The 55,403-nt window shown below is 70.2% G+C and carries 60 protein-coding genes (1 of these 60 cut by a window edge); 17 read left to right on the top strand and 43 right to left on the bottom strand.

Translation table 11 applies throughout. From position 1 onward, the window contains the following. Window positions 1-418, top strand: partial view of a transglycosylase domain-containing protein gene (locus tag NE236_RS22230; protein ID WP_252843981.1) — the 3' portion only. Its footprint begins 1,703 nt before the window's first position; 418 of the gene's 2,121 nt are visible here — the last part of the coding sequence; its start codon lies off the left edge, out of view; it ends in the stop codon at window positions 416-418. An 81-nt stretch (window positions 419-499) separates the two neighbouring features. Here NE236_RS22230 and NE236_RS22225 read toward each other — a convergent pair whose 3' ends face one another. The 5 genes from NE236_RS22225 to NE236_RS22205 all read right to left on the bottom strand — a co-directional run bounded on the left by NE236_RS22225 (window position 500) and on the right by NE236_RS22205 (window position 4,998). Beyond that, window positions 500-1,258, bottom strand: coding sequence for a hypothetical protein (locus tag NE236_RS22225; RefSeq protein ID WP_252843980.1), 759 nt, complete (start codon window positions 1,256-1,258; stop codon window positions 500-502). 121 nt (window positions 1,259-1,379) lie between these two features. Further along, entirely contained in the window at window positions 1,380-2,117 is a 738-nt protein-coding gene (gene bioD, locus NE236_RS22220; RefSeq protein ID WP_252843979.1) for a dethiobiotin synthase, read from the bottom strand. Window positions 2,118-2,213: 96 nt separating this feature from the next. Further along, window positions 2,214-2,867: a Uma2 family endonuclease gene (locus NE236_RS22215; RefSeq protein ID WP_252843978.1), complete on the bottom strand. Its 654-nt coding sequence runs from the start codon at window positions 2,865-2,867 to the stop codon at window positions 2,214-2,216. A gap of 196 nt (window positions 2,868-3,063) precedes the next feature. Beyond that, window positions 3,064-3,816, bottom strand: coding sequence for a GntR family transcriptional regulator (locus NE236_RS22210; protein WP_252843977.1), 753 nt, complete (start codon window positions 3,814-3,816; stop codon window positions 3,064-3,066). Between the two features lie 15 nt (window positions 3,817-3,831). After that, window positions 3,832-4,998, bottom strand: coding sequence for an 8-amino-7-oxononanoate synthase (locus NE236_RS22205; RefSeq protein WP_252843976.1), 1,167 nt, complete (start codon window positions 4,996-4,998; stop codon window positions 3,832-3,834). 38 nt (window positions 4,999-5,036) lie between these two features. Between NE236_RS22205 and NE236_RS22200 the strand changes: the two genes are divergently transcribed. Further along, window positions 5,037-6,548: a histidine kinase N-terminal domain-containing protein gene (locus tag NE236_RS22200; RefSeq protein WP_252843975.1), complete on the top strand. Its 1,512-nt coding sequence runs from the start codon at window positions 5,037-5,039 to the stop codon at window positions 6,546-6,548. Window positions 6,549-6,724: 176 nt separating this feature from the next. Here the strand turns inward: NE236_RS22200 and NE236_RS22195 are convergent, their stop codons facing one another. Together NE236_RS22195 and NE236_RS22190 are read right to left on the bottom strand one after the other, a co-directional pair. Then, a complete protein-coding gene (locus tag NE236_RS22195; RefSeq protein WP_252843974.1) occupies window positions 6,725-6,979 on the bottom strand; it encodes a WhiB family transcriptional regulator in 255 nt (84 codons plus the stop codon). A gap of 257 nt (window positions 6,980-7,236) precedes the next feature. Next, window positions 7,237-8,163 carry a diacylglycerol/lipid kinase family protein gene (locus NE236_RS22190; RefSeq protein WP_252843973.1) on the bottom strand — a complete coding sequence of 309 codons (927 nt, stop codon included), beginning with the start codon at window positions 8,161-8,163 and terminating at the stop codon, window positions 7,237-7,239. An 85-nt stretch (window positions 8,164-8,248) separates the two neighbouring features. Between NE236_RS22190 and NE236_RS22185 the strand changes: the two genes are divergently transcribed. Beyond that, window positions 8,249-8,626 carry a hypothetical protein gene (locus tag NE236_RS22185; RefSeq protein ID WP_252843972.1) on the top strand — a complete coding sequence of 126 codons (378 nt, stop codon included), beginning with the start codon at window positions 8,249-8,251 and terminating at the stop codon, window positions 8,624-8,626. 121 nt (window positions 8,627-8,747) lie between these two features. Here NE236_RS22185 and NE236_RS22180 read toward each other — a convergent pair whose 3' ends face one another. Both NE236_RS22180 and NE236_RS22175 read right to left on the bottom strand, forming a co-directional pair. After that, window positions 8,748-9,506 (bottom strand): RNA polymerase sigma factor SigF, encoded by a 759-nt coding sequence (locus NE236_RS22180; protein ID WP_252844012.1) that lies wholly within the window; start codon window positions 9,504-9,506, stop codon window positions 8,748-8,750. A gap of 106 nt (window positions 9,507-9,612) precedes the next feature. Next, complete coding sequence (locus NE236_RS22175) at window positions 9,613-10,032, bottom strand: ATP-binding protein (protein WP_252843971.1); 420 nt, start codon at window positions 10,030-10,032, stop codon at window positions 9,613-9,615. 305 nt (window positions 10,033-10,337) lie between these two features. On the opposite strand from NE236_RS22175, the gene NE236_RS22170 reads away from it, so the two are divergent. Next, on the top strand, window positions 10,338-11,477 hold the full coding sequence (locus tag NE236_RS22170) for a cobalamin-independent methionine synthase II family protein (RefSeq protein ID WP_252843970.1): 1,140 nt from the start codon (window positions 10,338-10,340) through the stop codon (window positions 11,475-11,477). Window positions 11,478-11,583: 106 nt separating this feature from the next. On the opposite strand, the gene sodN is transcribed toward NE236_RS22170, so the two are convergent. Then, on the bottom strand, window positions 11,584-11,985 hold the full coding sequence (sodN, locus tag NE236_RS22165; protein ID WP_252843969.1) for a superoxide dismutase, Ni: 402 nt from the start codon (window positions 11,983-11,985) through the stop codon (window positions 11,584-11,586). 88 nt (window positions 11,986-12,073) lie between these two features. Between sodN and sodX the strand changes: the two genes are divergently transcribed. Continuing rightward, entirely contained in the window at window positions 12,074-12,421 is a 348-nt protein-coding gene (gene sodX, locus NE236_RS22160; protein ID WP_308209137.1) for a nickel-type superoxide dismutase maturation protease, read from the top strand. A gap of 1 nt (window position 12,422) precedes the next feature. Here the strand turns inward: sodX and NE236_RS22155 are convergent, their stop codons facing one another. The 4 genes from NE236_RS22155 to NE236_RS22140 form a co-directional block, all read right to left on the bottom strand. Then, window positions 12,423-13,205, bottom strand: coding sequence for an amino acid ABC transporter ATP-binding protein (locus NE236_RS22155; RefSeq protein ID WP_289850705.1), 783 nt, complete (start codon window positions 13,203-13,205; stop codon window positions 12,423-12,425). Next, on the bottom strand, window positions 13,202-14,164 hold the full coding sequence (locus NE236_RS22150) for an amino acid ABC transporter permease (protein WP_252843968.1): 963 nt from the start codon (window positions 14,162-14,164) through the stop codon (window positions 13,202-13,204). Before NE236_RS22150 ends, NE236_RS22155 begins: the two co-directional genes overlap by 4 nt. Continuing rightward, on the bottom strand, window positions 14,157-15,056 hold the full coding sequence (locus tag NE236_RS22145) for an ABC transporter substrate-binding protein (RefSeq protein ID WP_252843967.1): 900 nt from the start codon (window positions 15,054-15,056) through the stop codon (window positions 14,157-14,159). The genes NE236_RS22150 and NE236_RS22145 overlap by 8 nt, the downstream gene beginning before the upstream one ends. A 162-nt stretch (window positions 15,057-15,218) precedes the next feature. Continuing rightward, a complete protein-coding gene (locus NE236_RS22140; protein ID WP_252843966.1) occupies window positions 15,219-16,175 on the bottom strand; it encodes an ABC transporter substrate-binding protein in 957 nt (318 codons plus the stop codon). A gap of 208 nt (window positions 16,176-16,383) precedes the next feature. On the opposite strand from NE236_RS22140, the gene NE236_RS22135 reads away from it, so the two are divergent. From NE236_RS22135 to NE236_RS22120, 4 genes are all read left to right on the top strand, one after another. Further along, a complete protein-coding gene (locus NE236_RS22135; protein WP_252843965.1) occupies window positions 16,384-17,568 on the top strand; it encodes an NAD(P)-dependent malic enzyme in 1,185 nt (394 codons plus the stop codon). 160 nt (window positions 17,569-17,728) lie between these two features. Continuing rightward, the gene (locus NE236_RS22130) at window positions 17,729-17,998 is read left to right on the top strand and encodes a type II toxin-antitoxin system VapB family antitoxin (protein ID WP_252843964.1); all 270 of its coding nucleotides are present in this window, start codon (window positions 17,729-17,731) and stop codon (window positions 17,996-17,998) included. Further along, the gene (locus NE236_RS22125) at window positions 17,982-18,413 is read left to right on the top strand and encodes a type II toxin-antitoxin system VapC family toxin (protein WP_252843963.1); all 432 of its coding nucleotides are present in this window, start codon (window positions 17,982-17,984) and stop codon (window positions 18,411-18,413) included. The genes NE236_RS22130 and NE236_RS22125 overlap by 17 nt, the downstream gene beginning before the upstream one ends. Before the next feature lie 33 nt (window positions 18,414-18,446). After that, on the top strand, window positions 18,447-19,415 hold the full coding sequence (locus tag NE236_RS22120; protein WP_252843962.1) for a zinc-binding dehydrogenase: 969 nt from the start codon (window positions 18,447-18,449) through the stop codon (window positions 19,413-19,415). Window positions 19,416-19,418: 3 nt separating this feature from the next. Here the strand turns inward: NE236_RS22120 and NE236_RS22115 are convergent, their stop codons facing one another. The 5 genes from NE236_RS22115 to NE236_RS22095 all read right to left on the bottom strand — a co-directional run bounded on the left by NE236_RS22115 (window position 19,419) and on the right by NE236_RS22095 (window position 26,321). After that, window positions 19,419-20,132 (bottom strand): PadR family transcriptional regulator, encoded by a 714-nt coding sequence (locus NE236_RS22115; protein WP_252843961.1) that lies wholly within the window; start codon window positions 20,130-20,132, stop codon window positions 19,419-19,421. Window positions 20,133-20,163: 31 nt separating this feature from the next. Then, window positions 20,164-20,970 (bottom strand): DUF4097 family beta strand repeat-containing protein, encoded by an 807-nt coding sequence (locus NE236_RS22110; protein WP_252843960.1) that lies wholly within the window; start codon window positions 20,968-20,970, stop codon window positions 20,164-20,166. 144 nt (window positions 20,971-21,114) lie between these two features. Further along, window positions 21,115-21,294, bottom strand: coding sequence for a DUF6104 family protein (locus NE236_RS22105; protein ID WP_252775676.1), 180 nt, complete (start codon window positions 21,292-21,294; stop codon window positions 21,115-21,117). A 100-nt stretch (window positions 21,295-21,394) separates the two neighbouring features. Next, window positions 21,395-25,054 (bottom strand): multifunctional oxoglutarate decarboxylase/oxoglutarate dehydrogenase thiamine pyrophosphate-binding subunit/dihydrolipoyllysine-residue succinyltransferase subunit, encoded by a 3,660-nt coding sequence (locus tag NE236_RS22100; RefSeq protein WP_252843959.1) that lies wholly within the window; start codon window positions 25,052-25,054, stop codon window positions 21,395-21,397. 229 nt (window positions 25,055-25,283) lie between these two features. Beyond that, the gene (locus tag NE236_RS22095; RefSeq protein WP_252843958.1) at window positions 25,284-26,321 is read right to left on the bottom strand and encodes a serpin family protein; all 1,038 of its coding nucleotides are present in this window, start codon (window positions 26,319-26,321) and stop codon (window positions 25,284-25,286) included. A 120-nt stretch (window positions 26,322-26,441) separates the two neighbouring features. On the opposite strand from NE236_RS22095, the gene NE236_RS22090 reads away from it, so the two are divergent. Together NE236_RS22090 and NE236_RS22085 are read left to right on the top strand one after the other, a co-directional pair. Further along, window positions 26,442-27,110, top strand: coding sequence for a DedA family protein (locus tag NE236_RS22090; RefSeq protein ID WP_252843957.1), 669 nt, complete (start codon window positions 26,442-26,444; stop codon window positions 27,108-27,110). Between the two features lie 110 nt (window positions 27,111-27,220). Continuing rightward, on the top strand, window positions 27,221-28,120 hold the full coding sequence (locus tag NE236_RS22085) for an SDR family oxidoreductase (protein ID WP_252843956.1): 900 nt from the start codon (window positions 27,221-27,223) through the stop codon (window positions 28,118-28,120). A gap of 75 nt (window positions 28,121-28,195) precedes the next feature. On the opposite strand, the gene NE236_RS22080 is transcribed toward NE236_RS22085, so the two are convergent. Further along, window positions 28,196-28,864 carry a cupin domain-containing protein gene (locus NE236_RS22080; RefSeq protein ID WP_252843955.1) on the bottom strand — a complete coding sequence of 223 codons (669 nt, stop codon included), beginning with the start codon at window positions 28,862-28,864 and terminating at the stop codon, window positions 28,196-28,198. Window positions 28,865-28,998: 134 nt separating this feature from the next. On the opposite strand from NE236_RS22080, the gene NE236_RS22075 reads away from it, so the two are divergent. Then, complete coding sequence (locus NE236_RS22075) at window positions 28,999-29,577, top strand: DUF1707 SHOCT-like domain-containing protein (RefSeq protein WP_252843954.1); 579 nt, start codon at window positions 28,999-29,001, stop codon at window positions 29,575-29,577. A gap of 135 nt (window positions 29,578-29,712) precedes the next feature. Beyond that, window positions 29,713-30,444: a L,D-transpeptidase family protein gene (locus tag NE236_RS22070; protein WP_252843953.1), complete on the top strand. Its 732-nt coding sequence runs from the start codon at window positions 29,713-29,715 to the stop codon at window positions 30,442-30,444. A gap of 58 nt (window positions 30,445-30,502) precedes the next feature. Here the strand turns inward: NE236_RS22070 and NE236_RS22065 are convergent, their stop codons facing one another. After that, window positions 30,503-30,889 (bottom strand): SCO5389 family protein, encoded by a 387-nt coding sequence (locus tag NE236_RS22065; protein WP_252843952.1) that lies wholly within the window; start codon window positions 30,887-30,889, stop codon window positions 30,503-30,505. A 228-nt stretch (window positions 30,890-31,117) separates the two neighbouring features. On the opposite strand from NE236_RS22065, the gene NE236_RS22060 reads away from it, so the two are divergent. After that, window positions 31,118-33,895, top strand: coding sequence for a hypothetical protein (locus tag NE236_RS22060; protein ID WP_252843951.1), 2,778 nt, complete (start codon window positions 31,118-31,120; stop codon window positions 33,893-33,895). Window positions 33,896-34,016: 121 nt separating this feature from the next. Here NE236_RS22060 and NE236_RS22055 read toward each other — a convergent pair whose 3' ends face one another. The 10 genes from NE236_RS22055 to NE236_RS22010 all read right to left on the bottom strand — a co-directional run bounded on the left by NE236_RS22055 (window position 34,017) and on the right by NE236_RS22010 (window position 42,112). Continuing rightward, window positions 34,017-34,193: a hypothetical protein gene (locus NE236_RS22055; protein ID WP_252843950.1), complete on the bottom strand. Its 177-nt coding sequence runs from the start codon at window positions 34,191-34,193 to the stop codon at window positions 34,017-34,019. Between the two features lie 347 nt (window positions 34,194-34,540). After that, window positions 34,541-35,626 carry a Zn-dependent alcohol dehydrogenase gene (locus NE236_RS22050; RefSeq protein ID WP_252843949.1) on the bottom strand — a complete coding sequence of 362 codons (1,086 nt, stop codon included), beginning with the start codon at window positions 35,624-35,626 and terminating at the stop codon, window positions 34,541-34,543. 71 nt (window positions 35,627-35,697) lie between these two features. After that, on the bottom strand, window positions 35,698-35,889 hold the full coding sequence (locus NE236_RS22045) for a ferredoxin (protein WP_252843948.1): 192 nt from the start codon (window positions 35,887-35,889) through the stop codon (window positions 35,698-35,700). An 11-nt stretch (window positions 35,890-35,900) separates the two neighbouring features. After that, on the bottom strand, window positions 35,901-36,329 hold the full coding sequence (locus tag NE236_RS22040) for a pyridoxamine 5'-phosphate oxidase family protein (RefSeq protein ID WP_252843947.1): 429 nt from the start codon (window positions 36,327-36,329) through the stop codon (window positions 35,901-35,903). A gap of 72 nt (window positions 36,330-36,401) precedes the next feature. Beyond that, the gene (gene rbsD / locus NE236_RS22035) at window positions 36,402-36,791 is read right to left on the bottom strand and encodes a D-ribose pyranase (RefSeq protein ID WP_252843946.1); all 390 of its coding nucleotides are present in this window, start codon (window positions 36,789-36,791) and stop codon (window positions 36,402-36,404) included. Next, window positions 36,788-37,672, bottom strand: coding sequence for a ribokinase (locus NE236_RS22030; protein ID WP_252843945.1), 885 nt, complete (start codon window positions 37,670-37,672; stop codon window positions 36,788-36,790). The genes rbsD and NE236_RS22030 overlap by 4 nt, the downstream gene beginning before the upstream one ends. Next, on the bottom strand, window positions 37,672-38,634 hold the full coding sequence (locus NE236_RS22025) for a substrate-binding domain-containing protein (protein WP_252843944.1): 963 nt from the start codon (window positions 38,632-38,634) through the stop codon (window positions 37,672-37,674). Before NE236_RS22025 ends, NE236_RS22030 begins: the two co-directional genes overlap by 1 nt. A gap of 27 nt (window positions 38,635-38,661) precedes the next feature. Then, on the bottom strand, window positions 38,662-39,621 hold the full coding sequence (locus tag NE236_RS22020) for an ABC transporter permease (protein ID WP_252843943.1): 960 nt from the start codon (window positions 39,619-39,621) through the stop codon (window positions 38,662-38,664). Next, the gene (locus tag NE236_RS22015) at window positions 39,618-41,114 is read right to left on the bottom strand and encodes a sugar ABC transporter ATP-binding protein (RefSeq protein WP_252843942.1); all 1,497 of its coding nucleotides are present in this window, start codon (window positions 41,112-41,114) and stop codon (window positions 39,618-39,620) included. The genes NE236_RS22020 and NE236_RS22015 overlap by 4 nt, the downstream gene beginning before the upstream one ends. Further along, window positions 41,111-42,112 carry a LacI family DNA-binding transcriptional regulator gene (locus tag NE236_RS22010; protein ID WP_252843941.1) on the bottom strand — a complete coding sequence of 334 codons (1,002 nt, stop codon included), beginning with the start codon at window positions 42,110-42,112 and terminating at the stop codon, window positions 41,111-41,113. Before NE236_RS22010 ends, NE236_RS22015 begins: the two co-directional genes overlap by 4 nt. 225 nt (window positions 42,113-42,337) lie before the next feature. Between NE236_RS22010 and NE236_RS22005 the strand changes: the two genes are divergently transcribed. Next, window positions 42,338-42,961, top strand: a complete 624-nt coding sequence (locus NE236_RS22005) for a class I SAM-dependent methyltransferase (RefSeq protein WP_252844009.1) — start codon at window positions 42,338-42,340, stop codon at window positions 42,959-42,961. Window positions 42,962-42,969: 8 nt separating this feature from the next. On the opposite strand, the gene ybiA is transcribed toward NE236_RS22005, so the two are convergent. Further along, entirely contained in the window at window positions 42,970-43,515 is a 546-nt protein-coding gene (ybiA, locus tag NE236_RS22000) for a riboflavin biosynthesis intermediates N-glycosidase (protein ID WP_252843940.1), read from the bottom strand. Window positions 43,516-43,908: 393 nt separating this feature from the next. Between ybiA and NE236_RS21995 the strand changes: the two genes are divergently transcribed. Then, the gene (locus NE236_RS21995) at window positions 43,909-44,109 is read left to right on the top strand and encodes a hypothetical protein (protein WP_252843939.1); all 201 of its coding nucleotides are present in this window, start codon (window positions 43,909-43,911) and stop codon (window positions 44,107-44,109) included. A 480-nt stretch (window positions 44,110-44,589) separates the two neighbouring features. Here NE236_RS21995 and NE236_RS21990 read toward each other — a convergent pair whose 3' ends face one another. The 9 genes from NE236_RS21990 to NE236_RS21950 all read right to left on the bottom strand — a co-directional run bounded on the left by NE236_RS21990 (window position 44,590) and on the right by NE236_RS21950 (window position 53,990). Further along, window positions 44,590-45,705: a prenyltransferase gene (locus tag NE236_RS21990; protein ID WP_252843938.1), complete on the bottom strand. Its 1,116-nt coding sequence runs from the start codon at window positions 45,703-45,705 to the stop codon at window positions 44,590-44,592. Then, window positions 45,692-46,453 carry a class I SAM-dependent methyltransferase gene (locus NE236_RS21985; protein ID WP_252843937.1) on the bottom strand — a complete coding sequence of 254 codons (762 nt, stop codon included), beginning with the start codon at window positions 46,451-46,453 and terminating at the stop codon, window positions 45,692-45,694. The genes NE236_RS21990 and NE236_RS21985 overlap by 14 nt, the downstream gene beginning before the upstream one ends. After that, a complete protein-coding gene (locus NE236_RS21980) occupies window positions 46,450-47,715 on the bottom strand; it encodes a glycosyltransferase family 4 protein (RefSeq protein ID WP_252843936.1) in 1,266 nt (421 codons plus the stop codon). The genes NE236_RS21985 and NE236_RS21980 overlap by 4 nt, the downstream gene beginning before the upstream one ends. A 141-nt stretch (window positions 47,716-47,856) precedes the next feature. Next, window positions 47,857-49,059 (bottom strand): cytochrome P450, encoded by a 1,203-nt coding sequence (locus tag NE236_RS21975; RefSeq protein ID WP_252843935.1) that lies wholly within the window; start codon window positions 49,057-49,059, stop codon window positions 47,857-47,859. A 13-nt stretch (window positions 49,060-49,072) separates the two neighbouring features. Next, window positions 49,073-49,948, bottom strand: a complete 876-nt coding sequence (locus NE236_RS21970) for an SDR family NAD(P)-dependent oxidoreductase (protein WP_252843934.1) — start codon at window positions 49,946-49,948, stop codon at window positions 49,073-49,075. Window positions 49,949-50,040: 92 nt separating this feature from the next. After that, window positions 50,041-51,261, bottom strand: coding sequence for a cytochrome P450 (locus NE236_RS21965; protein ID WP_252843933.1), 1,221 nt, complete (start codon window positions 51,259-51,261; stop codon window positions 50,041-50,043). A gap of 222 nt (window positions 51,262-51,483) precedes the next feature. Then, a complete protein-coding gene (locus NE236_RS21960) occupies window positions 51,484-52,680 on the bottom strand; it encodes a steroid 3-ketoacyl-CoA thiolase (RefSeq protein WP_252843932.1) in 1,197 nt (398 codons plus the stop codon). 203 nt (window positions 52,681-52,883) lie between these two features. Continuing rightward, window positions 52,884-53,123 (bottom strand): DUF397 domain-containing protein, encoded by a 240-nt coding sequence (locus NE236_RS21955; RefSeq protein ID WP_252843931.1) that lies wholly within the window; start codon window positions 53,121-53,123, stop codon window positions 52,884-52,886. Further along, the gene (locus tag NE236_RS21950) at window positions 53,124-53,990 is read right to left on the bottom strand and encodes a Sco1979 family transcriptional regulator (protein ID WP_252843930.1); all 867 of its coding nucleotides are present in this window, start codon (window positions 53,988-53,990) and stop codon (window positions 53,124-53,126) included. A gap of 163 nt (window positions 53,991-54,153) precedes the next feature. On the opposite strand from NE236_RS21950, the gene NE236_RS21945 reads away from it, so the two are divergent. Then, complete coding sequence (locus NE236_RS21945; protein ID WP_252843929.1) at window positions 54,154-54,690, top strand: ATP-binding protein; 537 nt, start codon at window positions 54,154-54,156, stop codon at window positions 54,688-54,690. A gap of 32 nt (window positions 54,691-54,722) precedes the next feature. Here the strand turns inward: NE236_RS21945 and NE236_RS21940 are convergent, their stop codons facing one another. Then, window positions 54,723-54,992, bottom strand: a complete 270-nt coding sequence (locus tag NE236_RS21940; RefSeq protein WP_252843928.1) for a DUF202 domain-containing protein — start codon at window positions 54,990-54,992, stop codon at window positions 54,723-54,725. Next, window positions 54,989-55,336 carry a YidH family protein gene (locus NE236_RS21935; RefSeq protein WP_252843927.1) on the bottom strand — a complete coding sequence of 116 codons (348 nt, stop codon included), beginning with the start codon at window positions 55,334-55,336 and terminating at the stop codon, window positions 54,989-54,991. The genes NE236_RS21940 and NE236_RS21935 overlap by 4 nt, the downstream gene beginning before the upstream one ends. Between the last annotated feature and the right edge of the window lie 67 nt (window positions 55,337-55,403).

The raw sequence follows: 55,403 nt of genomic DNA, 5'->3' as shown, positions 1-55,403 counted from the left end.
CCACAATGCCGCCGCCTGGTACTGCGGCTACACCCCGAGCGTGGCCACCGCCGTCGTCACCTACCGTGCCAGCAACAAGCCGCTCATCAACCGAGGCGACGCGCCCCTGCGGGAGACGACGGACAAGCCCGCCGCGATCTGGAGCAAGCTCATGATGACAGCGGTCGCAGGCCTGGCTCTGCAGGACTTCTCTCCTCCCGCGTGGGTCGGGACCGCCCGGCAGTTCGCGACGCCGACCCCGGCGCCCGCGCCGGCCGGCCCGTCGCCGAGGATGTCGGCGCCCGTACCGGCCCCCAGGGCGACCCGCTCGAAGGTGGTCAAGCCGCCCGTCGATCCATCAGAGCTCCGCAAGCACCAGAAGGCCGGCCAGAAGAGTACGTCACCGATGACCGGCAAAGGAGCCGGAGCGAGTCCCTGACCGCTACCCGGCGAGCGCCGTGTTCACCGGGTCGTCCGGTCGCTCGGGGGCCTTTCGCGTCGGCAGTGATCGGGGGAGCCGTCAGGCGAGTGCGGAGCAGTCGGCCTCGTCGGGAAGAAGCGGCCGCAGTGTCACTCGGTAGGACCTGCCGTGGTCCGTCCAGTCGCTCCACCGGCCGGAGGTGAGTCGTTCGGCCCGGCGGGCGTCCGCGCCGGTGAGGAGGGTGCAGGTGCGCGTACCGACCTGCGGGCCCGAGCCCAGCGGCGCGAACGGCCATCTCCTGCCCCCCGCCGCGGATCCCGGAACCGCCAGCGCCGCGACCGCGGAAGGCCGGTACGGCCGCGGGCCGGCGGCCAGGTCGGTGGACGGCCACTTCGCCGGCTCCAGCCGGGAGAGGAACGCCGCGACCTGGGCGTCCCGGGTCGGCTGGACGAGTCTGGTCGTGCGCGGGCGGCCCCCGGCCACGAAGGTGATGACCGTGTACATCGCGTCGGCCATCTGCGGGTCGACCACGGTGCGCGGCGTGGCGAGCCCGGCCGCCATGGCCTCCGACGTCAGCCTCCGCAGCGCCTTCGGCGTCAGCCGGTATTCGGTCAGCGCGCCGGACCCCGCGATGGCGCGCCCGTCGCCGTACAGCGAAAAGTCCGGGAGACTCCCCGGACCGCCCAGGCCGGCGATGCCGCCGCTGGTGCGCGTGCGCAGCACCAGCCCCGTGTCCGACGTCACCGGTGACGAGGACGGAGCCGGCGAACCCGTCGGGGAGGGATCGAGCTTGGCCTCCGAACGTCCTGAACACGCCGCCGTCAGCAGTGCGGTTCCGGCGCATGCAACTACGACCATGGCCTTCATGGTGATCGCTCCTCGAATGCGTGGCGCGTCCCCGGAACTCAGACGTGTCCCGAGGCCGTGCGGTTCCCTGACAGGTCCGGGGGAGCGGTTCTGATTCCGGGGCGGGGGCCGGTCACGGGATGAGATCCCAGCGGCGGGCACGAGCGGCGCAGTCCTCGCGGAACGCCGCCGCGTCGAACACCCCGCCGAGATGCGGGGCGAGGCCGTCACGGGCGGCGAGCAGGAACTCCGGACCGTCGAGCCGTCCCGCGTCCTGCGGCAGCGCGCCGGACAGCGGGCGGGCGGCGATCGTTTCGAGGTCCCGGACGTTGCACAGATCGTCCAGGCCCGGACGGCGCGGCCAGGCGCCGATGACGACGCCGGCCGGCTCCAGACCGTGGTTGGCCATGGCCTCCAGCGTGAGCGCCGTGTGGTTCAGCGTGCCGAGCCCCGGGCGTACCGCGACCAGCACGGCCGCCCGCAGGGAGCGCGCCAGGTCGGCCAGGGTGGCACCGTCGTCGTCGTACCGGACCAGCAGCCCGCCGGCGCCTTCCACGATCACGAGATCGCGGTCGAGCGCGTGGACGCGCTCCGCGGCGGCGGCCAGATCGGGCGGTGGTAGTTCGGCCCGCCGGGCGGCCGCGGCCGGGGACAGCGCGTCGGTGTAGCGGGCGAACTCGTGAAGGTCGGTGACGCCCGCGAGCCGCCGTACCTCGTCGAGGTCCCCGGCCTGGTCGGGCCGCGCCCCGGTCTGCGCGGGCTTGACCACCGCGACCGACGCCCCTCGCGCCCGCGCCAGCGCCGCGACCGCGGCCGTGACGACCGTCTTGCCCACCCCGGTGTCCGTCCCGGTGACCACGAGCACGCTCACCCCGGTGACTCTAATCAGTCACCACCCCGGAACCCGGCCGACACCACGGGCTCCGCGGAGGTGAAAGAAGATCCGCGGCGTCGAGGGACCGCCGCTTCATCGGTCACAGGGCTCCCAGTCGTCGGTCGTGATGTCGAGCCCGAACGGCTCCGGAAGGTGGATCGTCTCCCCGAACTTCCAGGTCGTCAGCGTCTCGTAGGTCCCCGCGTGCACGTTCGGATGGGCGTACAGCGTCGTTCGTGGCAGCCGGGGATCGCGGTCGACGAGCAGGTAAAAGGGGATTCCGGTGGCGGCATAGCCGCCCCATTTCGTGGACGTCAGGCGTAGCTGACCTGGCTCCCTGTCGTTGGCGGCGTTCGACGGGGAGGTGACCTCGACCGCGAGATCGACCTGAGGAGGCAGGAGATACCGGGCGGCCGTTTGCCGCGCTTCCCGCGCGACGTCGACATCGATGACGAGAAGATCGGGGACATATCCGTCGCCGAGCCGCACGAGATTCAGATCCGTCGTCTGGACGCATCGCCAGGAGAATCCGGGCACGGTAGCGCGAGCCTCCGCGAAACGGTCATTGATATCGCTGACGATCAGGTTGTGCGCCAACGTCGGCCCGGGCGACACGACGATTTCCCCTCCGATGACCTCGACTCTCGTGCCGTCGTCAGGGAGGCGGAGGAAGCCGGCCAGTTCGCCACGCACCCACAGGTCGTACGGGGTGTCCGGGAGCGTGTAGTAATGGGCCACCGCACTCACGTTGTGTGACTCCTCCCTCACGATCAGCTCCGGTCATCGTAGGGAACCTGCTAACTGTCCGTACCCAGAACCGTACATTCCCCGATGCGCTTTGTCGGCGCTAAAGGTGGTCGGCGTGTGCTCTGTACCTACTAGTATGTACGCGAATCGACGAGAGAACCGCTGGCATGCCGCTTCTGTGCCGCCACCTCGATGATTAGGGCGTCTGGTCGCGGCGGCGGAGGCGGGTGATGAACTTGTAGCGGTCGCCGCGGTAGAAGGACTGGGCCCACTCGACGGGATGGCCGTCGAGGTCGAAGGCGTGCCGGGACAGCAGGAGGAGGGGCAGGCCGACGTCGACGCCCAGGAGCTGGGCGTCATCGGGGGTGGCGAGCACCGTCTCGATCGTCTCCTCGGCCTCGGCGAGGTGCACGTCGTACGCGGTGGCCAGCGTCTCGTACAGCGAGCCGTGACGCGGCAGCTCCTTGCGGAGGCCGGGGAAGCGGCGGGCGGGCAGCAGCGACGTGTCGATGGACATCGGCTCGCCGTCGGCGAGCCGGAGCCGGTGGATGCGCAGGGCACGGCCGCCGGGGCGGATGCCGAGCAGGCCGGCGACGCGCTCGTCGGCGGTGACGTAGTCGATGTCGAGGATGCGGGTCTCGGGGCTGAGGCCGTGGTGCCGCATGTCCTCGGTGTAGCTGACCAGCTGCAGCTCCTGCGCGACCTTCGGTTTGGCGACGAACGTGCCCTTGCCCTGGATGCGCTGCAGGCGTCCTTCGATCACCAGCTCGGCCAGGGCCTGCCGGACGGTCGTGCGGGAGGTGCCGTACTTCTCGGCGAGCGTGCGTTCGGGCGGCAGGGGGCTACCGGGCGTCAGAGCCTCGGTGAGCTCGATGAGGCGTTTCTTCAGCCGGTAGTACTTCGGGACCCGGGGCTCGATCCCGAGTTCAGGGGCCTGCTCAGCCGCCACGCGCTCTCCCAACGTTCATCGCCGCGCCGCTCCGGCGTTAGGAGCAGGGTACGGTCTGGTCTGTTCTTTGACATTAGCCAGCGCCTTGCCGACGACTGTGAGATCCGACTCGCCCAGGTCGGCGCGGGCGGTGAGCCGCAGGCAGGCGCGTCCCGGCGGCACCGACGGGGGCCGGAAGCAGCCGACCCGGACCCCTTGGTCCGCGCACAGGTCCGCCGCGCGTACGGCGTCATGCGGGTCCCCGATGATCACCGGGACGACGGCCGCGGCGGGCGTCGTCGTCGCGAGACCGAGGTCGCGGGCGATGCCGGCCAGCCGGAGGGCGCACCGTCGGGCGCGTTCGGGCAGGTCCGGCTCTGCCGCCAGCACGTCGAGCGCCGTCAGGGCCGCGCCCGCGCACGCCGGTGCCAGCCCCGTGTCGAAGACGAAGGAACGGGCGGTGTCCACGAGGGTTTCGATGACCTCGGGCGCGCCGAGGACCGCGCCGCCCTGCGCGCCGAGCGACTTGGAGAGGGTGACGGTGAGGACGACGTCGGGCTGTCCGGCGAGCCCGGCGGCGTACGCGGCGCCGCGGCCGCCCGGTCCGACGACGCCGAGCGCGTGCGCCTCGTCGATCACCAGGATCGCGCCGTGCCGCCGGACGACCTGGTGGAGTTCGCGCAGCGGGGCCAGGTCGCCGTCTACGGAGAACACCGCGTCGGTGACCACGATCGCGTCCTCCGTGCCCGCCAGGGCGGCGTCCACGGCCGCGACGTCCGCGTGGGGAGTGACGGTGACCGCCGACCGGGCGAGACGGCAGCCGTCGATGAGCGAAGCGTGGTTCCCCTGGTCGGACACGATCAGCCGGGGGCGCAGCGCGGTGAGGGCCCCGAGGTTGGCGAGGTAGCCCGAGGAGAAGACCAGGGCGGACGGCATGCCGGTGAACTCCGCGAGGCGGCGCTCCAGCTCGGTGTGCAGCTCCGTCGTCCCGGTGACCAGCCGGGACCCGGTCGAGCCCACGCCCCACGTGCGCACGGCCTCGATCGCCCCTTCGGCCAGCCGCGCGTCGCCGGACAGGCCCAGGTAGTCGTTGGAGGCGAGGTCGAGGAGCCAGGGGCCGGGCGGCCGGGGATGGAGTGTACGGTGCAGGCCGGCGGCGGTGCGCTCGCCCGTCGCGGCCGTCAGCCGCTGAAGAGGGTCCACCTGGAAATCATTCCAGCCCCGCCTGCGATTATGCAGAGGTGCCCACGTTGACCGATCTCACCCGGCAGCACACCGATCTTGACCCGGCGGACACCGAATGGATCCACGCCCTCGTGTCGGACTGGCAACTGCTCGCCGATCTGTCCTTCGCGGACCTGGTGCTGTGGGTGCCGCTGACCAGGCGCCGCCCGCACAGGAGCGAGGGCCCGGCCCCCCTGGAAGGCTGGGTGGCCGTGGCCCAGATCCGGCCCACGACCGGTCCGACCGCGTACACCGACGACCTCGTCGGCCGGGTCGTCGAACCCGGAGGGCGTGGCCTCATCGACGTGGCCTGGACGGAGCAGCGCATCTGCCGGGAGGGCGATCCCGAATGGGGGAGCGGCATCCCGGTCCGTGAGGAGGCGATCCCCGTACGCCGGGGCGACCGGATCCTCGGCGTCATCCAGCGCAGCACGAACCTCAGTTCGGCGCGCACGCCGAGCCATCTGGAGCTGACGTATCTGCAGAGCGCCAGCGACCTCGCGAAGATGATCAATGAGGGGCGCTTCCCGTTCCGGGGAGAGGAGCCGAATCTCGCCCGGTCCCCGCGTGTCGGCGACGGCCTGATCCGCGTCGACGAGGACGGGCGTGTGCTGTACGCCAGCCCCAACGCCCAGTCGGCGTACCGCCGGATGGGGCTGGCCACCGACCTGGAGGGCACGCTTCTGGGCGACACCACCGCCCGGCTCATGAGCACCCCGGTGGACGACTCGCTGGCGGTGGTCGCCGGAGGCCGCGCGCCCCGCGAGACCGAGGTCGAGGCGAACGGCGCGATCGTCCAGCTGCGGGCCATCCCGCTGATCGTCGACGGCGGCCGCACGGGCGCACTGGTGCTGCTGCGGGACGTCACCGAGCTTCGCTGGCGCGACCGGGCGCTGATGAGCAAGGACGCGACGATCCGGGAGATCCACCACCGGGTGAAGAACAACCTGCAGACCGTCGCGGCGCTGCTGCGCCTGCAGGCCCGGCGGCTGCGGGTGCCGGAAGGGCGGGAGGCGCTGGAGGAGGCGGTACGCCGGGTCGGCTCGATCGCGATCGTCCATGAGACGCTGTCGCACACGCCCGACGAGCTGGTCGACTTCGACGACATCGCGGATCGGGTGATGGCCATGGCCGGGGAGGTGTCGGCCCCGGAGACCCGGGTGCGCCCGACGCGGATCGGCGGCTTCGGCGTGCTTCCCTCGATGATCGCCACACCGCTCGCCATGGTTCTCGCCGAGCTGCTCCAGAACGCCCTCGAGCACGGGCTGGCGAACCGGTCCGGATCGCTCGACGTGGTCGTGACGCGGGGCGAGAAGCGGCTCAACGTGCTCGTCGCCGACGACGGGACCGGGCTCCCGGCCGACTTCGACGCGGATTCGACCGCGAGCCTCGGCCTGCAGATCGTCCGTACGCTGATCGTGGGGGAGCTGGGCGGGGTCATCGACCTGCGACCGCGCTCCGGCGGGGGCACGGAGGTGGTCCTGGACATCCCGCTGGACCAGGGACCGCGCACCTCACCGCCGGGCTGATCGGCTCGCCCGCCGTCGAGCAGCGGCGATCCTCAGCATGATCACCCGGAGTCCGTGCTCAGCGGACCGTGATCGAGGGCCCGGAAAAGACCGATGCCCGTGGCCTTGGGCCACGGGCATCGGTGCCGTCTACAGTCGTGGGCCGAACCTGCGAGCCACGATGCGGCGATGTCGGTTCAGGCGTGGGCGCGAGCGCGGGCGCGGGCGTTCCGGCGCTTCAGGGCGCGTCGCTCGTCTTCACTCATGGCACCCCAGACTCCGGCGTCCTGGCCAGAGGCCAGGGCCCACCTCAGGCAGGCGTCGGTCACCGGGCAACGGCGGCACACCTGCTTGGCCTCCTCGATCTGAACCAGCGCGGGGCCGGTGTTCCCGATCGGGAAGAACAGCTCGGGGTCCACGTCACGGCAGGCAGCGCGGTGGCGCCAGTCCATGCGGTCCACTCCTTCGTAGCGCGTGAAGTGTCGACTCCACTTGTGAATGGTTTCACGATGTCGCGAACAGTCCGAGGACCATGGGTTGAGGTCCGGGAAGTGTTCATGGCGGTCTCGACCAGGGGCGATACCCGATGCCGCGCGCCACTTAGAGATTCCCAGGGCGCCAGAGGGGGCGCAAGAGCTTTGAGAAAGTTTTCTCAAAGTATGGCTGTCGTGTGTGTCACATGACCGAAACATGAACGTCACTACGTGACTCAGATCACGACGCGGACCGCCTTGGGGACGGAGCGGAAGGTCACCGCCTCGCGTTGGCCGAGGTAGTCCCCGTCGACCTGGAAGGCGATCGGACGGTGCGACCGCAGCGTGAACTCCGGCAGATCGTGCAGACCGAGGACCTGACTCCCGCGCGGCTGTCGCTGGAACGGCGGCAGGATCTGCGACAGCACGCCCAAAGTGGACATCAGGTCGAGCCGTCGCAACCCGAACAGGTCCAGGCCGGTCGCGAACCCGGCCCGCGGGCTCGGGTCGACCGGCCACGGCCCCGCGTACGTCCACGGCGAGGTGTTCGAGATGATGCTCATGAAGATGTGGCCGAGCGGCGGCTTCCCCGGCACCTCCAGCGTGAGCGCCGGACGGCGGCGGTCCGTGAGCACGAAGAACTGGCGCAGCGCCGCGCTGATGTACAGCGTGGAGTAGGCGCGCGACCCGGCGGCCCGCAGCCGCTCGACGGAGTGGACGACCTCCGCGTCCAGCCCCATCCCGGCGCAGAAGGTGAAGTAACGGGTCCCGGCCATGCCCAGGCCCACCGTCCGGTGGTGACCGGCGCGGAGCGCCTCCAGGACCTGGCCGGCCGCGTCGAGGGCGTTGTTGGGCAGTCCGAGGGAGCGGGCGAAGACGTTCGCGCTGCCCGCGGGGACGACCGCGAGCGCCGGCAGGTCCTCCGACGGGCCCTGGGCGAGCAGCCCGTTGACGGCCTCGTTCACGGTGCCGTCGCCGCCCAGCGCGATGATCACGTCGTAGCCCTCGGCGACCGCCTGCTCGGCCAGCTCCGTCGCGTGCCCGCGCCGCTGGGTCTCGGCGTGTTCCAGACGTACCTCACCGGCGAACGCGCGCATCAGCACGTCCCGGGCTCGCCGTGACGTGGTGGTCGCCTTGGGATTGGCGATCAAGAGTGCGCGCACGTGCAAAAGGGTAGTTCACCCCCAGATCACCGGAAGGCGCGGGCTGGGCATCACGGGCGGGCGCGCCCTACTAGTGTTCCTGGATGTGTCCACACGTCCCGCCACTCTGAGCGCCGCCGCCGTCGTCGAGGCCCTGGAAGGGGTCGCCGTGCTCGCCGTCGGCCTGTACGTCGGTATCGAGGCGGTCATCGGCCGCCCCCACGACCTCGCGAGCGCCGTCGCCCTCGCCTTCATGGCCGTCCTCGGCGGCGCCGGCATCATCGCGGTCGGCTGGGGGCTGTGGCAGGTACGCCGCTGGGGACGCGCCCCGGCCCTCCTCACGCAGATCTTCACCCTGATCATCGCCGTGTCGATGTTCCAGAGCCACCGCCAGGCCCTCGGCGTCGTCCTCGTCGTGGTGGCGGTCGTCGGCGCCGCCGCCCTGCTCAGCCCGCCGACGACCCGCGCGCTCATCGACGAATAACCCGGTGAGCGACGACGCGCCCCGCCGGAAGGTGCCCGGCGGGGCGCGTGTTCATGTCCGATGGCGCCCGCTCCGCTCACGCGGGAGCGGAGCACGGGGCTCGGTGCTCGATGGCGCCCGCTCAGTCGTCGGCGGTGAGGCCGTCGCGGAGCTGGGCGAGGGTGCGGGCCAGGAGCCGGGACACGTGCATCTGGGAGATGCCGAGCTCGGCCGCGATCTGCGACTGCGTCATGTTCCCGAAGAACCGCAGCAGCAGGATGCGCTTCTCCCGGGCCGGCAGTTTCTCCAGCAGCGGCTTGAGCGACTCGCGGTACTCGACCCCTTCGAGGGCTTCGTCGATGATGCCCAGGGAGTCGGCGACCGCCGGAGCGTCCTCGTCGCCGGAGTCGGGCGCGTCGAGAGAGACGGTGGAGTAGGCGTTGGCCGACTCCAGACCCTCGAGCACCTCCTCCTCGCTCATCTGCAGGTGTTGGGCCAGCTCACTGACGGTGGGCGCCCGGCCCTCGCGCTGGGCGAGGTCGCTGATCGCCTTGGTCAGCGAGAGTTTCAGCTCCTGGAGCCGGCGCGGCACGCGGACCGCCCAGCCCTTGTCGCGGAAGTGCCGCTTGATCTCACCGACGATCGTCGGCGTCGCGTAGGTGGAGAACTCCACGCCACGCTCCAGGTCGAACCGGTCGATCGACTTGATCAGCCCGATCGTCGCGACCTGCACCAGGTCGTCGAGCCACTCGCCGCGGTTGCGGAACCGGCGGGCGAGGTACTCGACGAGCGGCAGGTGCAGCTCCACCAACTCGTCGCGGATGCGCTGGCGCTCCGGGTCGCCTTCGGGCAGGGTGGTGAGTCGCTCGAACAGCCGACGCGCTCGAGCGCGGTCGGGCACTCCGTGCTCGTTGCCGGCCACCGTGGTCTTCTCGGTCACGCGTCCACCTCGTTCAGCGGCCCGGAGCCGCCTGGGCGGTGGTCGAGTGCCGTAGGGGTCGCGGCGTTCACGACGTCTTCCCGCGCCGCTTGTTCATCACGATGGTCACCCGGTCGTCGACCCCGACCTTGGCGTCGACGTCACCGGCGAGCGAACTGAGGACCGTCCAGGCGAAGGTGTCGCGGCTCGGCTCCAGACCGTCGACGGTCAGGACCGACACCGAGATGCTCATCGCGTCGTCGTTCAGCTCGAACTGGCACGTCAGGTCCGTGCCCGGCACCGCCTGGGCCAGGAGCATCGCGCACGCCTCGTCGATCGCGATCCGCAGATCCTCGATCTCGTCGAGGTTGAAGTCGAGGCGTGCCGCCAGCCCGGCCGTGGCCGTGCGGAGCACGGAAAGGTAGGCGCTGTCGGCCGGCAGCCGCACGGTCACGACGTCGCGCATGTCGGACACACTCGCCGGCATGGCCGCGGTTTCCTCGGTCACGTCACTCCCTCGTTGGGGTACCCGCTGCTGTCGAAACTACCGCGTCAACGCACCCGCGCGCGCATCCGGCGCGCTCGGCCGTCGAAGGATGATCGTAGAGGCCAGACGACGTGTCCGCGCAAATCGGAATGGCCGTGGGCACGGGGGATGCGCGTGGCAGCGCAGGTCGCCCGTCTCCGGCGGCCCGGAGGCCGCCCGTCGGTGGCCGTCACGCCGGCCCCGCCGCGAATCAGGCAGGCCGTAATCGCTCGCCGCGGACCGTTTCGGTCAGCGTCAAAGGACCGTAAATTGTTCGCCGAGCAACGATGATCAGCATCGAACCGGCAGAGAGGTATATGCGGATGGACTTCTCCGGCAAAGCCCTCCACGTGGGCAGTCTGCTACGCCCCCCGTACCTCCTCCAGGCCCGGAAACGCCATGCGGCCGGGGAGATCGATGGCGAGGAACTGCGGCAGGTCGAGGATCAGGCGATCCTCGACGCGCTGGCCCTGCAGCGGGACAGCGGCATCGGCGTCCACACCGACGGCGAGTACCGCCGGAACGACTTCATGAGCCACCTCACGGCGGCCACGGACGGCTTCGTCGGCCAGGCGCCCACGCTGGACTGGAACGCCGACGGGGACGAGCAGAACCAGGACGACAGCATCCTCAACCTCATCGGCGGGAGGCTGAGGCACCGGAATCGGTTCACCGACCGGGAGGCGGCCTTTCTCGCCGACCACGCGCCCGGTCCGTGGAAGGTGGCGATTCCCGAGGTCACCAACTTCGTCGTCGCCAACTGGCAGAGCGGCGTGAGTGACGCCGTGTATCCCACCCGGGCGGACATCATCGACGACCTCGCCGCGGTCATACGCGCGGAGACGGAGGCGCTGGCGCGGGACGGCGTCCGGCACGTCCAGATCGACGCGCCCTGCTTCACCAGCTTCGTGAACGACAAGCTGATCGCCGTCTTCGAGGCGGAGGGCCTGGACTCACGGGAACTGCTGGAGCGCTGCGTCGAGGCGGACCGCGCGATCGTCGGCGGCCTGCGGGACGCCGACGTCATCGTGGGCATGCACATCTGCCGGGGCAACTACCGGGGCCAGTGGTTCAACGAGGGGACCTATGACGGCATCGCCGAAGACGTGTTCGGCCGGATTCCCGTCGACCACTGGCTGCTGGAGTACGACACCGAACGCGCCGGGAGCCTGGATCCGATCAGGCATGTCCCCGCCGGCACCACCGTGGTCCTGGGCCTGGTGACCACCAAGACGGGCGCGTTGGAGGACGCCGATGCCCTCGCGCGGCGGGTGGACGAGGCCTCGCGCCTGCGGCCGCTCGAGGATCTGGCGATCAGCCCGCAGTGCGGCTTCGCGTCAGAGGTGCAGGGCAACCCGCTGACGTGGGACGACCAGCGGCGCAAGCTGGACCTCGTGGTGTCCGTCGCGCAGCGGGTCTGGGGCTAGGGGCTAGGGGCTAGGGGCTAGAAAGGCGCATGGCGGGCCGGTCGGCCCCATCGAGAGGGACGGCCGGCCCGCCACGGTCTGGCGCTGAAGACCCGACAGACCAAGGTCAGGCGTTCTTGGTCTCCCAGAAGATCTTGGCGATCTCGTCGATCTTGGCCAGAAGCTCCTCCGCCTTGGCCTTGTCGAGGGTGCCCTTGGTGCCCGCGGCACCCGCGAGCTTGGTCGCCTCGTTGAACAGCTGGTGCAGCTGCGGGTACTTCTCGAAGTGCGGCGGCTTGAAGTAGTCGGTCCACAGCACCCACAGGTGGTGCTTGACCAACTCGGAGCGCTGCTCCTTGATGATCAGGGCCCGCGCGCGGAAGATCGGGTCGTCGTTGGCCTCGTACTTCTCGACGATGGCCTTGATCGACTCGGCCTCGATCCGGGCCTGTGCCGGGTCGTATACGCCACAGGGCAGGTCACAGTGGGCCGACACCGTGGTCTTGGGGCGCAGAAGTCGTGCAAGCACCTGCGTGTCCCTTCCGTTTGTTTCGGATCATGCTCCGGTATCAGACACTACCCCTGGTACCCTTCCCGCGCTCAGAGAGGTATGCCACGTGCAGACGGTCGAGGTGACGGGCGAGTCGATGCTGCCGGTGCTGCGGCCCGGCGACTGGCTGCTCGTCCGACGTGGCGCCCGACTCGCTCCCGGCCACGTCGTCGTGGCACGTCATCCGCGGGAGGGCCGGCTGATCGTCAAGCGAGTGGCCTGGCGCGACCGCGACGGGTGGTGGCTGGAGAGCGACAACCAGCGGGCCTCCGGCCGGCAGGACAGCTGGGACTTCGGGGCCGTGCCCGACGACCTGATCCTCGGACGCGTGGTCGCGCGCTACTGGCCGCGGCCCTCCGTACGACTCCGCGCGCCCCGGCGGGGCCGGAGCGCGCGGATGCGGGACGGTTCCTGACTCAGAGCACCTTGGACAAGAAGTCCTGCGTGCGTCGGTGCTGCGGGTCGGTGAGCACCTCGCGGGGGTCGCCCTCCTCGACGACGACGCCCTCGTCCATGAAGACCAGCGAGTCGCCCACCTCGCGGGCGAAGCCCATCTCGTGCGTCACCACGACCATGGTCATGCCGTCCACGGCGAGCTGCCGCATGACGTCGAGGACGTCGCCGACCAGCTCGGGGTCGAGCGCGCTGGTCGGCTCGTCGAAGAGCATGAGCTTCGGCTCCATCGCCAGCGCCCGTGCGATCGCCACGCGCTGCTGCTGCCCGCCGGACAGCTGGGACGGGTAGCTGTCCACCTTCTCGGACAGGCCCACCCGGTCGAGGAGCTTCAGCGCCCGCTCCCGTACGACCTGGCGGGACTCGCCCTTGACCCGGATCGGCGCCTCCATGATGTTCTGCAGGGCCGTCATGTGCGGGAACAGGTTGAACCGCTGGAACACCATGCCGATGTCCCGGCGCTGTGCGGCCACCTCGCTCTCCCGCATCTCGTGCAGCTTGTCGCCGCGCTGGCGGTACCCGACGAGGTGGCCGTCCACCCAGAGCCGCCCGGAGTCGATCTTCTCCAGGTGGTTGATGCACCGGAGGAACGTCGACTTTCCGGAGCCGGACGGGCCGATGACGCACATCACCTGACCGCTCCGGACCTCCAGGTCGATGCCGCGCAGGATGTGGAGGCGGCCGAAGAGCTTGTGGATGCCCTCGGCCTTGACCATCACGTCGCTCGCGGGGGCGTTCTCGGTCATGCGGACCCCTCCCGTACGGCCGGGGGTTTGACGTGGAACGTCGTCAGGTTCCGCCGCAGGCGCTGCAGCGGGGTCGGGGGCAGCGCGCGTGAGGAGCCACGGCCGTAGTGACGCTCCAGGTAGTACTGACCGACCGAGAGGACCGAGGTCACGATGATGTACCAGACGCTGACCACGATCAGCAGCGGGATCGTCTTGTAGTTGGCGTTGAAGATGTCCTCGCCGGCCTTCAGCAGCTCGGTGAACGCCACCGTGGAGGCGAGCGAGGTCGTCTTCAGCATCGAGATCGTCTCGTTGCCGGTGGGCGGGATGATCACACGCATCGCCTGGGGGAGCACGACGCGCCGCATGATCTGCAGCCGTCGCATGCCCAGTGCCTGCGACGCCTCGGTCTGGCCCTCGTCCACGGACAGGATGCCCGCCCGGACGATCTCCGACATGTACGCGGCCTCGTTCAGGCCGAGGCCCAGGATCGCCGCGACGAACGTGGTGACCAGGCTGTTGACGTCCCAGGTGATGAACACCGGGCCGAACGGGACGCCGAGCGAGACGTCGCCCATCAGGGACTTGATGTTGAACCAGAAGATGAGCTGGACCAGCACCGGCGTGCCACGGAAGAACCAGATGTACAGCCAGGCCGCCGACGACATCAGCGGGTTCGAGGACAGCCGCATCAGCGCCAGGACGATGCCGCCCACGATGCCGATCGCCATCGCGATGACCGTCAGTTCCAGGGTGGCGACGAGGCCCTTAAGGATGCCGCCGTCGAAGAAGAAGTGCCGGAACGTCGACCAGTCCAACTGCTTGTTGGTGAACAACATGTGGACGAACATCGCGGTCAGCACGAGGATGACCGCGCCGCTCACCCACCGGCCGGGGTGCCGGACCGGCACGGCCCTGATGCTCTCAGGCCGTGTCGGTTCGGTGGTGTCGATCTGCGTCACGTTCGCCTCAGCCACCCGCGCCGTTGACCTTCGGGTCGGTGACGGCACCCGCGGAGATGCCCCACTTCTCCGTCAGCTGCTTGTAGGTGCCGTCCGAGAGCAGGTCCTTCACGGCCTTGAGAATCCCGTCGCGCAGGTCGTTCTCGTTCTTCGGGATCGCGATGCCGTACGGCGCCGTGTCGTACGCGTTGCCGGCGATGACGAACTTGCCGCCGGACTCCTTGGCCGCGTACGCCGCGACCGGCGAGTCGGCCAGGACCGCGTCGGCGCGACCGTTGCCCAGGGCCAGGTTGGCGGCGTTCTGGTCGTCCAGCGAGACCTTGACCGGGGCCGGCTTGCCGCCCGTCTTGCACTTGTCGAGCCGGGCGCCGGCGTCGGGCTTGGCCGCCGACTTGGGCGTGAGCTCGTCCTCCTGGGTCGTGCCCTTCTCCACGGCGACCTTCTTGCCGCACAGCGACAGGTCGTCCGGCATGAGCTTCTCCGGGTTTCCTGACTTCACCATCAGGCCGGTGCCCGCGTTGAAGTAGGTCACGAAGTCGAAGGTCGCCTCCCGCTGCTTGTTGTCGGTGAAGGAGGACATGCCGATGTCGTACTTCTTGCTCTGCAGCGCGGGCAGGATGTTGTCGAACTTGACGTCCTGGTACTCCGCCTTGACGCCGAGCTTCTTGGCGATCGCGGTGCCGAGGTCGACGTCGAACCCGACGACCTGGCCGTTCTGTTTGAACTCGTTCGGGGCGTATGACGCGTCCGTCGCGATGACGATCTTGCCGTTCTTCTTGATCGTATCGAGCGCGCTCTTGTCCCCCCGCGTCGTTGTCTTCGCGTTACAGGCGGACATGGCGAGGGCGGCCGCCAGGACTGTGATACCCGTCCCGATGACGCGACGGCGCAGAAGACCGCTGGGCACGGCGTCCTCCTCAAGACTGCGGGGCGAAACGCCCCGGTTGACTGCTCGGTGGTTGCAGGACATCTTGGCGCAACCCCGTCCGAAGTGCGATTACTGCCTTGAAACAATCCCGCAACGGACGTTGATCTTCGATCCGGCGCCGTACGCCCGCCTGCGGGGGCCTCAGGTCGGCTGCGCGGCGTTGATCTTCGGCTCGGTCACGGCACCGCCGCTGATCCCCCACTTCTCGGTGATGCGCTTGTAGACGCCGTCGTTCATCAGCTCCTTGACCGCCTTGAACACCGCGCCCCGCAGGTCGTCATGGTGCTTCGGGATCGCGATCCCGTAGAGCGCGTTGCCATACGCCTGCCCGGACACTTCGAGGCGGCCGGCGGACTGCTTCGCGCCGTAGGTGACGGAAGGGGCGTCGGCCAGCACGCCGTCGGCACGTCCCTTGGCCAGGGCCGCGTTCGCGGCGGCCTGGTCGTCGAACGAGAGGCCGATGGGAGCGGGCCGGCCGGCGTTCTTGCACGCGGCCCGGCGTGATCCGGCGTTCGGCTTCGTCGCGCTCTCGGGGGTGAGTTCGTCCTCCTGTGTCGTGCCCTTCTCGACGGCGACCCGCTTGCCGCACAGGGACAGGTCGTCGGGGCGCAGGCGTTTCGGGTTGCCCTTACGGACCAGCAGCATCGTGCCGGCTGAGAGGTACGTGACGAAATCCAGCCGGCTCTCCCGCTCTTTCGTATCGGTGAAGGAGGAGAGGGAGAGGTCGTACTTGCCCTCGCTGAGGGCGGGCATGATCGACTCGAATTTGACGTCCTGGAACTCCGGCTTCACGCCCAGTTTCCTGGCGATGGCGGTGCCCAGGTCGACGTCGAAGCCCACGATCTGCTCACCCTGCTTGAACTCGTTGGGCGGGTACAGGGCGTCGGTCGCGATGAAGATCTTGTCGGCCTTCTTGACGCGGCCCAGCGCGCTGGCCGGATCGGAGTCCTGGCAGGCCGAGAGCGTGAAGGCCGCGGTGAGCGCGGTGAGGCCCGTTGCGATCAGGCGGCGGGCGAGGGGGCGGGGACGCAGTGCTCCTCCTCGGGGGGGAGGTAAGGGACGAACGGGGGGAGTCAGACGACATCTTGGCCTACTCACGCCTCGAACGTGATCAACAATGACACGAATGGATAACGGGCGCTGCCGTGACCCGAACGTGCCACCCCCCTGACTGGGACCCGCATCGATGTGTGGGACTATTGATCGACGGGTGACCCCCGTACATCGAGAGACGGCCGTGCTGTCCATTGACCCGGAGGCAAAAGCGGTCGTCTGCCCGTATTTCTCACTAGTAGCAGGGGTCGCTGTGGCCGTTGAGCCTGTCCAGCCGCACAATTACGATGCCGATCCGGCCTTCGCGTTGCACCGGGGAGGCAAACTCGAGGTTCGCTCGACCGTCCCGGTCCGCGACAACGACGATCTCGCCCTCGCGTACACCCCCGGCGTGGCACGCGTCTGCACCGCGATCGCCGAGAGCCCGGAGCTCGCCTACGACTACACCTGGACGTCGAAGGTCGTCGCCGTCATCACCGACGGCACCGCCGTGCTCGGCCTCGGCGACATCGGGCCGGCCGCCGCGATGCCGGTGATGGAGGGCAAGGCACTGCTCTTCAAGGAGTTCGCAGGTGTGGACTCCGTGCCCATCTGTCTCGACTGCACCGACACCGACGAGCTCGTCGAAACCGTCATCCGGCTCGCGCCCAGCTTCGGCGGGATCAACCTGGAGGACATCAGCGCGCCGCGGTGCTTCGAGATCGAGGACCGGCTGCGCGCGGCCCTCGACATCCCGGTGTTCCACGACGACCAGCACGGCACCGCGATCGTCGCGCTGGCCGCGTTGCGCAGCGCGTCGCGCCTCACCGGGAAGCCGCTGCCGCAGATGCGGGCGGTCGTGGCCGGGGCCGGTGCCTCCGGGGTGGCCGTGTCCCGCATCCTGCTGAACGCCGGGATCGGCGACATCGCCGTCTCCGACAGCAAGGGTCTGATCCACGAGGGTCGCGACGGGCTCAACCCGATCAAGCAGAAGCTCGCCTGCGACACCAACCGCACCGGGCTGAAGGGCTCGACCGAGGACGCCCTCCACGGCGCGGACGTCTTCATCGGCCTGTCGGGCGGCACCATCCGCGAGGACAGCCTCGACGTGATGGCCGACGACGCCATCGTGTTCGCGCTGTCCAACCCGGACCCGGAGATCCACCCCGAGATCGCCCGGCGCCACGCGCGCGTGGTCGCGACAGGCCGGAGCGACTTCCCCAACCAGATCAACAACGTGCTGGCGTTCCCCGGGGTGTTCCGCGGAGCCCTCGACGTCCGCGCGCACACGATCACCGAGGGGATGAAGCTCGCGGCGGCCGGCGCCCTGGCCGACGTGGTCGGCGACGACCTTTCCGAGGACTACGTGATCCCCAGCCCGTTCGACGAGCGCGTCGCGCCCGCCGTCACCCGGGCGGTCGCCGACCAGGCCCGCAAGGACGGCGTCGCCCGCCTCTGACCCCGTACGCCGTTGCCCTCGGCCCGCACTCGCATGAGCGAGTGCGGGCCGAGGCTTTCGCGCTTCTCCGGGAAGCGCAGTGTAACCTTCCCGATACCGCTTGTGATCATTGACATTTTTATGTCACGCTGCCGACACTGAAGGCATGCGGAGGACAACGGTGCGGATCGACGATCAGCTACTGGCGGACGCCAAGGCGTTCGCTGCACAGCACCATCGCAGCCTGAATTCGGTAATCGAGGACGCGCTGCGCCAATTGCTGCAGCGTGCGCGAACGCCCGAACCAGAGCCGGTGGACTTCCCCGTCTACGGGGGAAGCGGGCCGGCGAGTCCCGACATCGACCTGAACGATCCTCGCGTCCTCAAGGCTCTCATGTACGAAGACGAAGAGGAGTACTACCGGATGCGAGCGCATGATGCGGCTGGTTGACGTCAACGTTCTCGTCTACGCTCACCGGCCGGACATGGCGGAGCATCAGCGATACCGTGCGTGGCTGTTCGCCATGATGGACAGTCCCGAGCCGTTCGCAGTATCGGAGCTCGCTCTCAGCGGATTCGTCCGAGTGGTGACCAACCCCCGCGTCTACAAGGATCCGACGCCGCTTCCGATGGCATTGGCCGCCGCATCAGCCGTCCGGGACCGCTCGAACTGCGTGCCTCTCGTGCCAGGTCCCCGAAACTGGGTGATCTTTACCGAGCTGTGCGAGAAGTCGGGGGCCAGGGGGAACACCGTTCCGGACGCCTATCACGCGGCCTTGGCCATCGAGCACGGATGCGAGTTCATCACCGCCGATAAGGGCTTCAGTCGCTTCCCTGGATTGAGATGGCGGCATCCCCTCAACTGATCGCTCGTTGAGCGGCGGGTTAGAGTGCCAACCATGTTCGCCGTCACCGCCGCACGCATTGATGCCGACAATCCGCTGACCGGCCTGGAGCTCGGGGAGCGTCCCGACCCCACCGTTCCCGAGGGCTGGACGACCGTCACCGTCAAGGCGACCGCGCTCAACCACCATGACGTCTGGACCCTCCGCGGCGTCGGAATCCGGGAAGAGCGGCTGCCGATCATCCTCGGTTGCGACGCGGCCGGGATCGACGAGGACGGCAACGAGGTGATCGTCCACTCGGTGATCGGCGATCCGGAGCGGGGCGGGGGTGACGAGACGCTCGATCCGAAGCGGTCCCTGCTGTCGGAGTCCTATGACGGGACGTTCGCGGAGAAGGTCGCGGTGCCACGCCGCAATCTGGTGCCCAAGCCCGCCTCGCTGTCGTTCGAGGAGGCGGCCTGCCTGCCGACCGCGTGGCTGACCGCCTACCGGATGCTCTTCGACAAGGCCGGGCTGCAGCCGGGATCGACGATTCTGGTTCAGGGAGCGGGCGGCGGCGTCGCCACCGCGCTGATCGCCCTCGGATCGGCCGCCGGTTACCGCGTCTGGGCGACCAGCCGCACCGACGACAAGCGCAAGCGCGCCCTCGAGCTGGGCGCGGACCAGGTGTTCGAGTCCGGGGCGCGGCTGCCCGAGCGGGTCGACGCGGTCATGGAGACCGTCGGCCAGGCGACCTGGTCGCACTCGCTGAAGGCACTGCGCCCCGGCGGCCGGATCGTCGTGTCCGGCGCGACCAGCGGGCAGGTGCCGCCGGCCGAGCTGAACCGCGTGTTCTTTCTCCAGCTGTCGGTGGTCGGCTCCACGATGGGCACCCGGGATCAGCTCGTACGGCTGGCGCGTTTCCTCGACAAGACCGGGGTGCGCCCGCGGATCGACCGTGCCCTCCCGCTGCGGGAGGCCCGCGAGGGCTTCGCCGCGATCATCGACGGCGACGTGTTCGGGAAGATCGTCTTCACGACCTGACCGTCACCGGCCGGTGTGCGGCTCGCCCTGGCCCAGGATCTCCGAGCGAAGCCGCGCGGACGTCTCGGCGAGCAGTTCGCGCACCGCTGCCACCTGCTCCTCGTCGACGCCGTCCCGCGCCGCGGTGTGGATCTCATCGACGAACTTCCGCAGCGCCCGGTCGAGCTTGACTCGGGCCGCGTCCTCACTGGTGCCGGTGGCGGTCGCCCAGGCGTCGTCCCAGGTGTGCCGCCACTCCTCCTTCAGCACCCGCTTCTGCTCTTTCCACTGCGCCTTCTGCCGCCGCGTCGTCTCCTTCAGGTTCTGCGCCGTGCCGGTCGCGCCCTGCCTGCGCATGTCGCGGGCGGCCTGGGTGAGCTCCTCGCGTAGCGACCGCACCGTGTCGCGTACGTCCTCCTGGACCTCGCGGGCGATGTCGCGTACGGATTCGGTCAGCTCCTCTTCCAGCTCGGCGAGCTCGTCCATCCGGCGCTCGAGCTCCGCGCGGCCCGCGTCGGTCAGGCGGTAGACCTTCTTGCCCTGGACGACCTCATGGGTGACCAGGCCCTCCTCTTCCAGCCTCGCCAGCCGCGGGTAGATGGTCCCGGGGGAGGGTGAGTAGACGCCGAGGAAGCGGTCCTGGAGCAGCCGGATGACCTCATAGCCGTGGCGCGGGCTCTCCTCGAGCAGCTTCAACAGGTACAACCGCAACCGGCCATGACCGAACACGGGGCTCATTACTCGCTCCCCCTCCTCACTCGCTCGCCGATCACGTCAGTTCCTCTGGATCCGTCCGGCTGAGCAGCGTGATGGCACCGGAGACCGAGTTGACGGCGAGGGACGCCCCGCCGTCGTTGAGCGTACCGGTGATGTACTTGCCCATCGGGCGGTCCTGCCGGGTGAGCTCAGGGAACGCCGCGTCGACGCGGCCGGTCACGGAGTTGAGGGTCACCTTGGCGGAGGTGGACTCGGGAAGCCGCATGGTCACCTCGCCGGAGACGGTGTTCACCTGAGCGTGGCCGCCGGTGCGCAGGTCGACGTCGGTGGTGACCTTCCCGGTGACCGAGTGCGCGGTCAGCCGGTCGAGGCTGCCTCCGGCCAGCGCGAGGTTCCCGGAGACCGACTTGAAGGCCACCGTGCCCGCGAGTCCCTGCGCCTCGATGTCCCCGGCCGCGGTGTTCGCGTCGATCGATCCGGTGACGCCGTCGAGGGTGACGTCGCCCGAGGCCGTCTTGATCGAGACCCGGCCGGTCAGGCCGGTGACGACCGCGTTCGCGGTGACGAGGTTCAGCGTGACCGGGCAGTCGGGCGGAACGGTGATCGTGACGGCGACCCGGCCGCGGGTGTTCTGCAGCCACTTGAGGACGCCGTCCCAGCCGCCGCTCTTGTGGTTGAGGACCAGCATGCCGGCCTCGTGAACGATTTCGAGGGGCTGGCCGGAGATCTCGGCGACCTGGAGTGTCGGTCTGTCGTCGCTCGGCAGGATGGAGATGCTGCCTGCCACGATGTTGGCTCTGAGCGCGACCACGCCGTCGAAGTCGAGTGTGGTCGGCTCATCCACGGTCCAACGCGCCACGGCACGATCCCCTTCCGTCAGGACGTTTCGCTCCTAACAAGATATGTCGTGTTTGTGGGAAGTCAAGATGTATCGCGTCACGTCGCCGTACGGGGAGGTGCGTCGTGCCGCCGGCGTCTCCCTGCCGGCCCCTCCTGAGGCGGGTCAGTCGTCGTCTTCGTCGCCCAGCCGCGCCAGCCAGGTGGCGAGCCGTTCGACCGGCGTCTCGAACTCGGGGTTGAGGTCGACGAACTCCCTCAGCCGATCGGCCAGCCAGACGAAGGAGACCTCCTCCTCGCCCCGGCGGTCGGCCAGTTCCTCGATCCCCCGATCGGTGAAGTACATGCCTCTCGCAACTGTTCTCTCGGTGCTGACATTTCCCGGCCCGGAGCGGAACGGCGCCCCGCACGCGAACGTGCGGAGCGCCGTGCGCCGGGTGCGGCCGTTACTCGCTGAAGACCGCGGCGACCAGGCCCTGCTGCTCCAGGGCGTGGATCTTGGCGGACCCGGCGGCGGGCGAGGAACTCGCCCGGCGGGAGATCCGCTTGAGCTCCCGGCCCTCCAGGTGCGGCGGCAGCTTCAGCGCCATGAAGGGCCACGCCCCCATGTTGGCGGGCTCCTCCTGTGCCCAGACCAGCTCGGCGCCGGCCGGGTACTTGGCCAGCTCCGCCTTGATCTCGTCGACGGGCAGCGGGTAGAGCCGCTCGACGCGGATGAGCGCGACCGAGGTGTCACCCGACTTCTGCCGGGCGGCGTCCAAGTCGTAGTAGAGCTTGCCGCTGGAGAGCACGATGCGGCGAACCTGGCCCAGCTGCGCCGGGTCGCTGAGCACCGGCTGGAAGGACCCGGAGGTGAGGTCCGCGGTGGCCGACGTGGCGGCCTTCAGCCGGAGCAGCGACTTCGGCGTGAAGACGATCAGCGGCTTCTCCCGCGGCGACAGCGCCTGCCAGCGCAGCAGGTGGAAGTAGTTCGCCGGGGTGGTCGGCTGCGCCACGGTCATGTTGTCCTGCGCGCAGGTCTGCAGGTAACGCTCGATGCGCGCGGACGTGTGGTCCGGGCCCTGGCCCTCGTGGCCGTGCGGCAGCAGCAGGACCACGCTGGAGCGCTGGCCCCACTTCTGCTCGCCGGAGGTGACGTACTCGTCCAGGATCGACTGCGCGCCGTTGGCGAAGTCGCCGAACTGCGCCTCCCAGCAGACCAGCGCGTCCGGGCGGGTCATGGAGTAGCCGTACTCGAAGCCCATCGCGGCGTACTCGCTCAGCAGCGAGTCGTGGACGTAGAACTTCGAGATGCCCTTGCCGAACTGCTTGAGCGGGGTGTATTCCTCGCCGGTCTTGCGGTCGAAGAGCACGGCGTGCCGCTGGCCGAAGGTGCCGCGCCGGGTGTCCTGGCCGACGAGGCGCACCGGGCGGCCGTCGATCAGCAGCGACCCGAGCGCGAACATCTCACCGGTCGCCCAGTCGATCGCGTCCTCTTCCACCATCTGCGCGCGCTTGGCCACCAGCGGCTGGACGCGCGGGTGCGGCGTGAAGCCCTCCGGCAGGTTGAGCTGCGTGTCGACGATCCGCTTGATCGTCTCGTCGGAGACGGCGGTGCCGACCCCCGCGTGGTCCAGCGGGATGCGCTCGACGTCGGGCTTGGTGAAGCCCGCGGGCGGCTGCTGTTTGGTGGCCTCGCGGGTCTCGCTGAACACCCGCTCCAGCTGCTGCTGGTAGTCGCGGAGCGCCTGCTCGGCCTCTTCGACGGTGATGTCGCCGCGGCCGATGAGGGCCTCGGTGTAGAGCTTCCGGACCGACCGCTTGGCGTCGATGATGTCGTACATCAGCGGCTGCGTGAACGACGGGTTGTCACTCTCGTTGTGACCCCGCCGCCGGTAGCAGATCATGTCGATGACGACGTCCTTGTTGAACGTCTGGCGGTACTCGAACGCGAGCTGGGCCACGCGCGCGCACGCCTCGGGGTCGTCGCCGTTGACGTGGAAGATCGGCGCCTGGATCATCCGGGCCACGTCGGTGGCGTAGACGCTGGAGCGGGAGTACTCCGGCGCGGTGGTGAAGCCCACCTGGTTGTTCACGACGACGTGCACGGTGCCGCCGGTGCGGTAGCCGCGCAGCTGCGAGAGGTTGAGGGTCTCGGCCACGACGCCCTGGCCCGCGAACGCGGCGTCGCCGTGGATGAGGATCGGCATGACGGTGAAACCGCCCTCGCCGACGTCGCGCAGGTCCTGCTTGGCGCGGACGACACCTTCGGCGACCGGGTCGACGGTCTCGAGGTGGCTCGGGTTGGCCACCAGCGAGGTGCGGATCTTCGAGCCGTCCCGGGCCACGAAGTCGCCGTCGGCGCCGAGGTGGTACTTGACGTCGCCGGAGCCCTGGGCGCTGCGCGGGTCGAGGTTGCCCTCGAACTCGCCGAAGATCTGGCCGTAGGACTTGCCGACGATGTTGGCCAGGACGTTCAGCCGGCCGCGGTGGGCCATGCCGATGACGACCTCGTCCAGGTGATCCTGGGAGGCCGCGGTGATGACCGAGTCGAGCAGCGGGATCAGCGACTCGCCGCCCTCGAGCGAGAAGCGCTTCTGCCCGACGAACTTGGTCTGCAGGAAGGTCTCGAACGCCTCGGCGGTGTTGAGCCGGCCGAGGATGTGCTTCTGCTCCTCGGGGTCGGGCTTCTCGTGAGAGACCTCGACCCGCTCCTGGATCCAGGCCCGCTCCTTGGGATCCTGGATGTGCATGTACTCGATGCCGACGGTGCGGCAGTAGGAGTTGCGCAGGACGCCGAGGATTTCGCGGAGCTTCATCGTCGGCTTGCCGCCGAAGCCGCCCGTGGCGAACTCGCGCTCGAGGTCCCAGAGGGTGAGGCCGTGCTTGAGGACGTCGAGGTCGGGGTGGCGGCGCTGCGTGTACTCCAGCGGGTCGGTGTCGGCCATGAGGTGACCGCGCACGCGGTAGGCGTGGATCAGCTCGTGGACCCGCGCGACCTTGGCGACGTCGTCCTCGTGGGTGGCGCTGATGTCCTGCACCCAGCGGACCGGCTCGTACGGGATCCGCAGCGCCTCGAAGATCTCGTCGTAGAAGTCGCCCTCACCGAGCAGCAGCTGGTGCACGCGGCGCAGGAAGTCGCCCGACTGGGCGCCCTGGATGATGCGGTGGTCGTACGTCGAGGTCAGCGTCATGACCTTGCTGATGCCGAGCCGGGCGAGCGCCTCCTCGGAGGTGCCGGCGTACTCGGCGGGGTACTCCATCGCGCCGACGCCGATGATCGTGCCCTGACCGGGCATGAGCCGCGGCACGGAGTGGACCGTGCCGATGGTGCCCGGGTTGGTGAGGCTGATCGTGGTTCCGGCGTAGTCGTCGATGGTCAGCTTGTTGCCCCGCGCCTTGCGCACGAGCTCTTCGTAAGCGGCCCAGAACTGGCGGAAGTCGAGGATCTCGGCGGCCTTGATGTTGGGCACCACGAGCTGCCGCTGGCCGTCGTCCTTCTTCAGGTCGATGGCGAGGCCGAAGTTGACGTGTTCTGGCTTGATCAGCGTGGGCTTGCCGTCCACCTCGGCGTACGAGGCGTTCATCTCCGGCATCGCCCGCAGCGCCCGGATGATGGCATAGCCGATCAGATGGGTGAAGGAGACCTTCCCCCCGCGTCCGCGCTTGAGGTGGTTGTTGATGACGATACGGTTGTCGATCAACAGCTTGGCCGGGACCGCGCGCACGCTCGTCGCGGTCGGCACGGCCAGGCTGGCCTCCATGTTGGTCACCGTGCGGGCGGCGACGCCGCGCAGCCGTACCTCTTCGGCACCGGGCACCTGCGGGGCGGCCGCGGGCTTCTTCGCGGGCGCGGCCTCGGCGGGCTTGGCGGCGGCGGGCGCCTGCTTCGGGGTGGGAGCCGTGGGTGAGGGAGGAGCCGCGGGGGGCGCGGCCGAGCCGTCGGCGCCGGCGGGAGCCTTGGACGGTCGGTCCGGCTGGTAGTCGGCGAAGAAATTCCACCACGCTCGGTCAACCGAGTTGGGGTCTTCTAGGTACTTTTGGTACAACTCGTCGACCAGCCACTCATTAGGACCGAAGTCAGGAGTGCTCAGGTCGGCGGAGGATCGCGACGACTGGGTCGACACGGCGGCGATCGCCCTCTTCCGCGGCTCGCAGGTGGATCAGTAACCTTGACAAGGCTACCGGCCTCAGGGCCTCGGCGGGGCAAAGCCCCGGGCGGGCCGGTCGGTCTTCGGTGATCTCCACCAAAACCGACTGCATGATTCCGGCAGATTCAGGGTAAGACTAGTCGGTTAACGGCAATCTGCCTGTGACGGCCGTCTCATCTCCGGCGCGACTGCGCCGAGACCCTCCTCACAGGTCGGTGACGCGGGCGGCGAAGTAGACGGCCTCACTCTCGGCATGCCGGACGAACACCAGGAACGGCCGATCGACCCGGAACTCCACGGGACGCCCGGAGTACGCGGACAGGGTCACCACCACGGCCGTCGCCGCGGCCCCCTCGACCCCGGCCTCGTCGACGTCGAGCACGGCCTTGTGCTCGATCCGGTCGAGGTGGACAGGTTCCGCAGCCATCCCGGAGAGGTCGGCGTCACCGGTGAAGGCGGTCCCGGCGCCGAGCGCGCCGAGGCATTCGCCCAGGCTCACCCGGCTCTCCACCCGGAACCGGGGCAGGGACAGCGCGACCCTGACGGACCGCGCGGAGGCGCGCAGCGTTCGCAGGAGGCCGGGGTCGGGCGGCGCCGCGGCGGGATCCGTCCCGAGGAGCACCTCCACCGAGACGCCGCCGTCGGCGGCCGGCGCGGCCATGCGCCAGCCGTCGGCCTCGGCGTACGGCATCCGCCCCGTCCGCCGCATCATCGGCACCTCGTGGGGCCCGCGCGCGCCGTGGAAGGTCTCGGGCCGGGTGTCCCGCTCGGCGAACGTGCTCTCCCAGGCGGCCTTCAGGTAAAGCGCGTTGGCGAGGACGGCAGCGGTCCGCCGATCGACCGCCCCGGGCGGCAGCAGGTCCCGGATCAGCTCGTTTGTGACCTTCTCCACCTCCCGGTTGACGGCTTGACGGGCGGCCTCCGGATCGGCGGCGAAGTCGGCGACCCGGACCGAGGCCCCGGGAAGGTCGGCGATCGACCGCCGGTAGGCGTCCTCGAAGGTCAGCCCGGCGTGGGCCCAGAGGGTGTTGGCCACCCTGATCTCGGCGTCGCCCGGCGCGGCGGCCTCGGCGAGACGGAGCCGTTCCGGGGGTGCGCCGAGCACCCGCGTCAGCTCCTCCAGTGTCCTTCCGCGCGCGCCGGCGGCGACCAGCGCGAGCGCCGACGCCACCGAGTACGGCGACCAGACGAGGTTTCCCTCCGGGGGCAAACGGCGGTGAAGATTCACCGTGAAGTCGTCCATGTGCGGCACCCTCCTGATCCAAAGTAATAACCCGTGTCAGACCTGAGGACGATTCAGTCATGGACCAGGGCTCATACGATGACGGACATGACGACGCCGGAAATGGGATGTTGATCGCCTGTGGGCCAGATCACGCATGCACTTCTCGACCTTCACGGTCCGGTCATCTACGGCGTCGTCGCGGCGCTCGTCTTCGCTGAGGCGGCGCTCTTCTTCGGCTTCGTCTTCCCCGGGGAGACCGCCATCGTCGTGGCCGGCGTGCTGGCCAGCCAGCACCGGGTCTCACTCCCCATCCTGCTTGTGATCATCGTGCTGTCGGCCGTCATCGGTGACTCGGTCGGGTACGAGATCGGTCGCCGCTACGGTGACCGGCTACTCGGCATGAAGGCGCTGCACAAGCACCGGCCGAAGGTCGAGAAGGCGCACGGCCTGCTGCGCCGGCGCGGGGCGTTCGCCGTCTTCATCGGCCGCTACACCGCACTGCTCCGCGCGCTGATGCCCGCGCTCGCCGGCAGCGCCAAGATGCCGTACGGCCGGTTCCTGGCGTTCAACGCCCTCGGCGGGGCCACGTGGGGGATCGGCTTCACCGTCGGCGGTTTCCTCGCGGGGACCGCGTTCGAGCAGGTGGCGCAGTGGGCCGGGAGGGTGCTGGCGATCGCGGTCGGCGCCGTCGTCGTCGTGGCGTTCGTCGTCTGGTCGGTGCGCCGCAAGCGCCGGGAGAACGCCGTGGGAGAAGAGGAGAGCCCGTCGGCCGATGAGCCCAAGCCGGTTCCCGACCTCGGCCCCTGACGCCGCCCCTCTTGCGATTCCCGGCCGAGCGCGATTCGGTTCGGTGGTGGACACTGTCTGCACGGCGGACCCCGTGTCCAGGAGATCAGGTCGCGAGGAGGGTACGGAGAATGGCGGAACTGCGGTTTGACGGACGGGTGGCGATCGTCACCGGAGCGGGCCAGGGCCTCGGGCGGCAGCACGCGCTCGAACTGGCCGCGCGCGGCGCGAAGGTGGTCGTCAACGACCTCGGCGGCGCGCTCGACGGCAGCGGAGCCTCCACGGGCCCGGCCGCCGACGTGGTCGCCGAGATCAGGAAGAACGGCGGAGAGGCCGTCGCGAGCCCCGACAACGTGGCCACCGCGGAGGGCGCGGAGGCGATCGTACGGACCGCGCTCGACGCGTTCGGCCGCGTGGACATCGTCGTCAACAACGCCGGCATCCTGCGCGACAAGTCGTTCAAGAACATGTCGCCGGAGGAGTTCGACCAGGTCATCGCCGTGCACCTGCGCGGGTCCTTCCTCGTCACGCACGCCGCCTGGCCGCACCTGCGCGAGCAGGCGTACGGCCGGGTGGTCATGACGTCGTCGCCGGCGGGGCTGTTCGGCAACTTCGGGCAGGCGAACTACTCGGCGGCGAAGATGGGGCTGGTCGGCCTGACCAAGACGCTCGCGGCCGAGGGCGCCAAGTACAACATCAAGGTCAATGCGATCGCGCCGGTCGCCTGGACCCGGATGACGGAGGATCTGTTCCCCGCCGAGTTCCAGGACCGGCTCAGTGTCGAGCACGTCTCGCCCGTGGTCGTCTGGCTGGCTCATGAGAGCAACGAGAGCAGCGGCGAGACCTACACCGTCGGCGGCGGGCGGGTGGCCCGCGTCTTCGTCGCCGAGGGCCCCGGCTTCACCAAGAAGGACGGGCTGAGCGTCGAGGACGTCCGCGACAACTGGCAGCAGGTCAACGCGACGGAGCCGTACCTCGTCGCCAAGAACATCGGCGAGCAGACGACCGCGCTCTTCCAGGCGCTCCAGTAACGCTGCCCGCATACCCGGTCGGCACCCCGCCACCCGCGTCCGCGCGGGCGGCGGGACGCCGGCGCTCCGGCCGGGCTACGCCCGGAAGTCGGCGTAGTCGAAGCCGGGGGAGACGACGCAGCTGACCAGGACCTCTTGGTCCGAGGCGGGCCGGGCGGCCTGCCAGACGCCGGCCGGCACGAGCGCCTGCGGCCGCCGCCCGTCCTCGACGTCCGGGCCGAGGATGATCGTTTCGGTCTGCCTGCCGGGGGTGTCGGCGTCACCGCCGAGCGTCAGCGCCAGTGGGCCGCCGCGATGCCACAGCCACAGCTCGTCCGAACGGACGGAGTGCCACATCGACTCCTCGCCCGGACCCAGCAGGAAGTAGATGCCGGTCGCGGTCACGCGCTCGCCGCCGTGCGCCGCGACCCGTACGGACGTCCGCCAGGTCTCGCGGAACCAGCCGCCCTCGGGGTGCGGCAGCAGGTCGAGGGCCTCGGCGATCGCCGGCCGGACGTGGAGACCGGTGACCTTCCCGCTCGGGTCGCGGCGGGCGTACCGGATCTGCCTGACGGTCTCACGGTTGACGACGCCGGGCAGCGTCAGCGGCGGATGGTCGAAGACCAGGGCGATGACCTGCTCGTCGCCGAAGGCGTCGGTGGCCAGCGCGGCGGCGTCCTCCTCCGGCGCGTACGCGGCCGTCTCACTGCGGAACGGCTCGTCCGGATGGGCGCGCCACGCGCCGAGCGTCGTGAGTAGGAGCACCGTTCCACCGTAGTGCCGCGAGTGATCTCACCGGTGGACCCGGCGGTCGGCCTCCCGTCGTGTTCCGTGCCATTGGTCTCGGAGTTGGAGAGAAGTTGGGTTAAGATACATCGCGACTTGAAGGGGGTCCCTCCATGGAGCCGTACCACGAGGCGGCGCCGAGCCTGCGCGCGTCCGACCAGGAACGCGACGAGACGGTGCAGCGGCTGCAGCTGGCCTTCGCCGAAGGACGCCTGACCGACGGGGAGTTCGACGAGCGCATGCGCGGCGCCCTGGCCGCGCGGACCCACGCCGACCTCGCCGGGCTGCTCGTCGACCTGCCGACGGCCACCGCTCCCGTCGTGCCGCGATCGGCCGCATCCGGGAACCTGCCGAAGCCGGGGCGGTACACCGTGGCGATCAAGAACAGCGTCCGGCAGGCCGGGCGCTGGCGGGTGCCCGGGAAGTACCGCGCGCTCGTCTACAAGGGCAAAGGCGTGATCGACCTGCGGGCGGCGGAGCTGACCGAGCCGGTCACCGCCATCCTCGCCGTGGCGTACAAGTCGGACATCCAGATCCTCGTGCCGCCCGGCGTGCGGGTCGAGACGAACGGCTTCGGCGTCACCCGCGACGATGACTGGACCGGTGACCTGCCGGCCGACGCCCCGGTCGTGCACATCCGGGCCGTCGCCTACAAGGGCCGGGTCGAGGCCCGGACCACGCCCGAACGCTGACCTCTCCGCCCGGCGGCGGTGACATCTCCCACATCACCCGAACGAACCTTTTCGGCGGCAAAAGCATCGTAAAGATCGCCCGCATGAGGTAAAACAGGTTGGCTCGTGCAATCTGTCAAAGTTTGGGAGAGCTGTATGCGAATAAGCCTGGGGAAGGCCGCCGCCATCGGGACGTTGTCGGCAATGGCCCTCGTCCCGGCTGTGGCCGCCCCCGCGACCGCGTTCGCGGCCGCCGCCACATCCCCCGTCTCGGCGCAGGCCAACCCGACGGTTCACTTCGGCGACAAGGGCGCGGCGGTGACGCGCCTCCAGCAGCGCCTGATCGCCCTCCACTACGACCCGGGAAAGGTCGACGGCCAGTACGGCAGCGGCACCCGTTTCGCGGTGTGGGCGTTCCAGAAGGCCCAGGGAATGCACCCGGTGCAGTCGGCGCCGGTGGGCAAGAAGACCTGGGCGGCGCTGGCCCACCCGCGGGTTCCGAAGCCCCTCGTCAAGAACGGCGCCAAGACCCGCGCCGAGGTCGATATCAAGCACCAGCTGCTCTTCATCTACAAGAGCGGCAAACTCGTTCTCATCAGCCACATCTCCTCGGGCTCGGAGACGTATTACTACCAGAACGGCCAGAAGGAGAAGGCGCACACGCCGCGCGGCAACTTCAAGGTCTACCGGAAGGCCAAGGGCTGGGAGACCTCTCCGCTCGGCAAGCTCTACAAGGCCAGCTACTTCATCGGCGGCTACGCCATCCACGGCGAGCCGGAGGTGCCCCTGCACCCGGCCTCGCACGGCTGCGTGCGCATCCCGATGCAGACGGCGGACATCGTGGCCCCGATGCTGCCTATCGGCACCCGGGTCTACGTCCGGAGCTGACCCGCTCCTGAACTCCCGACGGAGCCGTACGCGCGAGCGTACGGCTCCGTTCGTGGCTTCAGCAGTCGACCAGCTCGGGGCGCTGGTTGAGGATCTGGGCGCGCGGGGTGACGAACTCCCGGTACGCCGCGTCGGCGCCTGGGCTGAACACCGCGACCTTGTGGCAGTTCTGGAACGCCAGGCGGACGCCGTAGTAACGTTCCAGCGCCCCGCGCATCGCGTCGCTGGCCAGCATGCGCAGCAGCTGGCCGCGGGCCGCCTCGTCGGGGGGCGGCACCTCGTTGGCCGCGAAGTCGGCGCCGTCCGTCCGGAGTTCGCCGATCAGTCCGTCGACGACCTGCCAGGCGTACGGCAGGGACGTGCGGATGCAGGCGAGGAAGGCCTCGTCGTCGAGGTCGTCGCGGCGGGCGCGCTCGACCAGCTCGGGGGAAACGGTCAGGGACATGTTCACCACCTCCGGAACGGGACGCTAGGCAGGCCGTGCCGGGGGCGTCTATGGCTCGGCGGTGAGGACAGGTCTCCGGGCCGGAGGTGGACAGATGGGAATGGGCCGGTGACGGGCTGGTGACGCGGTGAGATTCCCTCCGGGATGCCGCTCTCTCACGGCCCCGTTGCGGGCCGAATAGCGGTTTGATAGGTCCTTGCACGAACGGTCTTTTGACAAGAGGTGAGCGTGACCACGACCGGAAGCGGAGCGCCCCCCGGGGAGCCTTTCGGCGGCAGTGCCGTCCGCCCGCACGCGAACGACCCCCGGCCGGGCGCGCCCCGGCGCTCCGGCCGCGACGAGCGCCGCCGGATCAGCGAGCGGCTCGCGGAGGCGGCGGAGGGCGCGTCGGACGGCCGCAGGGTCCCCGGCGTGCCGAGTTCCTCGCCCTGGCAGCGTTCCAACGGGGTGTGGCACCGCGCCGGCATCGACTGGAGCCGCGCCGAGCCGGAGCCCCGCCCGTCGGCTCCGGCCAGCGTCCCCGTCGCCGCCAGCGCCGCGGCGTATCCCAGTGCGGCGAGTGCCGCGCAGCGGCCCACGGCGGCCGTCCCCCCTGCCGCACCTGCCGTGCCCGCGACACCCTCCGTCGTGGCTCCGGAGGAGCCGGCGGCGGACGCGGTGCCGTGGACGCCGCCGACGCGGACGCGCCGCCTGCCGTCGGTGCCGCTCCGGCCCGTCGCGATCGGCGCCGCCGCCGTCATCGTCCTCGGCGGAGGCGCCTACGCCCTGTTCGGCACGGGCGGCGACGAGCCGAAGAAGCCGGCGGCGCCCGTCCCGGTGGCGGCCGACCGCCTGTTCACCCTCGACCCGGCGGCCAAGAGCAGCGGCCGGTCGCACGCGCTCACCGCCGTCGCCGCCGCCGGCGGCGCCATCGTGGCGATCGGGTCCGAGCAGGGAGGCGTCTATTCGCGCGGGCAGTTCCTGACCTCCGCCGACGGCGGCCGCACCTGGCGGGTCGCGCGGGTGCGCGCGGCCGACGGCGGGGATCCGCCGCCGGGGGAGTACCCCCAGCTGGTCGCGGGGAACACCGGCGGATGGGCGGCGCTCGGCGTGACGTCCTCGGGCGTCGTCTCGTGGACGAGCCATGACTCCCGGTCGTGGACGCGCGCGGCGGTCGCCGGTGCGTTCGGCCCCGGTGACAAGATCAACCGACTCGTCCGCACCGGTTCGGGGTTCGTCGCGGCCGGGACGGGCGCGGTCAAGGGCGGCACGCAGGCGATCGTGTGGACCTCCCGTGACGGCCGCGCGTGGACGCGCCTCGGGCCGGAGCAGCTCTCGCCGCAGCCGGGCGGCACCCCGCTGTCGATCTCCTCGGTCGCGGCCTACGGCGACACGGTGGTCGCCGAAGGGACGCTGCGGACCACCGTCACGGTCACGAAGAAGGTCAAGAAGAAAAAGAAGAGTGTCCAGCAGACGGTCGTGCGGGAGGCCTTCTGGAGGTCCCCCGACTCCGGGCACAGCTGGGCGCCCGTGACCATCCCGCAGGCCCAGGGGTCGTCGGGGAACATCGTGGCCCTGGTGGGGACCCGCTCCGGCCTCTTCGCCGCCCGTGAGGCGTCGCGGACCACGGGGTCGAAGAAGCACCGCAGGACGACCTCCTACGCCGTGATCTTCGGTTCCGCCGACGGGCAGACCTGGGCGCCGATCGGTCAGCTCGGCGTGGACGGGTACTCCCGCCTCGGCGCGCTGCGCGGCGCGGACGCGGGACTGGCCGCCCTCGTGCCGGTCGGCGCCGGGAAGACGGCCGTGCTGACGAGCGCCGACGGTAAGAGCTGGCAGCGGGCGGGCGACGTCCCGCCGGGCCGGAACCTCACCGACGTGGCGCCGGCGGCCGCCGGCGCGGTGGTCACCGGCCGGCTGGGCACGGGTGACGCCTACCTCTCGGTGGCCGGGGCGGGCGACGTGAACCTCACCGCGGTCCCGGACGCCGTGCACCCGGAGCGCACGCTCACCGGGGTGGTCTCCGACGCGGGCCGCGTCATCGCGGTCGGCGGCTCCAGCGGTGACGCCGCCGTGTGGACCTCACCGGGCGGCTCGGCGTGGACCCGAGCGACGCTCCCGGCGGGGACGCCTCCCCGCCAGATCGTCGACGCCGTTCACGGGGCCGCCGGCTGGCTGGCGGTCGGGCGCGCCGGTGGCCGCGCGCTGACCCTGATGTCATCGGACGGCGGCTCCTGGCAGTTCGTCCCGGGCGGGAAGGTCTTCGGCGGGTCCGGCCTCGTGCCGGTGGCCGCCGCGGCGAACGGCGGCGCGTACGTCGTCGTGGGCCGGCAGAACGACACCGCCGCCGCCTGGTACTCCACGGACCTCAAGAACTGGGCCTGGTCCGGCAACGCGGGCAAGGGCGACCTGGTCGGCACCGGCGACGCGCCCAAGTGGATGGGCGACGTGACGGCGGGCCCGGCCGGGTTCGTCGCGGTCGGCGGGCAGACGAGGAACAAGACGGCGCAGCCGGCGGTCTGGACCTCGCCGGACGGGAAGAAGTGGGCGCTGTCACCGGCCGCTCCCGTGCTTCCGCAGGGTGCAGCCGCGGGTTCCCTGACGTCGGTGGTGGCGCGGGGCGGGGTGCTGGTCGCGACCGGCGTGACAGGCGCCGCGGGCGTCACCGGCCCGCCGGCCGCGGGCGCGCCGGGCTCCGCCGCCTTCGCCACGGTCTCGGCGGACGGCGGCCGGACGTGGCAGCCCATCGCGCTGCCCGGGGCAGGGCAGGGCGCGGCGGTGACGGCGGGCACGGCGACGGCGCACGGGTTCGTGCTCGCCGGTACGACGGGTTCCGACGTGGTGCTGTGGACCTCGCCGGACGGCCGCACGTGGCGGTCGTCGCGACCGCACGGCACGGGGCTGGACGGGCTGGGCACGCAGCGGATCACCGGGCTGACCGTCGCCGGCGGCACGCTGGTCGGCGTCGGGTTCACCGGTGACGCCACCGGAGACGTCCCGACCCTCTGGCGCACTCCCATTCCCTGAGCAGGACACGGCTCTGTCCGAAGAAGTGACGTCCGAAGGGGCGATCCGCCGATTCGGTCAGACGAAAACGCCATTGCGGCCGCCCTTGTCGAACGGCGGCCGCAATGGCGGTCGAGGGGCGTCAGCTGACGTGCAGGTCGATGCCGAGGAGGATGAGCACCCACAGGAAGATGGCCAGAAGGGCGCTCAGAATGCGCTTGGCCAGGCCGATCGTGATGTAGCCGTGGTCCCACGCCACGAAGATGCCGATCAATATGTAAATCAGGCCGACGAAGCTGATGCCGCCCCTTATCCGCATTGGAGCCTCCTGGTTCCGGACTGAACGCCCAGATGCCCGATATGCGGCAATCAAAACTTTCGCCAGTTGAGGACCGCCGCGAAGTGTGTAGCGAATTCGCCACTCGCGGCGATGAAGCAGGTGAGTCACCACGCAAGGGTGACCGGCGTCCCGGTCCGGGACACCTCATCACGGCGTGACCCGCGCTCCCCGCACTGGGTCAGGGAGTGTGGGTCGCGGCGGGGCGGCCGGCGGCCGGGCAGCGCCCGCCGGCCGCCCTTTTTTACGCGCGCGGTAACGGGCCGAACCTTCCGTAAAAGCGTGCGGCGGCCCCACCGAACGGTGGGGCCGCCGGTGAGCCGGGGGATCTAGTCGAACAGGACGACCTGGCGGATCGCGTCGCCGCGCTTGAGGGTCGCGACGGCGTCGTTGAGGTCCTCGAAGCGGATCCGCCGTGTGATCAGACCCTCGAGGTCCAGCTTCCCGGCGCGCCACAGGTCGACGAACAGCGGGATGTCGCGCTTCAAGTCGCTCTCGCCGTACAGCGAGGGCTTGAGGGTCTTGCCGTCGAACAGCAGAGAGAAGGCGCTCATCTGGAAGTTGTCGTCGCCCGCGCCCGCGCCGACCACGATGACGTCACCACCGCGCCGGGTCGTCTGCCAGGCCGTCTGGATGGCCGCGGCCTTCCCGACGACCTCGAAGACGTAGTCGAAGCCCTGGCCCCCCGTCAGCAGGCCGTTCGTTTCTGCCAGGTTGTCGAGTGTGGCCGTGTGCGTGGCACCGAACTGCTTGGCGATCGGGTGCTTGGCCTCGTTCGGATCGATCGCCAGGATGGTCGCCGCCCCGGCGATCCGGGCGCCCTGGACCACCGACAGGCCCACGCCGCCCGCACCCACCACGGCGACCTTGGAACCGGGCCGCACCTTGGCCGTGTTGAACACCGCGCCGACGCCGGTCGGGATGCCGCAGCCGAGCAGCGCGGCGTACTCGAACGGCACGTCGTCGGCCACCTTGATGACGCCCTGCCACGGCACCACGAGCTCCTCCGCCCAGGTGCCGCAGCCGACCATGCCGAAGGCGGGGGCGTCGCCGCCCAGCCGGAACCTGGGGTCGCCGAACGCCTCGGCGAGGAAGCTCATGCAGAGGTACGGCTCGCCGCGAAGGCAGTCGGCGCAGGTGCCGCAGTCCGGGGTCCAGTTGACGACGACGTGGTCGCCGGGCCGGACGTTGGTGACCCGGTCGCCGACCTCGACGACCTCGCCGGCGCCCTCGTGCCCGAGAACGCAGGGGGTCGGCATCGGCAGCAGGCCCGACAGGACCGACAGGTCGGAGTGGCAGACGCCGGTCGCCTTGACCCTCACCTTCACCTGGTCGGGGCCGGGCTCGGTCGTCGTGGCGTCGTCGCGCAGATCGAGCTCTTCGTCGCCGATCTGGCGTAGGACCGCGGCTCGCACCGTGCACACCTCCATGGCAGGGCCGACGGGAGCGCCGGCCGACGATACGGCGCCCGGTCCGGGCGCCGGGACTACTCCTCGAGGGTCAGCGCGGCCTTGGGGCAGGACCGTACGGCGTGCCGGACGCGGTCGATCAGCTCGGCCGGGGGGTTCGGCTCGACGATGTGCAGGACGTCGTCATCGTCGAGGTCGAACACCTCGGGCACCAGTCCCACGCACACGCCGTTGGCCTCGCACACCAGTGGATCGACTCGTACTTCCATGGCTCCCTCGCTCAGGTGAGCTTGCGATGGTCCCAGGACGCGACGCTCGTCGGCTCGACGATGTACGCGTGCCGCTTGGCCGCGGTCTGATCGACGAACGGGGCGATGGCGTCCTCGTCCTCCAGATCCATCATCCTGCGGACCACTTCGGCGCCAACATACCGAACGTCATTCAGTTCGGTAAGTGTCCGGACCGTGCCGTACATCATCAGCCCGCGTAGCTCGAAGTACTCCCCGCCCGTCTCGATCAGGCAGGTCACCCGGGGGTCGCGGCGCAGGTTGTGCGCCTTGCGCGAGGTCCGGTACGTCCAGAACGTGATCTTGCCGTCGATCAGGCCGTAGAACATGGTCACGAGGTGCGGGGTGCCGTCGCGGTTGATGGTCGCCAGCTGCAGTTTCTTCTGCTCCTGCAGGAGCGTGGCGACCTCGTCATCCGTCATCCCGACACGGGAGCGCTGACTCACGCGAGAAAGTAGAACACGTTTCAGTAAGCGTGGGCAAGGGGACTCCGGTCAGAAGGCCACGCCGCACCGGAGGATCACGTTCGCGTACGGGGTCGCCTCGCCCGTGCGGACCACGACCTTGACCGCGTGCGCCAGCAGCTTCAGCTCCTCGTGCGGCACGTACGCCAACGCGGGAAGCCGGTCGTCGAGGAGGGCGTCGCACTCGGGGTTGCCGCCCACGACCTCCTCCGCCGCGATCGCGCCCTCGACGACCAGCTCCGCCAGGATCCCGTCGAGCACCTCGGCGAAGCCGGGGATGCCCGGCACGAACGCGAGGTCCACGACCTCGACACCGGCCGGGATCGGCATGCCGCTGTCGCAGATCAGCACCTGGTCGGTGTGCCCCAGCCGGGCCAGGGCGCCGGAGAGGGCGCCGTTGAGGATTCCCCCGCGCTTCACACGTCCTCCAGATCGGTGAGGCGCGGGAACGAGCTCTGGGCGCCCGCGACGCGCACGGCGGCGGCCCCGACGCGGGTGGCGAAGCGCGCGGCCGCCGCCAGGTCGTCGCCCCGCGCCAGCCGCCAGGCCAGGGCGCCGGTGAACGCGTCTCCGGCCCCGGTGGTGTCGACCGCCTCGACGCGCGGGCTCGGGACCTCGATGACGCCGCCGCCGTCGGCGACGACGGCCCCGTCCGCGCCCCGGGTGATCACGACGGAGCGCGGGCCGCGCGCCAGCAGACCGGCCGGATCGCTCGCCCCGAGGAAGGCGGCCTCGTGCTCGTTGACGACCAGCGGGTCGCACAGCGCGAGCAGCTCGTCCGGCACGGCGGCGGGCGGCGACAGGTTGAACACCACGCGGGCGCCGGCGGCCTTGGCGGCGCGCGCGGCGGCCAGCACGGCGTCGAGGGGGATCTCCAGCTGGAGCGAGACCACCGACGCGTCGGCGAACAGCGGCCCGGCCGCCATGACGTCCTTTTCGGTGACCCGGCCGTTCGCGCCGGGGGAGACGATGATGCTGTTGTCCCCCTCGGGGCCCACGGTGATCAGCGCGACCCCGCTCGGGCCCGGCGTGGTGATCAGGTGGGCGATGTCCACGCCGTCGCCGCGCAGGGCGCCCCGGAGGAAGTCGCCCTGCCCGTCCGTGCCGGCGCGGCCGAGGAAGGCCACCCGGCCGCCCAGCCGGGCGGCAGCGACGGCCTGGTTGGCCCCCTTGCCGCCCGGGTAGGTGGCCAGGTCCGAGCCGAGGACGGTCTCCCCGGCCGCCGGGCGCCGGTCGACGCGGACCACGAGGTCCGCGTTGACCGAGCCGACGACCAGCACGTCGTAGGTCTTTTCCGGCATCAGGCTCCGTTCGTGAACTGGGCGACGTTGTCCTTCGTGGCCACCTTCACGGGGACGGCCACGGTCGCCTCGATTTTGCCGCCCTTCGCGGCCTTCACGGCGGACTGTACGGCCAGTTGGCCCAGGAGCACCGGCTGCTGGGCGACGTCGGCGCTGAGCGTGCCCGCCTGGACGGCCTTGAGCCCGTCCGGCGAGCCGTCGAAGCCGACCACCTTGACCTGCTTGCCGGCCTTCGCGCCCAGCGCCTTGATCGCGCCCAGCGCCATCTCGTCGTTGGCCGCGAACACACCCGTGATGTCGGAGTGGGCCTGCAGCATGTTGGTCATGACGTCCAGGCCCTTGGTCCGGTCGAAGTCGGCGGGCTGCTGGGCGACGACCTGAATGCCGGGGAAGGCCTTGATGCCCTCGGCGAAGCCCTGCTGCCGGTCACGGGCGGCCGACGTGCCCGCCGTGCCCTGCAGGACGGCGACCTTGCCCTTGCCGCCGAGCGCCTTGCCGAGCTCCTGGGCGGCCAGCTTTCCGCCGGCGACGTTGTCGGACGCGACGGTCTGGGTGACCGTCGCCCCGGTGACGCCGCGGTCGGCGGCGATCACGGGGATCTTGCTGCGGTCCGCGGCCTTCACGGCGGGCGCGGCGGCCGAGGAGTCGACCGGGTTGATGATGATCGCCTTCATGCTCTGGCTGGCGAAGTTCTGCACCTGGTTGACCTGCTGCGAGGCGTCGTTCTGGGCGTCCGTCGTGGTGATCTTGACGCCCTCCTTCTTCGCCTCCGCCTCGGCGCCCTGACGCAGCTGCACGAAGTACGGGTTGTTGAGCGTGGAGACGGACAGGCCGATCTTGATGTCGCCGCCACCGCCACCGCTGCCGCCGGCGGAAGAGGAGGAGCCGTTGTTGCAGGCCGTGAGGCCGAGGGCCAGGATCGCTCCGGCGGCCGCGATCGCGGCCGGCTTGGTGAACTGCATGATGGTGAGACCTTTCGATGTGATTCTTCAGCTGGCCTGGCGGCGGCGCAGCGTGTCGAGGAGCACCGCGAGGGCGATGACGATCCCGATCACGACCTGCTGCCAGAAGGCGGAGACCGACAGGAGGTTCAGGCCGTTGCGGAGCACGGCGAGGATGAGCGCGCCGACGAAGGTGCCGAGGGCCTTGCCCTTGCCGCCGGAGAGGCTGGCACCGCCGATGACGACGGCGGCGATGGCGTCCAGTTCGTAGCCGAGGGCGGCCTGCGGCTGAGCCGACGCGAGCCGGCCGGCCAGCACGATCCCGGCGACGGCGGCGAAGCCGCCCGCGAGGGCGTACGTGATGAGCTTCTGCCGGGTGACCTTGATCCCGGACAGCCGCGCGGCCTCCTCGTTGCCGCCGATCGCGTACATCGCGCGGCCGGCGTACGTCCGGTTCAGCACGACGGCGGTGATGACGCCCATCAGGAGCATCACGATCGCCGGGACCGGCAGGTAGCCGCCGATGGTGTCGCCGACGTGCGACACCGAGTCCGGCAGGGCGATGGGGCTGCCCTGGGAGATGACGAGGCCGAGGCCGCGCGCGATGCCCTGCATGGCGAGTGTCGCGATGAACGGCGGCAGCTTCCCGTACGTGATCAGCGCGCCGTTCACGAGGCCGCACGCGATGCCGACGATGAGCGCGAAGCCGGTGGCCAGGGGCCAGGCCATGCCGTGGCTGGTGGCGGTCCAGGCGAGGACGACCGCCGACAGGGCCGCGACCGCGCCGACCGACAGGTCGATGCCCGACGTGATGATGACGAAGGTCTGCCCGAAGGCGAGGATCGCGGTGACCGCCGCCTGGACGCCGACGTTGAGCAGGTTGGTGACCGTCAGGAAGTCGCCCGACAGCAGCGTCAGGGCGACGAGCAGGACGACTAGCCCGATGAGCGAGCCGTTCTCGCTCAGTATGGAACTGCCCTTGCGCAGGCGCAGCGTTCCCGTCGTCATGCCGTTTCCTCCAATTCGCCGACGGCGAGTGCCATCACCGAGTCCTGGGTCGCTTCGGCGGCGCTGAGTTCGCCGGCGAGCCTCCCGCGCGCCATCACGAGCACCCGGTCGCTCATGCCCAGGACCTCGGGGAGGTCGCTGGAGATCATGAGAACCGCGCGTCCGGCGGCGGTGAGGGAGTTGATGAGCTGGTAGATCTCGACCTTGGCGCCGACGTCGATGCCGCGCGTCGGCTCGTCGAGGATGAGGACGTTCGCCTCGGCCAGCAGCCACTTGCCGATGACGATCTTCTGTTGGTTGCCGCCGGACAGCGTGCGGACCTCCTGGCCGAGGCCGCTCATCCGCACACCGAGCTGCTCGGCGACCTCTGCGGCGGCCTTGGCCTGGCCCGCGCGGTCGACGAAGCCGCCGTGCGTGGCCCGGCGCATCGTCACCAGGCCGAGGTTCTCCCGGATGTTCGCGCCGAGGACGAGCCCCTGGCCCTTGCGGTCCTCGGGCACGAGGCCGAGCCCGGCCTCCAGGGCGGCGGTGACCTTGCCGCGCGGCAGTGGCAGGCCGTCCACCAGGACCTCGCCGGAGTCGTACGGGTCCGCGCCGAAGATCGCCCGGACCACCTCGGTACGACCGGCGCCCACCAGCCCGGCCAGGCCGACGACCTCGCCGGCGCGCACCTCGAAGGAGACGTCCTCGAAGACGCCCTTGCGGGTGAGGCCCCGGACCTCCAGCAGGGGAGCGCCCTGGGTGGAACGTTCCCGTGGGTACTGCTGGTCGATGGAGCGGCCGACCATCAGCCGGACCAGCTCCTCCTCGGGCGTGTCGGCGGGCACCTCCGCCACCGAGGCACCGTCCCGCAGGACCGTGACCCGGTCGCCGATCTGGGCGATCTCCTCCAGGTGGTGGGTGATGAAGACGATCGCCACGCCCTGCTCCTTGAGCTGCCGGACGATCGTGAACAGCCGCTGCACCTCGGACGTCGTGAGCACGGCGGTCGGCTCGTCCATGATCAGCACGCGCGCGTCGAGGCCGAGCGCCTTGGCGATCTCGACCATCTGCATCCGGGCGATGCCGAGGCTCGCCAGCGGCGCCCGCGGGTCGGCGTCAACGCCGACCCGGTCGAGCAGCTCCTGGGCGTGGCGGTACATCGCCTTCTTGTCCACGAACCCGAACCGCCGGGGCGGCCGGCCGAGCATGAGGTTCTCCGCCACGGTCAGCTGGGGTACGAGGTTGAACTCCTGGTAGATCGTGGCGATGCCGTGCCGCTGGGCGTCCTCGGCGGTGCGGATGGCGGTCTCCCGGCCGTCCATGAAGATCGTGCCCTCGTCCGGGTGGTACGCGCCGGACAGCATCTTGATCAGCGTGCTCTTGCCCGCGCCGTTCTCGCCGAGGAGGACGTGCACCTCGCCCGGGCGAAGGTCGAAGTCGACGCCGTCGAGCGCCACGACCCCGGGGAACCGCTTGCGCAGCCCGCGTACCCGCAGGATCTCCTCTGTCATGTGCTCTCCGTTTCTCCGCAGGAACGGCGGATCACGAGCCGGGCCGGCAGGACGACCGACTCGACGGGGCGCCGCTCGACGCGCTCCAGGAGCACGCGCACCGCGTGCCGTCCGAGCTCTTCGGCGGGTTGGGTGATCGCGGTGATCGGCGGGTCCAGGTGGACGAACCAGGCCACGTCGTCGAACGAGGCGAGGGCGACATCGTCGGGGATCCGCAGCCCGCGCGCCCGGATCTCGTCCAGGGCGCCGAGCGCCATGAGGTTGTCTCCCGTGAAGATCACTTCGGGAGGGTGCGGCAGGTCGAGGAACCGGGCCGCGATGGCCCGCCCGCTGGCTGCCTGGAAGTCACCCGTTTCGAGGTATTCGTCACGGATGTCCAGGTCGCATTCTCGCATCGCGTCCAGGAACGCCCGCGTCCGCTCCCGGCCGGTGGACAGCAGCTCGGGTCCGGAGATGAACGCGACGCGGCGGTGACCGAGCCGGTGGATGTGCCGGACGAGGTCGTGGATGGCCTCGGTGCCGTCGGCGCGTACGGCCGGCACGTCGAGGCCGGGCAGCGTCCGGTCGAGGAACACCAGAGGGCTTCCGGACCGTACGCAGTCCTCGACGAGCGGGGTCGTCTCCGCGGTCGGGCAGATCAGCAGGCCGTCGACCCGCTGCTCCAGGAGCGTGCGCACGTAGTGGTCCTGCTGCTCGGGGCGCTCGTCGGCGTTGCCGATGACCACGGTGTAGCCGGCGGCGCGCGCCTCGTCCTCCACGGCCCGGGCCATGGCGGCGAAGAAAGGGTTGAGGATGTCGCCGATGATCAGTCCGAGCGTCCGGGTGGCCTCGGTGCGCAGCGAGCGCGCGACGCCGTTCGGCCGGTACCGCAGCGCCCGCATGGCGTCCCGGACCTTCTCCCGTGTCTCCGCGGTGACTCTCGGGCTGTCGTTGAGCACGCGCGACACCGTGGCGACGGACACGCCCGCGTGTGCGGCGACATCCTTGATGCCGGCCATCGAGCCTCCTGATCAGCGGCGTGGAAACGATTACACGGGAGTGTATGGAAACGTTTACATGATCGACACACCCTCTCTCTATGACTTGGCTCACTTTGGGGGGATGGGGCCTCGTCGGTCGCGGCGGGTAGGGTGCCCGGCGTGACCAGCCAGGCGATGCCGACGAACGACCTGCCGAACTCGAGAGCCGACGCGCCGACGCTCACGTCGGCGGACGACGCGCCGATGCCGGCCGACCTGCGCCGTGTCGCCGAGGCGGCCCGGGGCTTCATGCCGGTGCCGGAGGGACTCGCGCTGCATGAGACGGCGCTGGAGTACGGCCCGCGCGGCCCGATCGTCGAGGTCGGCACCTACTGCGGGAAGTCCGCGGTCTATCTCGGCGCCGCCGCCCGTACGGTCGGTTCCACCGTCGTGACCGTCGACCACCACCACGGCTCGGAGGAGAACCAGGCGGGCTGGGAGTACCACGACCCCTCCCTCGTCGACCCGACGACGGGACGGATGGACACCCTCCCGATCTTCCGCCGGACGATCGCCGCCGCGGGCCTCGAGGAGCACGTCATCGCGGTGGTCGGCGAGTCCAGCACGGTCGCGGCCCTGTGGGCGCGGCCCCTCGCCATGGTCTTCATCGACGGCGGGCACGCCGAGGACCTCGCCCAGGCCGACTACGACGGCTGGGCCCCGCACGTCATGCCGGGCGGCGCCCTGGTCTTCCACGACATCTTCCCCGACCCGGCCGACGGCGGGCAGGCGCCGTACCGCGTCTACCAGCGGGCCCTGGCCACCGGGCAGTGGACCGAACGCCGTGTCGAGGGCTCCCTCCGCGTCCTCGAACGCGTGCGCGCCTGACCGGCGCCTCACCGTCCGGCGAGCGAGCCCCGCACGTCCATCAGCGCGAAGCCGAGCAGGTTGAGGCCGCGCCACTGAGCCGGATGCCGCGCCTCCGGCTGCGACGCCGACAGCCCGATTCCCCACACGGTGTCGTACGGGCTGGCCTCCACGAGCACCCGATCACCCGTCGCCAGCAGGAAGTCGCGCAACGCGGGATGCTGCCCGAACTTCGCCTCATTGGCCGCGACGACCAGGTCGTACCGGCGCTCGGCCCAGGTCTCCTCATCGAACCCGCGCACCTTGCGCCCGGCGCCCTTGGCCTTGCCCGGGTCGTCGTCGGCGAGCACGACCTTCTCCGCCTCGGCATCCCCGAACAGCCGCGCCTTGCCGACCATCATGAAGTGCTCGGCGGTCGCGTAGCGCACGCCGTCCACCGTGAACGGCGCCGGATACCACTGACTCAGGCACCCCTTGCCGACGCCACCGCCCTTCGGCGGCCGATGCCCCCAGAACAGCAGCAACTCCGGCAGCTCGCCCTGCCCTTCCAACTGGACCAGATCCTCGACGCGCATACCGCCCGATGCTGGTGGACGGGGATGTCTCGGGCAACGTGATTTCGTATCCCGGACGGCCCGGTCAGCCGCCGCATACCGCGCGGACGACCGCCTCGGCGACGACCGACGGCAACTCGAGTGATTCGGCGTTCACCGACGTCACGTTGCGCCCGCCACCCGGTCCCGCGACGCCGAAACGGGTCTTCGGGCGTTGCGACGCACATCGGGAACTTCATCCCCGTTTGTTTCACTAGAGCCTGACACAAGGGACTTTGAAATCGCCCTGGTACGCGACCGGCGCCGACCTGCTGATCCGCCCCGAATCCGGACATTCCTAAGTACACCCTGGATGGCCAGGGCTGTCCCGCTTCACGGCTGGGCAAAAAGAAGAGAACCTGGAGAGTGATCGACATGGGCATAAAGAAGGCTGTCGGGGACGCCGCGAAGAGGGCCGTGGTGAATACGGCTGGCGGGGCGGGCCCGTTGGGTGGCGCGGCTGCCGGCGCTGTCGCCGGCGCCAAGGCCACCGGTGGTAACCCCCAGGCCACCGCCGCGGGTGCTGTGCTCGGTGGTGTGGCGGGAGCCGCAGCCAGGAAGAAGAAGAACGGCTGACAGCAACTACTGCCGTCGGCTGAGCCACCTCGCTGCACTGCCCCAGTGGCGGCTCCAGGAGGAACAAAGCCCAGGTAGAAAATAGAGCGGCCCCTCTTCCCAGAGGGGCCGCTTCGCTGCTCCTCCTGGATCTGGCGGGTGAGGGGTGTCTTCACCACGTCAGAACCGGAAGATCACGTTGTGTGATGGCGTGACGGTCCAGTTGTTTTCGTGGTGGAGGAGCACGAGGGCGGCTTGCGCGCTCGCCGACGCCGCGGACGCCGCGTAGGAGCTATCGGGCGGTACGCGCGTCGAGCGTGACGTACCTAGCGCGAGGACCGTCCTCGTCCTGAGGTGTTTCGCGTGAGTGGAATTTTCGCGGCTGAGTAGAAGGCACAGAAACGGTAGCTACTTGACGACGCCTGTCAAGTGCCCGAGTCATCGACGTCCGGCTGATCGATCCGTTGGACCGCGACGCACGCCATCGTGCGGGCCTGAGTCTCAGCGGCTGTGGACCGTGTCGGCCAGGGACTCCGACTCGCAGCCGCAGGCGACCGGGTCGGCGGGTTCGGAGGGGCCGAGGGGGCGGCCGTCGACCTCTTTGAAGAGGCGGGCGGCGGGGGAGGTGTCGGCGAGGGCGTCGGCGGCGAGGATGACGGCGGCGGCCGTGTAGGTCGAGCGGTCGCCAGGGAAGTGGCGCTGGTTGGCGAACTGCCAGCCTGTCCAGTACGAGCCGTCGTCGTGTCGCAGGTGCTGGATGGTGGCGAACAGTTCGCGGGCGCGGGCCGTGTCGCCCATCGCGTCGAGGGCGAGCACGAGCTCGCACGACTCCGCGCCGGTGACCCACGGCTGGTCGGAGACGCACCGGCAGCCGAGGCCGTCGACGACGAACGTCTCCCACCCCTCGTCGATCCGGCGGTACGCCGCGGGGCCGCGCAGCGGGCCGCCGAGCACGGGGTAGTACCAGTCCATCGAGAAGCGGTTCTTGTCGGCGAACGCCTCCGGGTGGGAGGCGACGACGTGGCCGAGCTGGTCGGCGGCGAGCTCCCAGTCGGGCTGGGGCTCGTCGAGGCGTTCGGCGAGGGCGACGGCGCAGCGCAGCGACTGGTGGATGGACGAGCAGCCGGTGAGCAGCGCGTGGTCGTCGGGCGATCCGTCCGCGTGCCGGATCCAGATGATCTCGCCGCGGGCGGTCTGCAGGCCGAGGGTGAACTCGATCGCGCGGCGGACGGCCGGCCACATGCGCTCGGCAAATTCCTGGTCGCCGGTGAGCAGCAGCTCGTGCCAGACGCCGACGGCGATGTAGGCGGCGTGGTTGGACTCCCCGCCGGGCTCGGTGACCTCGCTGAGAACCCACTTGGCGGCCCAGGAGCCGTCCTGGCGCTGGTTCGCGCGCAGCCATTCGTACGCCCGGCGCGCCTCGGTGCGGAGCCCGGCCACCGAGAGCGCCATCGCGGCCTCGACATGGTTCCACGCGTCGACGTGGCCGGGGAGCCCGTCGATCGGCGCGAACCACGGGATGGCGCCCGAGGGCTCCTGCTGGGCGGCGATGCTGCGAGCGGTGATGAGGATGTCGTCGGCGGTCAGGACTCCGGGTACGGCCTCAGGCCGCCGCATGCGTCTGCTCCTGCTCCTCGGTGACGGAGGCGGTGGGCTTGGTGAAGTAGACGACGACGCTCTTGCCGACGACCGGATTGAGCACCCGCTCGGCGAGTCGCGTCGCCAGGGGGCGCTTCATGATGTCCCAGACGAGCACCTGGTGGTACGCCTTGGCGAGCGGGTGACCGTCGTTGTTCACGCCCACCGCGCACTTGATCCACCAGTACGGCGCGTGCAGGCCGTGGGCGTGGTGGTGGTCGCCGACCTCGAAGCCGGTCGACTTGAGCTTGGCCTCGAGTTCGGCGCGGGTGTAGATGCGCACGTGGCCGCCCGGGGCGGTGTGGTAGTCCTCCGACAGCGCCCAGCAGATGCGCTCGGGAAGCCACGAGGGCACGGTCACGGCGAGCTCACCGCCCGGCTTGAGCACCCGGAGCAGCTCGGCCATGGCCGCCATGTCGTCCGGGATGTGCTCGAGCACCTCCGCTGCGACGATCTTGTCGAAGGTGTCGTCGGGGAACGGCAGGCGCAGCGCGTCGCCGGTCACCGTGCGCGCCGACGCGCCCTCGGGCGCCTCGCCCTCCAGGTCCATCGCGGCGAACATCGTCGCGACCTCGGCCAGCTCCCGCTCGTCCCGGTCGAACGCCACGACGTGCGCCCCGCGCCGGTAGAGCTCGAACGCGTGCCGGCCCGCGCCGCAGCCCATGTCGAGCACGTGCTCGCCGGGCGACACGCGGAACCTGTTGAAGTCCACGGTCAGCAGGGTCATGCTCCTTCCGGGCGGTGCCCGCGGCGGCGGGCGATGGCGGTCTCGTAGTGGCCCACGGTGGCTCGTGCGACGGCGGACCAGGTGAACCGCTCCTGCACGCGCGCGTAGCCCGACGCGCCGACCCGCTCGCGTTCCTCCGGGGAGTCGTGCAGCCGGCCGAGTACGCCCGCCAGCTCCTCGACGTCGCCGGGCTCGACGAGGATCGCCGCGTCGCCGACCACCTCCGGCAGCGCGCCCGTACGGCTGGCGACGAGCGGCGTGCCCGAGGCCATGTGCTCGACGGCGGGCAGGGAGAAGCCCTCGTACAGCGAGGGCACGACCGCGATCTCGGCACTGGCCAGCAGCTCGCCGAGCTCCTCGTCGGAGATGCCGGAGACGAACCGGACGCGGTCGCCGAGCGACAGCTCGCCGACCAGCTTGTCGGTGGGCCCGCCGGGGGTCGGCTTGCTGACGACGATGACGTGGACGTCGCGTTCGGTGGCGAGCTTGGCGACCGCGCGCAGCAGCGTCGCGACGCCCTTGAGCGGGGAGTCGGCGCTGGCGACGGCGACGATGCGGCCGGGGACCCGTTCGCCGCGCGGGTGGAAGCAGTGGGTGTCGACGCCGAGCGGCAGGATGTGCACCTGCTCGGGGGGTGCCTGGAAGTCGCGGATGATGTCGCGCTTGGACGACTCGGAGACGGTGAGGATCGGGCCGACGCGCTGGGCGACCCGTGCCTGCATCGCGACGAAGCCGTACCAGCGGCGCTTGCCGAACCGCTGCTTGAGGCCCTTGGCGGCCTCGATCTCGATCCGGCGGTCCACGCTGATGGGGTGGTGGATGCTGGTGACGAGGGGCAGGCCGAGGCGGGGGATGGCGAGGTTGCCGTAGCCGAGCACCTGGTTGTCGTGCACGACGTCGAACATGTGGCGGCGTTTGCGCAGCTCGCGCAGCGCCCGCAGGCTGAAGGTCAGCGGCTCGGGGAAGCCGCCGGTCCGCATGTGCGCGAACTCCAGGACGTCGATCCAGTCGCGGTACTCCGACAGCGCCGGCGTGCGGAACGGGTCGTCGTCTCCGTACAGGTCCAGGCTCGGCACCTTGTGCAGCACGATGTCGTCGCGGTCGAGCTCGGGGTAGGGCTGGCCGGAGAACACGACGACGCGGTGCCCCAGCTCGGCCAGCTCCCGGGACAGGTGCCGCAGATAGACGCCCTGGCCGCCGCAGTGCGGCTTGCTCCGATAGGAGAGCAGGGCCACGCGCAATGGTTCGCCGACCTCACCCACGCGTCGCCCCTCCCGCAAACGTCACTCCTGGTGAAGTTAGACCATAGCCTGACAACTGTTACCGACGGCCCCGTATTAGGCGCCGAGTCTAAAAAGGTGGCGAAAGCCACGTTCGGCGCAGTTGGGACGGCACGCGCCGGATCAGGCGGTGAAGCGGACGGGCATCTCCTTGATGCCGTTGATGAAGTTGGAGCGGAGGCGGCGCGCCTCGCCGGCCGGGGCGATGTGCGGAAGCCGTTCCGCCAGCGTCTCGAACAGCACCTGCAGCTCCAGTCGCGCGAGGTGCGAGCCCAGGCAGAAGTGCGGGCCGCCGCCGCCGAAGCCGATGTGCGGGTTCGGGTCGCGGCCGATGTCGAAGTCGTACGGGTCGTGGAAGACGCCCTCGTCGCGGTTGGCCGAGGCGTAGAACACCACGACCTTGTCGCCTTCGCGGATCTCCCGCCCGCCCAGCTCGGTGTCGCGCGTCGCCGTGCGCCTGAACAGGTTGACCGGGCTGACCCAGCGCACGATCTCGTCGGCGGCCGTACGCCCCAGGTCGCCGCCGTTCCGCCGGTCGCCGACGAGGCGACGCCACTGGTCCGGGTGCTCGAAGAAGGCCAGCATGCCGCCGGAGGCGGCGTTGCGGGTGGTCTCGTTGCCCGCGACGATGAGCAGCATCATGAACAGGTCGAACTCGTCGACCGTGAGCTCCTCGCCGCCGTGCGGACGCAACAGCGCGGTGACGATGTCGTCCCGCGGCTCCTTCCGGCGCCGCTCCGCGAGCTCGTTGGCGTAGGCGTACAGCTCGGCCGCCGCGGCGCCCTCTTCCTCCTCTGTCGAACGCAGGTCGGGGTCGTCCTCGCCGATCAGACGGTTCGACCACTCGAAGATCTTCTCCCGGTCCTCCGTCGGCGCGCCGATGAGCTCGCAGATCACGTACAGCGGCAGGGGAGCGGAGATGTCGCGGACGAAGTCGGCCTCGCCCCGGCCCGCGACCTCGTCGATGAGACCACGGCAGATCTCGCGGACGTGGTCCTCCAGCCGGCCGATCGTCCGCGGGGTGAACCCCTTGCCCACGATGCTCCGCTTGCGGGAGTGCTCGGGCGGGTCCTGGTTGAGCATCATCATCCGCTGCATGGCGAGCTGCTCGTCGGTCGGCTCGGGGAACAGCGCGAGCCTGCGGTACGAGGAGAAGATCTCCGGATGGCGGGAGACGTGCACCACGTCGTCGTACCGGGTGACCGCCCAGAAGTCCGGTTCGCCGGAGTGCCGATGGACGGGGTCGTGGTGGCGCAGGCGGCGTAGCTGGTCGTGCGGGATGCCGGCGTCGGCGTACCGGTCGGGGTCGACGAGGTCGATGTCCATCGGCGGAGCTCCCTCACAGGTCGGCTGTTTTGAATCCTCCGGCGGGCAGTCCGCTCAGCGCCTCGGCGAACGCCTCCGTGGTCGAGCCCGTCACCCGCAGGGCCACCGTGGGCGGCGCCATGACCGTGACGGTGCCGCCGTACGCGACGAACACCTGACCGGTGACGTCCTCGGCGGCGGGCGAGGCCAGGTACGCGACCAGCGGTGACACGTGCTCCGGGGCAAGGGGGTCGGGGGCGTCCTCGGGCGGCGGGCCGAAGACGCCGGCCGTCATGGCCGTACGGGCGCGCGGGCAGATCGCGTTGGCGCGCACGCCGTAGCGCCCGCACGACTGGGCGATGGCGACCGTGAGCGCGGCGATGCCGCCCTTGGCCGCCGCGTAGTTCGGCTGGCCGGGCGAGCCGAGCAGGAAGGCCTCGGACGCGGTGTTGACGATCCGGGCGTAGACCGGGCCGCCCACCTCCTTCGACCGGGCCCGCCAGTACGCCGTCGCGTGGCGGGCCATCACGAAGTGGCCCTTCAGATGGACGTTCACGACGGCGTCCCACTCCGCCTCGGACATGTTGAAGATCATGCGGTCGCGCGTGATGCCCGCGTTGTTGACCAGGACGTCGAGGGTCCCGTGGGCCTCCAGCGCGGTCTTCAGCAGCACCTCGCCGGTCGACCAGTCGGCGACGTCGCCCTCGGCGATCACCGCCTCCGCGTCCTGCTTGCGCACGAGTTCGGCGGTCCGCCGGACGGCCTCGCCCGGCAGGTCGTTGAGGACCAGCCGCGCCCCCCGGCGGGCGAATTCCAGCGCGTGCGCGCGGCCGAGGCCGTTGCCGGCACCGGTGACCGCGACGACTCTGTCCTTGAGCGAGACGTCGTTTCCGTTGGGCGAGACGGCCATGCGGCTCCTTCCACCGGGCGGCGGCATGTCAACCGTCCGGGTGGCCTTCCGGATGGCTGACATGCCGCGTCTCAATATAAGTGAAACTTGTTCTATTTGCGCGGTTTCGAGGGGGTGAATCGGACCGGTAGCTCCTTGATGCCGTTGATGAAGTTGGACCGCAGGCGGCGCGCCTCGCCCGCCTGCTCGATGTCCGGCATCCGCTCCAGGAGCACCTCGAACAGCACGGTCAGCTCCAGCCGCGCGAGGTGCGTGCCGAGGCAGAAGTGCGGGCCGCCGCCCCCGAAGCCGATGTGGGGGTTCGGGTCGCGGCCGACGTCGAAGGTGTACGGGTCGTCGAACACGTCCTCGTCGCGGTTGGCCGAGGGGTAGAAGATGACGACCTTGTCGCCTTCCTTGATGCGCTGCCCGCGCAGTTCGGTGTCGCGCATCGCCGTCCGCCGGAACAGGTTCACCGGGCTGACCCAGCGCACGATCTCGTCCGCGGTGGTCTTGATCAGACCCTGGTTGGAGAGCAGTCGCCGCCACTGGTCCGGGTGCTCGAAGAAGGCCAGCATGCCGCCCGACGCGCCGTTCCGCGTCGTCTCGTTGCCCGCCATGATCAGCATCAGGATGAACATCGCGAACTCGTCCGCGCTGAGCACCCGGCCGTCGGCGTCGGGCTGCAGCAGCTTGGTGGCGATGTCGTCGCCCGGGTGTTCCCGGTGGTACGCGGCCAGCTCGTGGGCGTAGGTGAGGACCTCCGCCGAGACGTCGCGCGCGTGCTCGGTGGAGGTGCCGTAGTCCGGGTCGTCGAAGCCGATCAGGGCGTTGGACAGGTCGAACAGCCTGCCGCGGTCCTCCACGGGCGCGCCGATGAGCTCGCAGATCACATACAGCGGGAACGGCGCGGAGATGTCGCGGACGAAGCAGGCCTCGCCGCGCTCGACCACGTCGTCGATCAGCTGGTGGCTGACGTCGCGGATGTGCTCCTCGAGCTGTTTGATCATCCGTGGCGTGAAGCCCTTGTTGACGTAGCCGCGCTGGCGGGTGTGCTGCGGTGGGTCCATGAAGAGCATCATCAGCCGGTACAGCGCGATGTCATCGTCGGTGAACTCATCGAACATCGACGTACGCTCGGCCGAGGAGAAGAGCTCCGGATGCCGGGAGACGTGGACCACGTCGTCGTACTTGGTCACCGCCCAGAAGCCCGGCGAGCTGTCGTTGGGGTCCTCGTGCCAGTACACCGGGGACTCCCGTCGCAGCCGGCGGAAGCCCTCATCCGGGAAGCCCCCTCGCTCGTAGATCTCCGGCGTGATGATGTCGATCGGCATCGGCGCTCCTCAGGAGGCGGCTGGCTCTGGAACACGTTCTAAACCAAGCGCTCGTTAGGGTCAAGATGCGGGAGGTCGACGGGGACGTGGCGCGTGTCTCATCAACGCATCGTGATCGACCGATAACCGAATCTCGGAGACCGTTTCGGCGCGCGTAGCGGGCGCCTACGGGCGCCTACTACGGGCGCGTACGGGCGCGCGCGTGGTGCCGTCGGCCGAAGCTCAGGCGCGTTCGAGGATGGTCGCCGTCGAGAGGGCGCCGCCCGCGCACATCGTGATCAGAGCGGTCGACGCGTCGCGGCGCTCCATCTCGTACAGGGCCGTCGTGATGAGCCGGGCCCCGGTGGCGCCCACCGGGTGGCCCAGGGCGATCGCTCCGCCGTTGACGTTCACCCGGTCCAGGTCCGGCCCATGGACCGACGCCCACGACAGCACGACCGAGGCGAACGCCTCGTTCACCTCGAACAGGTCGATGTCCGCCATCGTCATGCCCGCCGCTTCGAGGACGGTGGCCGTCGCCCGGACGGGCCCGTCCAGGTGGTAGTACGGCTCGGCGCCCACGAGCGCCTGCGCCCGGATTCGCGCCCGGGGCCGCAGCCCGTGCGCGCGGGCCCGCTCCTCGGACATCACGAGCACGGCGGCGGCGCCGTCGGAGATCTGTGAGGACGTCCCGGCTGTGTGCAGCCCTTCCCGGGCCGCCGGTCGCAGTTTCGCCAGCCCGTCGAGCGTGGTCTCGCGCAGCCCCTGGTCGCGGTCGACCGTGCGGACCGCTCCGGTCGGCGCGCCGTCGTCTCCGAGCACCGGTGCCTCGATCGGCGCGATCTCACGGTCGAAGCGGCCGTCCGCCTGCGCCTTGGCGGCCAGCTGCTGTGACCGCAGGCCGAAGGCGTCGAGGTCGGAGCGGGTCAGGCCGCGTCGCGCCGCGATGCGCTCGGCGGCGGTGAACTGGTCGGGCAGGTCGATCGACCAGTCGTCCGGGCGGGAGCGTGCGTATGGATGGCGTCCGCCGGCCTCCTCGCAGGGGCCTGTGCTCGCCACGTTCGCGCCGAGCGGCGCGCGGCTCATCACCTCCACGCCGCAGCCGATCGCGGCCTCCACCACCCCGGCGTGGACGAGGGCGGCGGCCAGGTGGACGGCCTGCTGGCTGGACCCGCACTGAGCGTCGAGCGTCGTGACGCCGACCTGGTAGGGCAGGCCCGCGTAGAGCCAGGCGTAGCGCCCGACGTGCCCGCCCTGTTCACCCGCCTGGGTGACGCAGCCGGCGAACACCTGGCCGACATCGGCCGGATCTACTCCGGCGCGCTCGACCGCGGCGCGCTGGGCATGGGCCAGCACCGCCTGGGGCTTGAGCCCGGCGAGCCATCCGCGGCGCTTGCCGATCGGCGTGCGTACGGCTTCCACGATGACCGGCGAGCCCATCTGGCCTCCTGCGGTAACGACGCTTCGCCCGAACTATAACCCGTTCTAATACGGCTTCTGCAAGCCTCTTCGCGTACGTAACGGACGAAGAGAACTTGTTCCTGTTCGGTTCGATTCGGTGAGCGTGGCCGCGGAGGCTCGGTGGTGCCCCTTCCGGTGACCCCCGGCCGAGGGTGCCCGGGCGGGGGGTTGTGTGAGGTTGGTCAGGCGATCAGAGTGTCGAAATCGCCGGACTTGGCGCCCTGGATCAGGGCCTTGATCTCCGCCTTCGTGTAGACCAGCGCGGGCCCGGCCGGATGCCGGGAGTTTCTGACGGCGACGCTCCCGTCGGGGAGCTGCGCCAGCTCGACGCAATTACCCTGCGAGTTGCTCCGGTGGCTCTTCTGCCATCGGACGTCGGCGAGATCGGTGGCGGGGATGCCGTTGTACACCCGGTACTGCATTCATGTCTCCTGGAGAATCCTGCTGAGGATCTCGGCGGTGTTGTCCGGAGGTGCGCTGACCACACAGAGGCGTTCCATCGCCTCCATGTAGGCGTCCACGTCATCGCGTCTGTCCAGATACAGGCCACTGGTCAGTTGCTCGATGTAGACCACGTCCGGCAGGTCCGACTCGGGAAACCGCAGGATGGTGAACGCCCCGGCCTCGGCGGTATGACCGCCGACCCGGAACGGCAACACCTGGAGAATGACATTGGGCAGTTTGGTCGCCTCGATGAGGCGCTCGATCTGACCCCGCATCACTTCTCGTCCCCCGATCGGGCGTCGCAACGCCGCCTCGTCCACGACCGCCCACAGTCGGGGACCGTCCCCTCGTGTTAGCAGTTTCTGACGAGTTATCCGCAGGCTGACCCTCTGCTCGATCTCCTCGGGAGGCGCGGCCGAGTTGCCCAGGGAGATGACGGAACGGGCGTATTCCTCGGTCTGCAGCAGACCGGGGATGAACTGGACCTCGTAGGTGCGGATCAGCGCAGCGGCCTCTTCCAGCCCCACGTAGGTCTCGAACCAGCCCGGCAGAACGTCGCCGTACCTGTGCCACCAGCCGGGAGTGTTGGCGTCCTGGGCGAGGTCGAGAAGGGTCGCCCTTTCCCGCTCGTTCATGACCCCGTAGAGAGTGAGCAGGTCGGCCACGTCGCGTTCCTTGAAGCCCACCCGTCCCAACTCCAGGCGGCTCATCTTGGAACCGGAGGCCCGGATCGCGTATCCGGCCTCCTCGCGGGTGATGCCCTGCCGCTCACGCAACCGGCGCAGCTGAGCACCAAGGAGCCGGCGAAGAACGGTCGGTCCCCCAGCGGGCTGCGCTGTGTCCACCCCTACCTCCATGAGCATCGGTCAGCGCACAGTGTGCCACTCCCTCCCCTCCGCTGTCAGAGTTGCACGATTGCCTGCACGTGCATCGGGCCTTGCATATGCAAGGCATGTCGAGCAGGATAGCGCGCGAGGTACGCCGATCACTGCTTCCCAGAGGATCGCGATGACAGCACACGGAGCGCGCTGGATGACCGGAGAGAGCGTCGATGAAGCGCAAGAGTGGCTGTTGTCGGCGATCGCCCGCGGGGAACGGTGGCATGACCACACGGTCCCGCCCGCCAGGGCGGGGTTGAACATGGTGACGCGGGACCTCGCCGCGGTGCCCGAATCCGTACGGGAGGCGCGCGAGTTCTCGCGGGACGGACTCGCCCGATGGGGCCTGGCGGCCATGTACGACGACGTCGGGCTCGTCGTGTCCGAACTCGTGACCAACGCCCTGCGGCATGCCGTCGGAGGGGCGGCCCGTTCCGTCGGCGAGACGCCGATCGGGCTCGGGCTGCTGCGCACCGGCGGCCGGTTGACCTGCGCGGTCGCCGATCCCAGCGACGAGGTGCCGATGCCGGGGGAGGCCGACTTCGTTTCGCAGAGCGGCCGTGGCCTGTACCTCGTCGCCGCGTTCAGCGACTCGTGGAGCTGGACCCCGCTGTACGGCCACGGAAAAGTGGTGTGGGCGAGCTTCACGGTGCGCGCCGCCTGCTGACCGTGCCACGCCGGACCCGTACGGCGGCTGGGTCAGATCAGCACGGCGCCCGCGATCGCGATCACCGCGCAGGCGCCGGCGACGAGCATTCCCTCCGCCCGTGAAAGGGGCGGCGGCACGCCGTACGCGCGCAGCCGCCGTCGCCTGCGGTGCGCGACGACGGTCACGGCCAGCGGGCCGAGCAGCGCCACGGCCCCGACCGGGAAAGCGATCTTGAGGGCGAGCAGGCCGACCGCCCAGCTCGACAGCGTCGTCCGCAGCCACGCCAGTTCCGTCCGCTGGGCCTGCAGGCCGGAGCTCACCGGGTCACGACCGTGCTTATGAGCGTGATGGCGAACAGGATCGCCACGCCCACCGTCAGGAGGGCGGGAAGGGGATCACGCGGCAGGCAGACGCCGAGGCGCATGGCCTCTTGGGCGCGCCGCCATCGGCGGTAGGCGATGGGCGCGATCGCCACGCTCAACGCGATCGCGCCCAGGCCGATCTCGCGGTGCCAGCCCGGCAGGGCCACGCCCTGGATCCCGCCGGCCAGCGGTATGCCCAGCGCGACCAGTCCAAAAGACGTTCGCACCCAGGCCAGCAGGGTTCGTTCATTGGCGAGCGAGAACCGGTAGTCGGGCTCGTGCCCGGGTTCGTCGTCCGGCATCTTCCTCCTCAGACGGTCGAGACGTAGTTCGATGATGCCTGTGCCCGTCACCGCGGTCCGTCGGCGA

This window comes from Actinoallomurus purpureus (assembly GCF_024055795.1).
In the GTDB taxonomy this organism is placed as follows: Bacteria; Actinomycetota; Actinomycetes; order Streptosporangiales; family Streptosporangiaceae; genus Actinoallomurus; species Actinoallomurus purpureus.
The sequence above is the reverse complement of the archived record's forward strand: the minus strand, read 5'-3'. Positions and strand labels throughout refer to the sequence as shown.

Coding starts and splice junctions, on each gene's coding strand:
- NE236_RS22225 (WP_252843980.1), bottom strand. CDS start 1,258: ATGGTCGTAGTTGCATGCGCCGGAACCGCACTGCTGACGGCGGCGTGT.
- NE236_RS22195 (WP_252843974.1), bottom strand. CDS start 6,979: ATGGACTGGCGCCACCGCGCTGCCTGCCGTGACGTGGACCCCGAGCTG.
- NE236_RS22170 (WP_252843970.1), top strand. CDS start 10,338: ATGATCAGCATCGAACCGGCAGAGAGGTATATGCGGATGGACTTCTCC.
- NE236_RS22155 (WP_289850705.1), bottom strand. CDS start 13,205: ATGACCGAGAACGCCCCCGCGAGCGACGTGATGGTCAAGGCCGAGGGC.
- NE236_RS22125 (WP_252843963.1), top strand. CDS start 17,982: ATGATGCGGCTGGTTGACGTCAACGTTCTCGTCTACGCTCACCGGCCG.
- NE236_RS22120 (WP_252843962.1), top strand. CDS start 18,447: ATGTTCGCCGTCACCGCCGCACGCATTGATGCCGACAATCCGCTGACC.
- NE236_RS22115 (WP_252843961.1), bottom strand. CDS start 20,132: ATGAGCCCCGTGTTCGGTCATGGCCGGTTGCGGTTGTACCTGTTGAAG.
- NE236_RS22105 (WP_252775676.1), bottom strand. CDS start 21,294: ATGTACTTCACCGATCGGGGGATCGAGGAACTGGCCGACCGCCGGGGC.
- NE236_RS22095 (WP_252843958.1), bottom strand. CDS start 26,321: ATGGACGACTTCACGGTGAATCTTCACCGCCGTTTGCCCCCGGAGGGA.
- NE236_RS22085 (WP_252843956.1), top strand. CDS start 27,221: ATGGCGGAACTGCGGTTTGACGGACGGGTGGCGATCGTCACCGGAGCG.
- NE236_RS22075 (WP_252843954.1), top strand. CDS start 28,999: ATGGAGCCGTACCACGAGGCGGCGCCGAGCCTGCGCGCGTCCGACCAG.
- NE236_RS22070 (WP_252843953.1), top strand. CDS start 29,713: ATGCGAATAAGCCTGGGGAAGGCCGCCGCCATCGGGACGTTGTCGGCA.
- NE236_RS22065 (WP_252843952.1), bottom strand. CDS start 30,889: ATGTCCCTGACCGTTTCCCCCGAGCTGGTCGAGCGCGCCCGCCGCGAC.
- NE236_RS22055 (WP_252843950.1), bottom strand. CDS start 34,193: ATGCGGATAAGGGGCGGCATCAGCTTCGTCGGCCTGATTTACATATTG.
- NE236_RS22045 (WP_252843948.1), bottom strand. CDS start 35,889: ATGGAAGTACGAGTCGATCCACTGGTGTGCGAGGCCAACGGCGTGTGC.
- NE236_RS22040 (WP_252843947.1), bottom strand. CDS start 36,329: ATGACGGATGACGAGGTCGCCACGCTCCTGCAGGAGCAGAAGAAACTG.
- NE236_RS22030 (WP_252843945.1), bottom strand. CDS start 37,672: ATGCCGGAAAAGACCTACGACGTGCTGGTCGTCGGCTCGGTCAACGCG.
- NE236_RS22025 (WP_252843944.1), bottom strand. CDS start 38,634: ATGCAGTTCACCAAGCCGGCCGCGATCGCGGCCGCCGGAGCGATCCTG.
- NE236_RS22020 (WP_252843943.1), bottom strand. CDS start 39,621: ATGACGACGGGAACGCTGCGCCTGCGCAAGGGCAGTTCCATACTGAGC.
- NE236_RS22015 (WP_252843942.1), bottom strand. CDS start 41,114: ATGACAGAGGAGATCCTGCGGGTACGCGGGCTGCGCAAGCGGTTCCCC.
- NE236_RS22010 (WP_252843941.1), bottom strand. CDS start 42,112: ATGGCCGGCATCAAGGATGTCGCCGCACACGCGGGCGTGTCCGTCGCC.
- NE236_RS22005 (WP_252844009.1), top strand. CDS start 42,338: ATGCCGGCCGACCTGCGCCGTGTCGCCGAGGCGGCCCGGGGCTTCATG.
- ybiA (WP_252843940.1), bottom strand. CDS start 43,515: ATGCGCGTCGAGGATCTGGTCCAGTTGGAAGGGCAGGGCGAGCTGCCG.
- NE236_RS21995 (WP_252843939.1), top strand. CDS start 43,909: ATGGGCATAAAGAAGGCTGTCGGGGACGCCGCGAAGAGGGCCGTGGTG.
- NE236_RS21990 (WP_252843938.1), bottom strand. CDS start 45,705: ATGCGGCGGCCTGAGGCCGTACCCGGAGTCCTGACCGCCGACGACATC.
- NE236_RS21985 (WP_252843937.1), bottom strand. CDS start 46,453: ATGACCCTGCTGACCGTGGACTTCAACAGGTTCCGCGTGTCGCCCGGC.
- NE236_RS21975 (WP_252843935.1), bottom strand. CDS start 49,059: ATGGACATCGACCTCGTCGACCCCGACCGGTACGCCGACGCCGGCATC.
- NE236_RS21970 (WP_252843934.1), bottom strand. CDS start 49,948: ATGGCCGTCTCGCCCAACGGAAACGACGTCTCGCTCAAGGACAGAGTC.
- NE236_RS21965 (WP_252843933.1), bottom strand. CDS start 51,261: ATGCCGATCGACATCATCACGCCGGAGATCTACGAGCGAGGGGGCTTC.
- NE236_RS21960 (WP_252843932.1), bottom strand. CDS start 52,680: ATGGGCTCGCCGGTCATCGTGGAAGCCGTACGCACGCCGATCGGCAAG.
- NE236_RS21955 (WP_252843931.1), bottom strand. CDS start 53,123: ATGCAGTACCGGGTGTACAACGGCATCCCCGCCACCGATCTCGCCGAC.
- NE236_RS21945 (WP_252843929.1), top strand. CDS start 54,154: ATGACAGCACACGGAGCGCGCTGGATGACCGGAGAGAGCGTCGATGAA.
- NE236_RS21935 (WP_252843927.1), bottom strand. CDS start 55,336: ATGCCGGACGACGAACCCGGGCACGAGCCCGACTACCGGTTCTCGCTC.